This window comes from Sphingomonas sp. CBMAI 2297, assembly GCF_029870595.1.
Taxonomy (GTDB): Bacteria; Pseudomonadota; Alphaproteobacteria; order Sphingomonadales; family Sphingomonadaceae; genus Sphingomonas.
In genome coordinates this window covers 1-57,422 of sequence record NZ_JAPDIR010000013.1, presented here as the reverse complement: position 1 = coordinate 57,422, position 57,422 = coordinate 1, and the positions used below count along the sequence as shown (strand labels likewise).

Sequence of the window (57,422 nt, the reverse complement as noted above, 5' to 3'; positions counted from 1 at the left end):
CTTGTCGCCGCCGATATCGAGGGTGCGGACGATCAGCGGGCGCTCGCCGAGCGTGGCGGCGACGGCGGAATAGGTCTCGCGCTGTTCTTCCTCGCTCGGCGCGGTCTCGCGGTCGAGGAACAGGAATTCGGTGCGCAGCAGGCCGCAGCCCTCCGCTCCCGCGCTGACCGCGGCCGCGGCATCGGCAACCGAGCCGAGATTGGCGAAGACTTCGATGCGGGTGCCATCGGCGGTATGCGCGGGCGCATGCGCCGCGGCCAGTTCGCGGGCGCGGCGCTCGCGCAGGGCCGCAAGGCGCGCGCTCGCCTCCGCCAGCGCATCGGCTTCGGGGCCGATGGCGAGCGTGCCGGCATCCGCATCGAGGATCACCGGCGTGCCGTCGGCGATCGCCAGCACCCCCTCGCCCGCCGCGACCAGCATCGGCACGCCCGCCGACGCCGCCAGGATCGCGACATGCGAAGTCGGTCCGCCCCGTGCGGTGCAGATGCCGGCGAGGCGCGTCGCGTCCAGGCCCAGAAATTGCGACGGCAACAGATCCTCGCCGAACAGGATCGCGCCCTTGGGCAGCAGGGGCGCGGCCGGCGCGGTGGCGCCCAGCAGCCGCGCGATCACCTGGCGCTCCAGATCGGTCAGGTCGGCGATGCGCTCGATCAGCAGCGGATCCCCCGTGGCGCGCAGCGCGGCGGCGGCTTCGGCCGTGGCGGCGCGCCAGGCAAAGGCGGCGCTGCGCCCCTCGCCGACATGGCGGGCGGCGATGGCGGCCAGCTCGGGATCGGCGAGCAGCGCGCGATGCGCCTCGGCAATCTCGGCGGCGGTGCCGTGCGCGCCGTCCAGGCCGGCGGCGATGGCGGCCAGCGCGCCGGACAGGGCAGCCTGCTCGGCGGCGGCTCCCGCCCCGTCGGCCGGCACGTCGAGATCGACGCCGCGCAGCTGGAAGGCCTGGCCGATGGCGAGGCCGGGCGCGGCACGGACCGGGCCGTGCGCGGCAGCCGCCGGCCGGATCACCGGGGCGTGCGCGGCCTCGTGGAAATTGGCGAGGATCAGCTCCGCCACCGCATCGACCGCGGCCTGGGCATCGCTGCCGGTCGCGACGATGCGCGCTTCGTCGTCCTTGCCCGCGCCCAGCCCGAGCAGCGCGATGGTGCTGCGCGCATTGGCGCTGCGATCGGCGACATGCAGCGCGACATCGGCGAGGAAGGGCTTGAGCGCGGCGGCGATGCGCGCGGCGGGCCGGGCGTGGATGCCATGGGCGGCGGCAATCCGCACGCTGCGCTCGGCCGTGACCTCGGAGGCCGCGCGCGCGATGGCGCCTTCCTGCGCGTTGCGCACGACGCGCCCGACCGGCGCACCGGCTTCCACCATGCGGCCCAGCGGCTCCAGCGCCAGCGCATAGCCCTGATTCGCCACCACCACCGGCGTGATCAACGCCCGGGCGGCGAGGGCGACTTCATCCAGGTCGAACGCGATCAGCGCATCGCCGGCCGCCACGCGCGCACCGGGAACGACCCTGGCCGCAAAGCCCCTGCCGTTCAGCGCGACCGTCTCCAGCCCGATATGGAGCAGCAGCTCGGCACCATTGTCGAGCCGCAGCGTCACCGCATGCGCGCTCGCCGGGATCGAGATCACTTCGCCCGTAGCGGGCGCGCGCAGCACGCCCTCGACCGGATCTACCGCGAAGCCGTCGCCCATCATCCGTTCGGCGAAGACCGCGTCGGGCACTTCGTCGAGCGGGGCGAGCCAGCCGGCAAAGGGAGAAACCAGCGTGACCGCGTCGCTCACTGCACCAGCTCCACCGATTCCAGCGCCCACATCGGGTTGAGACCCCGCGCGGTCGTGCGGATGCACAGGGCCTGGTTCCCGGCGCGCACCGGGAAGGGCGCGACCAGCCGGGTCAGCCCGGGATTGCCGGCCGCGGCGGCGAGCGGCAGCGTCGCGAGCAGCGGGCCTTCGCAGGTGCCGGCGCGGACCTCGAACTCGCCTTCGGGCGTCGCCGAGGGCGGGATCTTCACATGCGCGAGATCGGCGCCGAGCTGGAAGTTGAACGGAATCTGCCCGACGGTGAGCGCGATCGCCTTCGCCCCGCCCACCGGCGCGGCTTCCCATTGCCAGCAGGGCGCGAAGATGTCGGTGAGGAACACCGCGCGCTTGCCGGCGGCGGGATAATCATCCTCCAGCGCGAGCACGACCTTGCGCGAGCAGGTCTTCAGGTCCTCGTCATTGCGGAACCGCACGCTGCGCGCATCGAGCGGCTGGTCGAGGGCCCCGCCCACCGGAGCGGCGCCATGGAAGCTCGCGGCACGCAGCCGGGTCGGCAGCGGCAGCGCGAGCGGGCCGGCATAGAGCGGCGCGCGCGCGGTGACCGGCGTGCCGTCGGTCGTGTAGCGGATCGGCAGGCCCGACTGGTTCGCGAGCGTGACCGACACGGTCTTCTCGCCCGCCTTGTAGTCGAGCGCCGGGCGCACCGCGAAGGCGCTGGTGGCCGGCGTCATGCCCAGCGGCTTCATCCGGTCCATCTGCGGCACCAGCCGGTCGACGAAATCGGCATAGTCGCGCCCATCCGCCTTCGACCAGCCGATCTCGGCCACGGCGCTGGCGCGCGGGAAGATCTGCCAGGTGGCGCGCGCTTCGGTGCGGACATGCTCGGTCCACAGATTCGCCTGCAGGCCCAGGATATGATGCTGCTGCTCGGCCGGAATCTCCCTGGGCGCCGGATCGAAGGCATAGACGGTCCTGAGGTCCATCACGTCGCCGCGGCCCGGCGGCTCGTCGGGGCCCTGGCCCTGGCGATGATTGATGTAGAGCGTCGGCGACGGGCTCAGCACCGCGTCGTGCCCGGCCTTGGCCGCGGTGATCGCGCCCTCGATGCCCCGCCACGAGGTGATCGTCGCATCGGCGGGCACATCGCCCTCGAGAATCTCGTCCCAGCCGATCAGCTTGCGGTGATGCGCCTGGAGGAAGCCGGCGATGCGGTGGACGAACCAGGCCTGGAGCGCGGTCTCGTCCTTGATGCCCAGCGCCTTGATCTTCGCCTGGATGGCCGGCGAGCCCTTCCACTGGTCCTTCACCGCCTCGTCGCCGCCGACATGGATATATTGCGACGGGAACAGTTCCATCACTTCGGTCAGCACGTCCTCGAGGAACGCGAAGGTCTTGTCGTCGACATTGTAGAGCCAGGGGAAGACGCCCCAGTCGCTCTCGGTGCCGGGCGGGATCGGCACGCCCATGCCCAGCTCGGGATAGGCGCGGATCGCGGCGAGCGCATGGCCCGGCATCTCGATCTCGGGCACGATGGTGATGCCCCGCTTCGCGGCATAGGCGACGATCGCCCGGATCTCGGCCTGGGTGTAGAAGCCGCCGGTCCTGGGCAGCGGCGGCGCACCCGGCGCGGTGGCCGGGTAGCGCCAGCCCGAGATGCTGGTGAGCTTCGGATATTTGCGGATCTCGACGCGCCAGCCCTGGTCATCGACCAGGTGCCAGTGAAGCGTGTTGAGCTTGTTGACCGCCATCCAGTCGATCAGCTGGCGGACATAGGCGGGCGACTGGAAATGGCGGGCGCTGTCGAGCATCAGCCCACGCCAGGCGAAGCGCGGCGCGTCGTGGATGCCGAGGCCGGCGACGGTGACCGGCCCCTTGCCGCCGTCCTGGGTCAGCACCTGCCAAAGCGTGACCGCGCCGTAGAGCAGGCCGGCATCGTCGCCGGCGGTGATGGTGGCGCCGTTCGCGCCGATCTCGAGCCGGTAGCTCTCCGCCTTGCCGGTGGCGGCGCGCACGAAGCGGATCGCGGGACGCTGCGACACGGCGGCGGGGCGCAGCGCCAGGCCGCGCGAGAGACGCAGCAGCTCGGCCAGCCGGTCGGCGGCGGCGCGCGCGCCGGCATCGTCCGCCGGCACGACGATCGCGGTCGATGCGGCGAGCGCGAAACGGCCCGGGGCGGGCGCCATCTCGGCGGGCACCGGCAAAAGGCGCGGCAGTTGCTGGGCAGCGGCGGGCGTAGCGGCGCAGAGCGCAGCGGCGAGAGCAAGGGCGAGGCGGCAGGAAATCACGCGGACGGCTCCCGGCTTGGATCGAGCGAGCTTAGGCGGTTTCGCCCCGCGCTCAATCGCGGCGTGCCCGGTGGGCAGGCGCCGCGGATAGAAAAAGGGGGCGGATAAGAAAAAGGGGCGGCGGTGGTGCGATCGCTCGTCCATCCGCCGCCCCAGTGCACTACACCAGGTTGGAGATCAGAAGTTGACGTTGACCGTCGCGAGCAGCTTGCGGCCGGTCTTGTACACGCCGCGCGGCAGGCGCTGCGTGTTGGCATAGGCGTAATATTGGCTGTCGGTCAGGTTCATGCCCGAAATCGTGAGCCCGACTTCCTTGGTGAAGTTCCAGGTCGCCGAAACGTCCACATTGGCGTTGTCACGGACGTACATATAGTCGCCACGGTCGATGCCGGTGAAGTATTTGGAGCGCCAGGTATAGGTCGCGCGCAGCGCCACCGGGCCGCTTTCGAAGAACGGGCTCAGGCTGGCCTGGTGCCGCGAATTATAAGGCAGGTCGCCGCCGTTGCTCGCCTTGCCGTCCGAATAGGTATAGTTGGCGAGCACGCCGAAGCCGAGCGGGAAGCTCTGCTGATAGGCGACGGCGAACCCCTTCACCTCGGCCGAGCCCGCATTGAACGGACGACTGATCTGATAGGTCGTCACCGTGCCCCGGGCGGTGTTGAAATGCTGCTCGGGCGAGGTCTGCTGCAGGATGTAGTTGCTGATGTCCTTGTAGAACACTTCGCCGGACAGGATCGAACGGGGCGCCAGATACCATTCGAGCGACGCGTTGAAGTTGTTCGACTTGTAGGGCTTCAGGTCCGGATTGCCGCCGCCGCCGGTGAGGATCTGGTCCGACAGCCAGAAATAATTGGTCATGTCGGCATAGTTCGGACGGGCGATCACCTGCGCCGCGGCGAAACGGAACACCAGGTTCTTGTTCACATCGGCGATGATGTTCACGCTTGGCAGGACATTGTCGTAGCTGGTCTTGGTCGTCTGCCACACCCAGTCGGCCTGGGCGTTGCACATCGCGCCCGGCTTGCAGACATAGCCCGCACTGTCGGTCGCGGTGTGGACATAGCGCACGCCGAAATTGCCGCGGAAGCCGCCGGCATCGAAGTTCGCCTGGGCATAGAAGGCGTGGATCTGCTCCTGGATGTCCCAGTTGCCCGCGGTGAATTCCGACGCGGCGAACTTGGACGGCGTCGGCAGGCCCGGGCGGCTCTGGACATAGTTCACCATCGAATTGCCGTCGATGATGAAGCGGCCGCGCATCTGGTCGTTGATGCCGTCGAAGCCGGACAGGTAATTGTCCCGGACGATGCTGGTGTTGAAGTTGCCCGCCGGCACCGCCAGCCCGGTCAGCGCGATGCCCGCATATTCCTGCCCGGTCTCGTGCTTGCGATATTTGTAGCCGAGCTGGATGCGCTTCAGCACGCCGTCGAACTTCAGGCCGAAGTCGATCTGGCCGTAGCGCTCCTTGTCGGTGGTCGGCTTGTCGACCAGGTTACCGCTCCAGCCCGGATCGGTGACGAACGCCGCCGGATTGCCCAGTACGTTGCTGCCATAGCTGATCGTGCCCGGCCGGTTGGGCGCACCGCTGATGTCGACGGTGTAGTTCGCCCAGTTGAGGAATTCGAGGAACACCTGCTTCTTGGTGCCGCCATCGGCATCGGAGATGCCGCCCTCGACGTTCAGGTCCCACTTCACGTCGTTCCAGCCGATCTGGCCATGGAAGGTCTGCGAATGCATCTCGGCGACGCGATACTGCGCGTCGAGCACCGAGAGCGCGTTGTTGAAGGTCGCCGAAGTGACGATGCCGTCCTGCACGTTCAGCCCGGTCAGCCGGCCGGCGCTGTTCCAGACATTGCCCGGAAAGGCGTACATCGACTGGTTGAGATTGTCATAGGTCGCGTCGATGCGCAGCCAGTCGGCGGTGATCGTCAGCTCGTCGACCGGCTTCCACTGCGCGGTGGCCGAATAGGTCAGGCGCTCGCGGCCCTGCTCGAAATAGGAAGTGCCGAACGCGTTCGGGAACTTGGCGTTCGGATTGGCGAGCAGCGTGGTGGCGCAGGTCCCGGTGCACTGGCCCGTGCCGGTGATCTGCTTGGTCGGATCCGGATTCACCGGGATCATGCTCTGCGGCAGCGAGCTGGTCAGCGCGTCGTTCGCGCCGTTCCAGAAATTGGCGCTGATCGTTCCATAGCTCTCCAGGCCGTCGCGGCGCAGCCGGTCCTTGGTGCGCTGGAACGAGGCGAGGAGACCGAGGGTCTTGCTCTCATTGTGCCAGCTGACCAGCGCCGAGCCCTGGACATCGCCCTTCTTCGAACGGTCGTTGTAGAGATAGCTCAGCGAGCCGGCGACCACGAAGGGCTTCAGCTCCAGCGGCTTGCGGGTGAGCACGTTGACGGTGCCGCCGATGGAGCCCTCGTCGATCCGCGGCTCGGGCGACTTGTAGACATCGACCCGGTTGACGAGCTGCGGCGCGAGGAGCGCGTAGTTGAAGGTGCGGCCCGGATTGTCGAGGATGAACCAGTCGGCCGAGGCGACCGTCTGGCCGTTCAGCAGGGTGCGGTTCAGCGCCGGATCGGTGCCGAGGATCGAGACCTTCTCGCCCTGGCCGAACGCGCGGTCGACGGTGACGCCCGGAACCAGCGTCAGCGCCTCGGCGACATTGGTGTTCGGGAACTTGCCCACGTCTTCCGAAGAGACCGAGTCGATGATCGCATCGGCCTTGCGCTTGGCCTCGATCGACTGGGCGAGCGAGGCGCGGAAGCCGGTGACGACGATCTCATGGTCATCGGCGGGCTGGGCAGTGTCGCTGGTCTGTGCATGCGCGGCACCGCTGAGCAGCGCCATCGCGCTGGCCGTGCCGATAAGAAATCCCCGGATCCCCATCTCTCATCCCCTTGGTCAGATGATTCTGAACTTGCTTATGATTCTTTGTGGTACGGCACCGGCAGACCAGTCGCATACCAATATCAGTACCATTCCTCACTGTTGAGGAGCCGTCAAGACAGATTTTTACAGTGCGGTTACAGACCAGAGCAATTTTTTTGCTGACATGTGGTATGTTATTGGTACTAGTGTTGCATCCGGCACACAGCCGACCGATGATGGGGAACCGATGCCGCTGCTGGCGCAAAAGATCAGGCCGCTCGACGGAGCAGGCAGGGGGCCGCTCTACCGGCAGCTCGAGACCGCGTTGCGCGAGGCGCTGCGCGACAATCTGCTCAAGCCCAACGAAGCGCTCCCCGCCGAGCGCGACCTGGCCGCCGATCTCTCGGTCTCGCGGATCACCCTGCGCAAGGCGATCGACAAGCTGGTCGACGAGGGGCTGCTGGTCCGCCGCCACGGCGCCGGCACCTTCGTCGCAGGCCGAGTCGAGAAGCAGTTCGCCAAGCTCTCGTCCTTCTCCGAGGACATGGCCTCGCGCGGGCGCAGCGTGCGCAGCGAATGGCTGATCCGCGAATCGGGCGTGGTGACGGGCGAGGAATCGCTCACCTTCGGGCTCAGCCCCGGCACCGCCGTCTATCGCTTCCACCGCATCCGCTATGCCGACGACGTGCCGATGGCGCTCGAGTTCGCGATCATCCCGGGCTTCGGCCTGTCCGGGCTCGATGCCGTCGATTCGTCGCTCTATGCCGCGCTCGAGGCGACCGGCAACCGCCCGGTGCGCGCGCTCCAGCGGCTGCGCGCGGCATTGTGCGACGCGGAGCGCGCCGCGCTGCTCGGCGTCGAAGTGGGCGCGCCGGTCCTCTATATCGAGCGCCGCGGCTTCCTGGCCGATGGCCGGGTGATCGAGGCGACCACCAGCTGGTATCGCGGCGACGCCTATGACTTCGTCGCCGAACTCGACATGCGGGGCTGAACCGATGACCGACCCCGAATCGACCAGGATGTTCGCCGAGGCCGCCGAGGCCGGCGCCACCGTTCGCCGCCAGCGCGACCGGAACGGGCCGGTGGTCCGCGAACTGGGCGCCCGGCTGCGCGCCACGCGCCCGCGCGGCGTGCTCACCTGTGCGCGCGGCAGCTCGGACCATGCCGCCACTTTCGGCCGCTATCTGATCGAGACGCGGCTGGGGCTGCTGACCACTTCGGTCTCGCCGTCGATCGCCTCGGTCTATGGCGTCGAGACCGATTATTCCGACATGCTGGCGCTCGGCATCTCGCAATCGGGCAAGAGCCCCGATATCCTGGCCGCGATGCGCGCCGCCAGGGAGAGCGGCGCGCGCACCGTGGCGATGGTCAATGTCGCCGATTCGCCGCTCGCGACCGAATCGGACACGCTGGTGCCGCTCCAGGCCGGGCCCGAGATCAGCGTCGCCGCGACCAAGTCCTACATCGCCGCGCTCGCCGCCCAGCTCCATCTGGTGAGCGAATGGGCCGGTGACGAAGCGCTCGCGGCCGGCCTCGCCGCGCTGCCCGACCTGCTCGAACAGGCATGGAGCGCCGACTGGTCGCCGCTCGTCGAGCGGCTGCGCGACGCGCGCGGCCTTTATGTGATCGGCCGGGGCCTGGGCTTCGGCGTGGCGCAGGAAGCGGCGCTCAAGTTCAAGGAGACCTGCGGCCTCCATGCCGAGGCATTCAGCGCCGCCGAGGTCCGCCACGGGCCGATGGCGCTGGTCGGGCCGGGCTTCCCGCTGCTGGTCTTCCGCCAGGACGATGCCACTGCCGACGGCGTCGACGACCTGGTTTCGGACGTGCTGGCGCGCGGCGGCGAAGTGCTGGTGAGCGGCGGCGAGGTGCCGGGCGCGATCCACCTCCCCCATCCCGCCGCCGGGCCGGCGATCGAACCGATCCTGCAGATCCAGGCATTCTACCGTGCCGCCAACGCGCTCTCGATCGCGCGCGGCTTCGATCCCGATCGGCCGCCGTCGCTCGCCAAGGTGACCGAGACCATCTGATGCAGGCGCTGATACCGACTCGCGCGCTGGTCGACGGCGCGCTCCGCCAGGATGTCGCCGTCCTGATCGATGGCACGCGGATCGCCGGCGTGGCGCCGGCCGCTGCAATTCCCGCCGGCGCCGAGTCGCGGCGCCTGGACGGCACGCTCGCGCCCGGCTTCATCGATACCCAGGTCAATGGCGGCGGCGGCGTACTGTTCAACGACGCACCGACCGTGGCGGGCATCGCCGCGATCGGTGCCGCGCATCGCCGCTTCGGCACCACCGGCTTCCTCCCGACGCTGATCAGCGACGATCTCGACGTCATCCGCCGCGCCGTGGCGGCCGTGGACGCGGCGATCGCGGCGGGCGTGCCGGGCGTGCTCGGCATCCATATCGAGGGCCCGTTCCTCAACGTGGATCGCAAGGGCATCCATTCGGCCGAGAAGATCCGCCCGCTCGACGCGGAGGGGATCGCCGCGCTGACCGGCCTGGCGCGCGGCCGCACGCTGGTGACGCTGGCGCCCGAGCGGGTGGCGGTATCGGACATCGAGCAGCTCGTCGCGGCGGGCGTGGTGGTCGCGGCGGGGCATACCAATGCGCGCTACGACCAGGCCAAGGCAGCGGTGGCCGCGGGCATGCGTGGCGTGACCCATTTGTTCAACGCCATGTCGCCGCTCGGCTCGCGCGAGCCGGGCATGGTCGGCGCCGCGCTCGATTCGGACGCGCTGGTCTGCGGATTGATCGTCGACGGCCATCACGTGAACCCGGCCACGCTCCGCCTGGCGCTGCGCTGCAAGCCGGCCAGCGGCTTCATGCTGGTGACCGATGCGATGCCCTCGGTCGGATCGGATGCGAGCGCGTTCGTGCTGCAGGGCCGCCACATCACCGTGCGGGACGGCGCCTGCCGCAGCGACGACGGCACGCTGGCCGGATCGCATCTCGACATGGCGGCGGCGGTGCGCAACGCGGTTGCGATGCTCGGCGTCGACCTGGCGACCGCGGTGACGATGGCGAGCGCCAGCCCGGCCGGGCTGATGGGCCTGGGCGACACGCATGGCCGAATCGCGGCCGGCCATGCCGCCGACCTGGTGCTGCTCGACGATGCAGGGCAGGTCCGCGAGACCTGGATCGGCGGGGCTTAGCAGCGAGCCGCGTCGTCCCCGCGCAGGTGGGGATGACGAAATGAAGGTTTTGTCTCCAGGCAAATCAACGATCCATATGGGGTCTCAACCCACGACGTATCGCCGTTCAACGATGCGAGCCGTTGTCCCCATTTCCTCTCCCTCCGGGAGGGGATTTCCGAATGTCGACACAGCCTAGCACCCCGACTCGATCGGCAAACGTCGCCACCCAGCTATTCTCCACCGCCATCGGAAGGCCATCCTGGCTTGCAATGCGGGATTGCGCCCGCGCCACGCCAGCGGGTGCGACCCGGCTTCCCTTCTCGTCCCGATCCCGTCCGTCACGGGCACCCGCACGGGAAGCGAAAGCCGCTCCCATAGCGTATGTTTCGTAAACTTCCGCGCTCCACGCCCCCCGCCCGAATCGGCGGCGCGGCGCCGCGCGTGCCCGGGCCGGCGCGCGCCGGCTTGCTCCGTCCCGTCCACAGGCGTAGCGCTCCCGCATGACCGATTCCACCAAGGCGCTCGACTATGTCGAGGCGCATCTCGACGACAGCCTGGACCGACTCTTCGCGCTGATGCGCGTCCCCTCGGTCTCGACCGATCCCGCCTATGCCGAGCAGTGTCAGCGCGCCGCGAAGCTGCTCTCCGACGAGCTGGCCGGCCTGGGCTTCACCGCCCGCGTCGCGCAGACGCCGGGCCATCCGATGGTGGTCGCGCATCATGACGGGCCCGCGGGCGAGCGGGTTCCGCACGTCCTGTTCTACGGCCATTACGACGTGCAGCCGGTCGATCCGATCGAGTTGTGGAAGCGCGATCCGTTCGATCCGGTGATCGAGACGCGCGGCGACGGCGCGAAGCAGATCGTCGGCCGCGGCGCGTCGGACGACAAGGGCCAGCTGCGCACCTTTGTCGAGGCCTGCCGCGCCTGGAAGGAGACCGAGGGCAGGCTGCCGTGCAAGGTGACGATCCTGTTCGAAGGGGAAGAGGAATCGGGCTCGACCAGCCTCGAGCCGTTCCTCCATGCTCATGCCGAGGAGCTGAAAGCCGATTTCGCGCTGATCTGCGACACGCTGATGTGGGACACCGAGACGCCGGGCCTCACCATCGGGCTGCGCGGCATGGCGGCGGGCCAGGTGACGATCCGCGCGGCTTCGCGCGATCTCCACTCCGGCCTTTATGGTGGCGCGGCGCGCAACCCGATCCAGCTGCTCTGCACGATCCTGGGCGAGATGAAGGACGCCGATGGCCGAGTGACGCTGCCCGGCTTCTATGACGGCGTGCCCGAAGTGACGCCGGCGGTCCGCGAGAGCTGGGACGCGCTCGGCTTCGACGCCGGCGGCTTTCTCGGCGAGATCGGGCTGCGCGTGCCCGCCGGCGAGAAGGGCCATGGCGTGCTCGAGCAGATCTGGTCGCGGCCGACCGCCGAGGTCAACGGCATCTGGGGCGGCTATACCGGCGAAGGCTTCAAGACGGTCATCCCGGCAGAGGCCCATGCCAAGGTGAGCTTCCGCCTGACCGGAAGCCAGAACCCGGAAACGATCTGGGCATCGTTCGAGGAGCATGTCCGCTCGCGCCTGCCCGCCGATTGCTCGGCGGTGTTCACCGGGCGTGGCCCGGGCAGCCCCGCGGTCTCGGTATCGAGCGACAGCCCGCCGCTGGAGGCCACCCGGGCGGCGCTCGACGCCGAATGGGGCAAGGCGGCGCTGATCGGCTGCGGCGGCGGCATCCCGGTCGTCACGTCGATCTCGAAGATCCTGGGGATGGACACGGTGCTGGTCGGCTTCGCGCTGACCGACGACAATATCCATTCGCCCAATGAGAAATATGACCTGAAGAGCTTTCACAAGGGCATCCGCTCCTGGGTGCGGATCCTGGCGAAGATCGGCGAGACGGCGAAGGTTCCGGCCTGATCGCGCTGGCCCGAATCGGCCGGCTCGGCTAGGTTCGGGCCATGCAGGAGGGGGCTCGATTCATTGCTTTGATGCTCGGCGGCGCGGCGCTGGCGGCCTGCCAGCCCGATGCGGCCAAGCCGGTGCCGAAGGCCGAGGCAAGCGAGGCCGCTGTCGCGCCCGCAGCGGCTGCGGCTGGCGCCGCCGGCGCGCCGCTGCGCGAATGGCTGGTCGGCAGCTGGTCATTCGAAGCGAGCTGCGCGAGCGACTTCATCGCCCATTATGCGGCCGATGGCAGCCTCGACAATAGCGGCGAGATGGGCGGTTGGGCGCTGGCCGGCAACATCGTGACCGAGACGATCCGCGAGCGCTATGACGCCGCGGCGAGCGACGGCGCCGAGAAGGTGAACCCGCCCGAGACGCGCAGCTACACGATCGAGCGCGCCGACCAGGATCACGGCACGATCACCTATCAGGGCCGCAAGGTGCCGATGCTGCGCTGTTGACGGCGCGGCCGCCAGGATCGATAGCGGCATGATGGTTCCCCTTTCGTTCGCCGGCCATGATCTGATGGCGCTGCCCGAGGGCGCGCTCTACTGGCCGGCGCGGCGGGCCCTGCTCGTCGCCGACCTGCATTTCGAGAAGGGCAGCTGGTTCGCCGCGCGCGGGCAGATGCTGCCCCCCTATGATTCGATCGCGACCCTGCAGGCGATCGAGGCGCTGGCGGACCGGACCCAGGCGCGCGAACTCTGGTGCCTGGGCGACAGCTTCCATGATTCGGAAGGCTGCGAACGGCTGCCCGGCGATGCGCGCGCGCTGCTCGCCCGGCTCACCGCCCGGCTCGACTGGCGCTGGATCACCGGCAATCACGACAGCCTGTTGATCGATCCCTTTGGCGGCACGATCCTGGCGGAGGCGGACGTCGATGGGCTGGTCCTGCGCCACGAGGCCGAACCGGACGATCCGCGCCCCGAGCTGTCGGGCCATTTCCACCCCAAGCTGCGCCTGCGCATCCGGGGGCGGCAAGTGGCGCGGCGCTGTTTCGTCGCCTCGCCGACCAAGCTGATCCTGCCGGCCTTCGGCGCGCTCACCGGCGGACTGGACGCGCATCATCCGGAGATCGCCCGCGCGGTGGGGTGCAGCGCGCAGGCGCTGGTCGCGCTCGAGGATCGGCTGCTGCGCTTCCCGCTCGCGGCCTAGCCGCCCCGGCGCGGCTCGAGATCGGCGCATTCCACCGGGCCCTGCCCGATCACCTGGCATTTGGCGGAGCCGAGCACCCGGATCACGCCGCTCGACGTCGCGCTGATCTGGGCGTTGTAGCGCACGTTCATCACCAGCGCGCCGCCGCTCCCCGAGACGAGCAGCGCATCGGCGGTGGTCAGCGCCGCCGCGTCGAGGCTGCTGGTGCCATAGAGCCGCACGCGCGTGTGCAGCGCGTTGCCCGCGAGCGCCACCGTGCCAGTGCCGGCCAGGGTAACGCTCAGATCCTGCGCGTCGACCTTGCCGATATCGATCCGCCCCGCCCCGTTCAGCGAGACGTCGAGCCGGTTGCCGCGCATCTCGGCGATCTTCAGCAACGCGCCGCCATTGGTCTGCACCACGCGCAGCCCGGGCACCGTGACACGGATGCGCGCGCCGCTCGCGGCCTTGCCCGCTGCCGATTCCCAGCTCTGCGTACCGGCATTGACGATCAGCGTTCCCGCCTCCACGCGCACGCCCACCCGGTCGAGCGCGGCGCGATCGCCGGTGAGCGTCACGCCCGGCGATCCGGGCGCCACCTCCACCGCGAACGGCCCGTCGATGCGCAGCCGGTCGAAACCGGTGACCATCACGACGCGCTCGTCTCCCGGCGCGGCGGCGCCCAGGAGCAGCAGGGGAGCGAGGGCGAGCCGATACATGGCCACACCCTCGCGCGGCTTCAGCGCCGAGGCAAGCTCAGGAGCAATGCGCCTCGCCCGAACCCACCGCGCTCACCGAGCATTTCGCGCCGCCGGTGAGATCGACATCGCCCGAGCCCGCGATCGAGACCGAGGCCCCGCCCTTCACGACGCCGCGCAGGCTGCCCGAGCCGATGACCGAGATGCTGGCGCCCGTGGCGGTGAGCTTGCTCGCGTCGATGTCACCCGACCCGGCGATCGAGGCATTGAGCCGGCTGACCGTGCCCGCGACGGTGAGATCCCCCGAGCCGGCGATCGAGAGATCGGCATCGGTCGCGGCGAGCGCGGCGATGCCGAGATTGCCCGAGCCGGCGATCGCGCCGCGGAAAGCACCCTCGGCCTTGTCGACGCTCATATTGCCGGAGCCGCTGACGCTCGCGCCATCGAGCTTCGGCAGGACGACATGAACCTTCACGCCGCGATCGTTGCTGAACGAGAAGCCGCTGCGGTCCTTGCGGCCGACGCGCAGCGTACCGTCGACCACCCGGACTTCGAGCTGGTCGAGCACCGCGGTATCGCCCTCGGCCGTGACCGCGAACTGGCCGCCGTTCCGCACCTCGATGTCATCGGGTCCGCGCAGGTCGACCTTGGTGAAGCCGCTCGCGTCATAGCTGCGCTTGGCGCCGACGCCGCTCGGCGCGGCCTTGTGACCTTCCTTTTCCCAGCTGGCGTGGCAGGCGCCGGTGGCCGCGAGCGGCAACAGGGCAAGAGCGAACAGGGCAGCGCGCATCGAAACTTCCTCCCGAAGCAATATGTGTGTTGGATACATAATACACCATCGATGAGACAAGGAAAAGGGGCGGTTTTCAAGGCCGCCCCTTTCCTTGGGCTTCGATGCCGGCCGAGATCAGGCCGGAACCTTGTCCTTGTTGTGGATGGCCGCGGCCTTGCGCAGGATCTCGAGGATCTTCTCGAGCGCGGCCGGCTCGTCCACTTCCTCCATCGCCGCGAGCTCGCGGGCGAGGCGGCTGGCCGCCGCTTCGAAGATCTGGCGCTCGGAATAGCTCTGCTCGGGCTGGTCGTCGGCGCGGAACAGGTCGCGGACCACTTCGGCGATCGACACCAGGTCGCCCGAATTGATCTTCGCTTCATATTCCTGGGCGCGGCGCGACCACATGGTGCGCTTGACCTTCGGCTTCCCCTTCAGCGTATCGAGCGCTTCCTTGAGTGTCTTGTCACTCGAAAGCTTGCGCATGCCGACGCTCTCGGCCTTGTTGGTCGGAACGCGCAGCGTCATCTTTTCCTTTTCGAAGCGCAGCACGTAGAGTTCGAGCTGCATACCCGCGATCTCGGATTTCTGCAGCTCGATAACACGGCCCACGCCGTGCTTGGGGTAAACGACATAATCGCCGACATCGAAGGACAGCGCCTTGGCAGCCATGTGCGAGGAACCTTTCGTGATAACCGGCCCCGACGGGCTCGGCGTCCGCCCCGGCGAATGCGGGACGGGCTGATCGGGGCGACTTCTCTTTGCTTCTCCGGGCGGAGGCGAGTTTTCCTCCGTCTTGGGGCATTTAACACGTTTGCAATAAAATTACCAGACCGACTGTGCCGCCTTGCAGCGAAAATATGCAATTAATCGCAGGATTGTGGCTGTCTCTCGACTCAGGCATTGCTGAGGCATGTTCGCGCTACTTCTGCTCCTCCAGGCTCAGGACACCGGCGCCATCTTCTCGCCGGCGGTCAAGGCATTGCTCGACACACGTGAGACGCTGGCACCGGAGGAGTTCGTCCGCCGGATCGAAACCCTGGCACTGCAGGGCGACGCTTCCGCTTCCGAGCTGGCGGGCGAAGCCAGCAATTTCGGCGGGATCGGCTGGCCCCGCGATCCGGAAAAGGCCTGTGGCTGGTTCGAACGTGCTGCGCCGCAGCGTGGCGATTCGGCCCATAATCTCGCGCTCTGCTTCGAGAACGGCCAGGGCAGGCCACAGGACCTGGCCAGGGCGCGCACCCTCTATGCCAGCGCCGCCCGGCTCGGCTGGGTGCAGGCGAAATGCGCGCTCGGCACGCTGCTGGTCTCGGGCCGGGGCGGGCCGAAGGACGCGCCGCGCGGCGTGGCGCTGTGCCGCGAGGCCGCGGAATCGGGCAATGCCAATGCCCAGACCGACTATGCCGGCTGGCTGCTGACCGGCGCGAATCTGCCGCAGGACATGGTCGCGGCCCGGCGCTGGCTGGCCGATGCCGCCGCGCAAGGCCAGCACAATGCCGAATTCCTGCTCGGCCAGATGTTGTGGAACGGCGATGGCGGCCCGGCCGACCCGGGTGCCGCGGTCGCATGGTGGAAGAAAGCCTATGCCGGCGGCCGCGCCGATGCCGCCGCGCTCATCTCACGGGCCGCGTTCCGGCGCGCGGCGCCGGATGGGAAGACCGTGACCGACCGGGAAGCGGTGGCCGAGATGATGCACTGGCTGCGCATCGCGGCGGCGGAGGAACCCGACCCCAAGCGGCGCAAGGAGATGGCCGACATCCTGACGGACATCGACAAGAACTAGAGGCTAGCTGCCCGAACCGGGCTCCGGCGAGAAGAACTGCTCGAACTTGCCCTCGACTCCCTTCATCGCATCGGCATCGGCGGGCACATCGCCCTTCTGCGTGATGTTGGGCCAGGATTCCGAATAGGTGCGATTGAGCTCCAGCCACTTCTCGAGGCCGTTCTCGGTATCGGGCAGGATCGCCTCGGCCGGGCATTCTGGCTCGCAGACGCCGCAGTCGATGCACTCGTTCGGATTGATGACGAGCATGTTCTCGCCTTCGTAGAAACAGTCGACCGGACAGACCTCGACACAATCCATGTACTTGCACCGGATGCAGGCGTCGGTGATGACATAGGTCATGGAAACTGGCCCCTTGGATCGAAGACGTGGGGGTCCTGCTATGCCTGTGGATTCGCTGCGTCAATCAGTTGGCGCTTCCTGCGAGACGTTCTCAGTGACCACAAGGTCCTGATAGCAGGCGCGCCCCTCGGCCGGCGGGCCGCGCCTGACGGGCAGCAGCTCGACCCGGATCACCCGAACCTTGCCATAGAGCGGGAAGGCCACGACGCACCCCACGCGCACCGTGGCCGAGCTGCGCTCGACCCGGCGGCCATCGATGCGCAGCATGCCCTTCTCGGCGATCGCCTGCGCCGCCGAGCGCGTCTTGGCCAGGCGCGACCACCAGAGGAACCGGTCGATCCGCATCGCCGCGCCGTCAGCCATGCTTCAGCGCCTGGAGCGCCGCGAAGGCATTGTCGCGCGGCGGCGCCTTGGGCCGGGGCGGCGCCACGAGTCCCTGCCAGATCCAGCGCTGCGGCTCGCCCTCCGCCGAACGGGCGGTGCGGAAGCCGAGCTGGGCCATCAGCCGCGCCAGCGTCTCGGCGGTCAGCCCCATCGAAGTGGCGAGCGCCGGATCGGGAGCAAAGGGCTTGCGGCCCTGGCGCGCGTCGTGCGCGGCACGGGCAATGCGCTCGACCAGGTCGACGCGCACCGCCTGGGCTCCCAGCGGGCGATAACCATGGACGAGATCGGCACCCGGCGCGGCGCGCGGCAGCACGGTGGCGCCGTCGCGCGGGGCTTCGGCCAGCCCCATCAGCTCGCGCCGCCAGCGCGCCGCGCCGGGCTTGAGCAGCGCGGGGGCGAAGATGTCGAGCGTGCCGATGGTGACGCCGATCGTGCGCAGCCGCTGGCGCGCCGGCGGGTCGAGCGCCTCCACCAGCATCGCGGCGGCACGGCGCGGCAGCAGCCCGCCGGCCTCGAGCAGCGCATTGGCGAGCGCGCGCAGCGGCGAACCGGCGGCCGGATCGCGCGCCGCCGCGTCGAGCTTGCCGAGCACGGCCAGGCGCTTGCCGATCTGATCGGCGAACCAGCGTTCGAGCCGGGCCTGCACCGCCGTTCTCGCCGGGGGATCGAGCACGTCGAGCGCGCGATCCAGCCGGATGCGCGGCCGGGCGATATTGGGCCCCGGCTCCAGCGCCGCGACCGCCACGCCGTTCCAGGCGAGCACCGACCCGGTCAACAGGATGGCCGCATCCTCGGCCTCGGCAAGCGCGGCCCCGCGCTTGCGATATTCGCCGCCCAGCCGTTTCTCCGCCGCCGCCAGCAGCATGCGCTTGTCCGCGGCGCGCGCCTCCGGCGCGACGGTGAAGCGAAAGCCGGTGAGCGTGCCCAGGGCATGTTCCTCGACGGTCACTTCGCCCTCGGCGCCGATCGTCACCGGCAGGTTCGAGGCGTCGGCGCCGATCTGGCGCAGCAGCACGGTGGTGCGCTTGTCGACGAAGCGCTGGGTCAGGCTGGCGTGCAGCGCGTCCGAGAGCTTCTCCTCCACGGCGCGCGTGCGCTCGGCCCAATGGACCGGGTCCTCCAGCCAGTCCGCCCGGTGCGCGATATAGGCCCAGCTGCGCGCCGCGGCGATGCGCCCGGCAAGCGTCTCGACGTCGCCGCCCATATTGTCCAGCCGCTGGATCTCGTCGGCGAACCATTGGTGCGGCACATGGCCGCGCCCCTCGGAGAGATGCCCGAAGAGCCGGCCGACGAAGCGGCTGTGCGGCTCGGGCCCGAGCTTGCGGAAATCGGGCAGGCCGCACGCCGCCCAGAGCCGCTTGACCATCGCCGGCGCGCGCACCCGCTGGCGGACCCAATCCTCTTCCGAAAGCCGCTTGAGCACGGCCAGGTCCACCGCCTCGGGCGCGGCGCGCAGCACATCGCTGTTCGGCCTGGCCTCCAGGCTGGCGATCAGCGCCTCGACGCTGGCGAAGTCCGGCTCGCCTTCGCGCCAGTAGAGCTTCTCCAGCGGCGGCACCCGGTGCCCCTCGATCGCAAGCACCTCTTCCGGCGTGAAGGCATTGGGGCCTTCCTCGTGCAACGCGCCGAATGTGCCATCCTTCTGGTGCCGCCCGGCACGCCCGGCGATCTGCGCCATCTCGGCCACGGCCAGCCGGCGCTGGCGGCGCCCGTCGAACTTGGAAAGCGAGGCGAAGGCGACATGGTGCACGTCCATGTTGAGGCCCATGCCGATCGCATCGGTGGCGACGAGATAATCGACCTCGCCCGCCTGGAACATCGCCACCTGGGCATTGCGGGTGCGGGGGCTGAGCGCCCCCATCACCACTGCCGCACCGCCGCGGAGCCGGCGAAGCGCCTCGGCGACGGCATAGACTTCCTCGGCGCTGAACGCGACGATCGCCGAGCGGCGCGGCAGACGGGAGAGCTTCTTCGCCCCGGCATAGCTGAGGGTCGAGAAGCGCGGCCGGCCGATCACCTCGGCCTCGGGCACCAGCGCCTTCAGCATGGGTTTCAGGCTGTCGGAGCCGAGGATCATCGTCTCCTCGCGGCCGCGGGCACGCAGCAGCCGATCGGTGAAGACATGGCCGCGCTCGGGATCGGCGCCCAGCTGCGCCTCGTCCAGGCCGACGAACGCGACTTCGCGTTCCAGCGGCATGCTCTCGGCGGTGCACAGGAACCAGCGGGCCTTGGGCGGCAGGATCTTCTCTTCGCCGGTGATCAGCGCGACCTCGGCATCGCTGCCCTTCATCCTGACGACGCGATCATAGACCTCGCGCGCCAGCAGCCGCAGCGGGAAGCCGATCATGCCGCTGGCATGGCCGGCCATCCGCTCCACTGCGAGATGCGTCTTGCCGGTGTTGGTAGGACCCAGCACGGCGGTGATCGGAGAACGCGCGAAACGACTCATTGCGACTCCCAAGATCGTTCCGAGTCGCCCCTTAAGCAACTCCCCCGGATTGGCGATCCGCCTTAACCATGTTGGAAATACTGGCGAATATGCTGAACACTTCGCTTCATCCGCGAGGTGGCACAACTCGCCGCACGAGCCGGCCCCGAACAGGGTGCTTAATTTGACTTTAAGTCCTGCCTTCCACAGTGATCTTGTCGGTAGCCGGGGGTTTACGGCACGACATCGACGACCTTTTGGGGGGCGTTGCGCCTTGTATCTGCGTAGTGACCATGGAGAGGGGCTGACCGGCGGCGGCGCATCGGCGCTTGCCGCGGCACCGGCGCGCGGCCTGGCCGCACGCCTGGGCGAGCGCTTCGCCGACTTCGAATTCGCGCCGGATCTCGGCTCGCGCATCGGCTCGCTGACCTGGTATCGCGGCGCCGCAACCTGCGTCGCCCTGATCACCGCCACCCTGCTGCTCGCGCCCGGCTTCGAGAACCCGATCTACGGCACCGTTCCCGCGCCGCTTTCGGGCGCCGAGTTCGACGCGACCCAGGCGCAGGCGATCAAGCCGCTCGGCATGGGCTCGGGCACCGGCGCCCGCGTCGCCGCGACCGGGCTGGTCGCGCCGCTCACCGACACGCCGGAGCGGCCGCTCCTCGAAGGTACCACCAAGCTGGCCTCGGGCGGCGCGCTGCTCGCGACGCTGCTGCGCTCGGGCATCGGCAAGGCCGATGCCACGACGGTCAGCAGCATGATCACCAAGGCCGTTGCGCTGGACGAGATCCAGTCCAACACCATGGCCGACTACACGCTGGGCCGCCGCGTCGACAAGTCGCAGCCGCGCCCGCTCGAGAAGCTCGACATCCGCACGCGCTTCGATCAGCGCGTCGAGTTCGTGCGCACCGGCAACGTGCTTGCGATGCGCGCGATCCCGATCGCGATCGACCGGACGCCGCTGCGCATCCAGGGTACCATCGGCAGGTCGCTCTATCGCTCGGCCCGCGCCGCCGGCGCGCCCGCCAAGGCAGTCGAAAGCTATATCAAGACGCTCGCCACCCGCACGCCGGTCTCGCGGCTCGGCTCGGACTGCAAGTTCGACATCATCGTCGGCCAGGCCCGCGCCGAAACCGGCGAGGTGCAGCTCGGCACCCTGATGTACGCCGGGGTCAGCGGCTGCTCGAACAAGGTGCAGCTCGCGCCGTTCGAACAGGGCGGCAAGACCAGCTGGTTCGACGGGTCGGGCAAGGGCAACAGCACCGGCGCGATGGCGATGCCGGCGAACGGCCGCTTCTCCTCGGGCTTCGGCATGCGCCGCCACCCGATCCTCGGCTATACCCGCATGCACCGGGGCGTCGACATCGCCGCGCCCTGGGGCTCGCCGGTCTTCGCCGCGAGCGACGGCGTCGTCCAGTTCGCCGGCCGCAGCAGCGGCTATGGCAATTTCATCAAGGTGACCCATGGCGGCGGCTATGGCACCGGCTATGGCCATCTGAGCCGCATCTATGTGCGCAACGGCGAGCATGTGCGCCGCGGGCAGCGGATCGGCGCGGTGGGCAATACCGGCCTCTCGACCGGCCCGCACCTCCATTACGAACTCTATCGCAACGGCATGGCGGTGAATCCGCGCTCGGTGTCGTTCACCAGCACGCAGCAGCTTACCGGCGGCGATCTCGGCGAGTTCAGGGCCCAGCTGAACCGCCTGCTCTCGGTGCCGATCGGGCACGGCGCCGTGAAGGACGCCGAGGACTAGCATCCCGCGCAAGGCCCCGACTTCCTCTCCCGGAAGGGGAGGCACGGCTCGTCGCAACCTGCTGCGCCAATGCCGGCCATTTGTGCTATGGAGCCAGGATATCCGAGTCCGACTCCGGAGCGTGCCATGCGTCTCGTCCTCACTGCCGCCCTGTTCTGCGCCGTCGCGATGCCGGCGCTCGCCCAGCAGTCGCAGCCGGCGCCCACCCGCGACGCCTCTACCCGCGACAAGGCCGAAGCGCTCGCCCGCGCGCTGAACAATCCGATGGTGCAGGAAGGCGCGGCGGCGATGCTCACCAACCTCGCCGGCATCGTGCTCGACACGCGGGTCGGCTCCATCGCCCGCTATGCCGATCCCAGGATCGGCGAGCAGGACACGCTGCGCGACATCCAGCGCCGCAACGATCCCGATTTCGAGAAGCATTTCCACCAGGACGCGCGCGCCGCCGTCGCCGTCGCGGGCAAGCTCACCGACGGTGCGCTGCAGATGCAGGAATCGCTCGACCAGACCGCCGCCCGGCTGCGCGCGGCGCTCGCCCCGCTGCGCGCCGCGCTCAAGAACTGATCGCCCGCGTAACGATCGTACGGGGCGGAAGAGCCGCCGCAACCATATGGCGCGCTGCCGTACGTCCCGGACGCAAGCCGCGTCCGCAAGCGCTTTACGCGGGCGCATCCCGAGTCCTAAAGCGAGCCGATGTGGCAGCTTTACCAATTCCCGCTCTGTCCCTTCTCGCGCAAGGTCCGCCTGCTGCTGGGCGAGAAGGCCGTCGGCTATGAGCCGGTGCGCGAATCGCCCTGGCTGCGGCGCGACGAGTTCCTCGACCTGAATCCCACCGGCCAGGTGCCGGTGATGGTCGATGACGAGCGCGGCGTGACGCTGATCGATTCGCAGGTGATCTGCGAGTTCTTCGAGGAGACGGTGAACAAGGCGCCGATGCTCAACGGCACCGCCACCGATCGCGCCGAGATCCGCCGCCTGGCGATCTGGTTCGATACCAATTTCTATGCCGAGATCACGGCCCCCCTGCTCCACGAGCGGATGCTGAAGCGCATCGTCTACAAGCAGTCGCCCGACGGCCAGGCCCTGCGCAATGCGATGAAGGCGGCGGTCAACCATCTCGACTATATCGACTATCTGCTCGATCACCGCACCTGGCTGGCGGGCCCGACGATGAGCCTCGCCGATCTTGCCGCCGCGGCCCAGATCTCGATCGCCGACTATCTTGGCGGGATCGACTGGAAGAGCCACGAACAGGCCAAGGGCTGGTACATCCGCATGAAGAGCCGCCCGAGCTTCCGCCCGCTGCTCAGCGAGCGGATGGAAGGGATCCCGCCCCCCGCCGATTACGAGAAGCTCGACCTTTGATGGCGGCGCCGCACCGGACCACGCGTCGCCGGGCTTCCACGGCGACAGTCTCGATCCGGAGGAACTGACCGCGGGCCTGGACGCCGAGCGCGCCCGTATCTCGATCTCGACATCCATGCCGCCGACTCCGCTGCCGCATGAAACTCCCGGCGCCGCCATGCGCTTTTCCCGCAAGATCCCGATCGCTCCGATCGGGCAATCACCGGGGTGCTTATGCTCGAACATCTTCCCCATTGGCTCGGCAAGGCGCTGAGCCCATTTCGCGCCGGCGCCGACAAGCTGGCGATCGTCCGGCCCGAGCTGGCCGGCGAAGGCGTGATCCATCTCGCCAGCCCGGCCTTCGCCAACGGCGCGCGGCTGCCCGATCGGTTCACCGCCGATGGCGAGGGCATCTCGCCGCCGCTCTTCTGGACGGGCGTGCCCGAAGGCACCGCGCGGCTGGTGCTGATCGTCGAGGACCCCGATGCGCCGACCCCGCAGCCGGTGGTGCACGCGATCGTCTGGGGCCTGCCGCTCGGCGGCGACCTCAAGGAAGGTGAGATCGGGCTCGATGGCGAAGGCAGCCCGAACGGGGAGGATGTCGGCCGCAACAGCCGCTTCGTCGAGGGCTGGCTGCCGCCCGATCCGCCCAACGGGCATGGCGAGCATAATTACGCCTTCCAGCTCTTCGCGCTGAACGAAGGCGAGGATCCCGGCGACAATCCCGGGCGCGGCGCGATCCTGCGCGCGATGGAAGGCCGGGTGATCGCCGCCGGGCTGCTCACCGGCACCTATTCGCGAGGTGAGCAGGCCCCGATCGGCCGGGTGGGAGCCGGTGCCGCCGCCTGACGCGCCGGCCGTCGCGCCGTGATGGGCACGGTGGCGGCAAGGCCGCGATGGAGTCCGGGCTGAAGTCCCGCGCTCATGTCCGGAGCGCGTCACGGGTTTCTCGGCGGTTTCGAGCTTCGCGGCATCCGGATGGAATGCCTGGGGAAACCATAAGGCGGGCCGAGCTTCCGCCGGAGTTGGGGGCCGCCGCCGGGCGGTCCGGCAGGGTTCAGCCGAAGTGGCTGAAACCCTGCAGGCCGACCGTGGCGATCGCCATTGCGGTGATGGCGAAGGAGGCCATCCCGATCATCAGGCTGCGCGTCATGCTTATCCTCTCCGTTCCGTGCTGACCGCTACGGGTCACGCGATCGGAACCACGGGCGAGGAGAAGAGCACGATGGCATAGGTGAGGACGACGGCGCCGATGACGGCAACGCTGTGCTGGAACGAGCTGATACGAACGGCCATGATAGTTACTCCCTGTATTGTCGGTTGCCGGACCATCCGGCGTTGCCGATGCCAGATGGATTGCAGGGAGCGTGCCAGTTTTCTAAGTGATTGATTTCATTGAGCGTGAGTAAGAAAGTTACGCGCGGTTGGGAAATTACACACCAAGCTATGGTGTAATTTCCCAATCAAAGGCGGACAGAGACTGTCCGATTCCGGTCAATCGACGCGGACGCAGTTGCGGCCGCCATTCTTGGCGGCGTAGCAAAGCTGGTCGGCGCGGTGGAACACGGTGCCGAACACTTCGTCCTGGGCCGCCGGGCTGAGGCCGGCGGAAAAGGTGATCTCGCCCAGCGGCGCGTCGGTCTCGCGCAGGCGATAGCGCTTGGCGGAGACGGCGAGGCGGGCCCGGTCGAGCACTTCGCGCGCCGCCATCAGGTCGAGGCCGGTGAACAGGACGACGAACTCCTCGCCGCCATAGCGCGCGACGAGATGGCCCTTGCAGGTGTCGGACAGCGCTTCGCCGAGCGCCTTGAGCACCCGGTCGCCGACGACATGGCCGAACCGGTCGTTGACCGACTTGAAGTGATCGACATCGCACACCGCCATGCAGATCCGCGCCCCCGCCGAGGCCTGGGCGGCATAGGCCTCCTCGAAGGCGCGGCGATTGGGCAGGCCGGTCAGCGGATCGCGGCGCGCATTGTCGCGCGCCTCCTCCAGCTTGGTGCGCAGCTCGCTGGCCTCGCGATTGGCGGTCTCCAGCCGCTCCTCGGCGTTGCGGACCCGCTCGAGCATCGTCGCGGTGATGCGGGCGATCTCGATATCGTCGCCGCCCGAGCTGCGCATCGCCTGCGCGCTGGCGGCAAGGTCGCGGCCGAAATCCTTCGTCTCGGCGCGCATGGCCGTGACCATATCCTGAAAGCCCTCGACCTGCATCTGGGTCTGGGCGACCAGCCCCTGGGCCTTCTCGATCGTGGCGGTGGGCATGCCAGCGACGGGCTGCGCGTCGCACCCCAGCGTCTCGATGTCGCGCCGGGTGAGGCGGACGCCGCCATCGGTCAGCGCGTGCACCGCCCGGGCGAGCGGGCCATCGGGGTTGGCGAGAAGCTGATAGGCGAAAGCATAATTGGCCGGATCGGGATCCAGCCGCTGGTCTATCAGAAATTCTCCGATGCGGTCGTACAGGCCACGTGCGGCCTGGGAACCGCTTGCCACCCGAACGGCCTTGGCCGCGACCATCTGCCTCAATTCCTCACCAGAAATTTGGTCCCGACAGTGCCGACCCGCAGCACCGCCACGCCGTGCAGACTAGGCCCCAACTGCTAATATCCGGTGAGCAAAGCTTGCGGACTCGTGAAAATACCGGCTCCGGAGATCAGTGCCTGTGCGCGGCCCGGTATTTCTGGACGGCTTCCAGCGAGAGCCGGATATGTCCCGCCGGGCTCATGTCCGAATGGACGAAGAGCAGCTTGCCGTCCGGCGCGATCACATAGGAGGTCCGGCTGGTGATCTTGGTGGCGGTGCCGTCGGGCCGGGTCAGCTGGACGTCATAGGCCTTGACGATCTCGGGGCTGGCGGCGGCGACGGCGAACTTGCCGGCGCATTTCTCCGCCGAAAAGGCCTCGAGCTTGTCGATATTGCCCGCGGTCATCCCGATCACGCTGGCGCCGGCCTTCTGGAAATCGGGCAGCGCCTCGGCAAAGGCATGCGCCTCGGCATTGCAGCCTTCGGTGAAGGCGGCGGGGAAGAAATAGAGGACGACCGGCCCCTTCTTCAGCGCCGCCTTGAGGTTGACCGTGAAGGGCTTGCCCGCCATCGCGCCGGGGGCGGTGAAGTCGGGCGCGCGCTGGCCGGGCTTGAGCGTGGCCATGGCCGGCACGGCGAGCGACAGGGCGGCGGCGATCAGCAATTTGCGCATGGCGATCCTCCTGAATGTCGTTGCCGGCGGCTAGCGCGTCAGCGCGATGCCGATCCGGGCATGGGTGTCGTTCCGGCGATAGTCGTCCAGCGCCTCGCCATAGCCGGTGAAGGCCTGGCCGAAGATATAGAAGCCCACTCCCTTGGCAATCCGCGCCAGCGGATAGGAGACGAACAATTCGGCCGCGCCCTTGCCCGTCTCGAAATTGCCGCGACCGGTTAGCGACAGCTTCAACCCGTCCTGCTGGCCGATCGCGGCGGTGAGGCTGGTATAGCCGAAATAGTTCTTCACGTCCGGCGCGGTGCCCAGCCGGCCGAGATAGAACCAGGCCTGGGGCGCGACGTCGAGATGCCAGTCGCCGCCCAGGTCGAAGCGCTTCTCGGCGCGCAGGAACACCCGGTTGAGATCGACCGAGTCGGCCACGCCGCGCCCGTTCGAATCATGGCGATAGCCGAGCGCCACCTTGGTGGTGTCGTCGAAGGGAATGTCGGCATAGACTTCGGGGCTGTAATTGGTCGAGCGGAACGGCCCCGAAGGCCGGTTCAGCGCCCAGAACATCGTCTGGGTATAGGCGAAGCGCAGATTGCCGAGCTTGAGCGGCGCCTTCTCGCCGAACGGGCGGAAGGCGAAGCTCACCTGCAACTTGCCGCCGGCATCCTTCAGGCCGAACGCGCCATAGATCGGCTCGTGCGGCTCGAACCGGTCGACAAAGGCGGCCGAGCTGCCGGTCGCGCTCTGCACCACCGTCTCCCCCTGCGGGATCTCGGCGGCGGCGTGCTGCTCGGTGGGCGGCACCGCGCGGCCGGCCACGCTCACCGGCACGTAGCGCGCCTTGGCGAAGCCGTGCGGCGCGACGGTGGGCAGCGGGCCGGGCGCGCGCTCGAGCACCAGGCGCGTGCCGTCCACCGCGGTGACCTCGATCTCGCGCGGGCCGGCATCGGTGACCGCCAGATCGCCCTCGTTGACCAGGAAGACCTCGACGCCGCGCAACGCCTCCGCCTCCGAGGCGGGCTGGGCAGGCACGGCGCGCAGGCCCTGGGCCGCGGCAGGCGTGGCGGCGAGGAACGCGATCGGAATCAGCAGGCGGCGGCGCATCGGCCGGTTGAGTGACAGGGCTTTGTGACCTTGGCGAGTCAAAATCTCGGGGCTAGGGCGTGTCGAATGCCCGTGACCGCAGCCGATATCGCCCTTGCCGAACGCCTTGCCGATGCGGCGGGCGCGGCGATCCTCCCCTATTTCCGCGGCGCCCACGGCCTCGAGGCCAAGGACGACCAGTCCCCGGTCACTCTTGCCGATCGCGCCGCCGAGGAAGCGATGCGCCGGCTGATCGTCGCAGAGCGCCCGATGGACGGCATCCAGGGCGAGGAGTTCGGCACGCGCGAAGGAACGAGCGGGCGCCTGTGGGTGCTCGATCCGATCGACGGCACGCGCGCCTTCATCGCCGGCCGCCCGATCTTCGGCACGCTGATCGCGCTGATCGAGGATGGCTGGCCGCTGCTCGGCATCCTCGACCAGCCGGTGACGCGGGAGCGCTGGCTGGGCGTGGCGGGGCGGCCGACCCTGTTCAACGGCGCGCCGGCCGCGACGCGCCGCTGCCGCGACCTCGACCAGGCGATCCTCGCCACCACTTCGCCGGCGCTGTTCGGCGACGACCAGCTCCATGCCTTCGAGCATCTCGACGGCGCGGTGATGAGCACGGTGCTGGGCGGCGACTGCTATAATTATGGCTGCGTCGCGAGCGGCTGGATGGACATCGTCGTCGAGGCGGGGCTCAAGCTGCACGACTTCGCCGCGCTGGTCCCCATCGTCGAGGGCGCGGGCGGGCGGATGTGCGACTGGCAGGGCGATCCCCTGCACGCCGGGAGCAATGGCGAGGTGATCGCCGCCGGCGATCCGGCGCGGATCGACGATATCCTCGAGGCACTGGCCTGCCGGGGGCATGATCACGGCCATTGAGCCGCGACTCGAAAGGTTACGAAGTTTACGCCACGGGACGGCCGGTTCTTCCCTCCCGCACTTCTCCTTGCGCGGCCTGGCGGACGGCGAGGGAGCAAGCCGGTTTCCGACTCGGGTTGCGCCGGTCGGGGCTTTGCGCTAGGGGGCCCGCTTTCCGCGATCGTAGGGATGCGCCGGCTGAATGGGCTGCCGCGCGTGTCCGCAATCGTCGAACTCAAGGAGACGAAAATGCCCAAGCTCAAGACGAAGAGCGGCGTGAAGAAGCGCTTCAAGCTCACCGCCACCGGCAAGGTGAAGCACGGTGTGGCCGGCAAGCGCCACCGGCTGATCAGCCACAACGCCAAGTATATCCGCCAGAACCGCGGCACCTCCGTGCTCGCCGATGCCGATGTCGCGCACATCAAGGCATGGGCGCCCTACGGTCTGAAGTAAGGAGGGCCTGAGAAATGGCACGAGTTAAGCGTGGTGTTACCACCAAGGCCAAGCACAAGAACATCCTGGAGCAGGCAAAGGGCTATCGCGGTCGTCGCAAGAACACGATCCGCATCGCCCGCCAGGCCGTCGAGAAGGCCGGCCAGTACGCCTATCGCGACCGCAAGGTTAAGAAGCGGACCTTCCGTGGTCTGTGGATTCAGCGCATCAACGCCGGCGTCCGCGCCGAGGGCCTGACCTATTCGCAGTTCATGCACGGGCTGAAGCTCGCCGGCATCGAGCTGGACCGCAAGGTCCTGGCCGATATCGCGATGCACGAGGGCGAAGCCTTTACCGCCATCATCGCGCAGGCGAAGGCGGCTCTGCCCCAGGCCGCCTGAGCGACCTGAGCGAGTACGAGAAAATGGGGCGCCGGTGGCAACACCGGCGCCCTTTTTCTTTGCCCTCGCCCCCGCTAGAGGCTCCCTCGACCAAATGAGGATTTGATGACGACCGATCTGGACCAGCTCCGCACCGACCTGCTCGGCGCGGTCGATGCCGCGGCGGGGCTCGAGCCGCTCGAAGCGGTGCGCGTGCACGCGCTCGGCAAGCAGGGGGCGATCACCGCCCTGCTCAAGACCCTGGGCGGGATGAGCCCCGAGGAGCGCCAGGAACAGGGCCCGCGCATCCACGGCCTGCGCGAGGCCGTGACCGAGGCGCTGGCCGCGCGCAAGGCCTCGCTGGAAAAGGCGGCGCTCGACGCCCGGCTTGCCGACGAGACGCTCGACATGACGTTGCCGGTGGACGGCGTGGCGGCGGGCAGCGTGCATCCGGTGAGCCAGGTGATGGACGAGCTGGCCGAGATCTTCGCCGATCTGGGCTTCTCCGTCGCCACCGGCCCGGAGATCGAGGACGACTGGCACAATTTCACCGCGCTCAACATCCCGGAGACTCATCCGGCACGGGCGATGCACGACACCTTCTATTTCCCGCGCGAGGCGGACGGCAGCCAGAAATATCTGCTGCGCACCCACACTTCGCCGGTGCAGATCCGCACCATGGTGGCGAACAAGCCGCCGATCCGGATCATCGCGCCGGGCCGGGTCTATCGTTCGGACAGCGACGCTACGCACACCCCGATGTTCCACCAGATCGAAGGGCTGGTGATCGACAAGGGGATCACGCTCGGCCATCTCAAATGGACGCTCGAGACCTTCCTCAAGGCGTTCTTCGAGCGCGACGACATCGTGCTGCGGCTGCGCCCGAGCTATTTCCCGTTCACCGAGCCTTCGGCCGAAGTCGATGTCGGCTTCACCTGGCAGAACGGCAAGCGCGTGATCGGCGGCGATCCGCGCAAGTCGGATAATGGCGGCTGGATGGAAGTGCTCGGCTCCGGGATGGTCCACCGCAAGGTGATCGAGGCCTGCGGGCTCGATCCGAACGAATGGCAGGGCTTTGCCTTCGGCACCGGCGTCGACCGGCTGGCGATGCTCAAATATGGGATGGACGATTTGCGCGCCTTCTTCGACGGCGATCTGCGCTGGCTGAGGCATTACGGCTTCTCGGCGCTCGACGTGCCCACGCTGAGCGGGGGAGTGGGCGCATGAAGTTCACCCTGAGCTGGCTCAAGGAGCATCTCGATACCAACGCCTCGCTCACCGACATCGAGGAGGCGCTGACCCGCGTCGGCCTCGAAGTGGAAGGCGTGGAGAATCCAGGCGAGAAGCTGAACGGCTTCCGCGTCGCCAGGGTGCTGACCGCCGAGCGGCATCCCCAGGCCGACAAGCTGCAAGTGCTCACGGTCGATACCGGCGAGCAGGCGCTGACCGTCGTCTGCGGCGCGCCCAATGCGCGCGCCGGGCTGGTCGGCGTGCTCGGCACGCCGGGCGCCGTGGTGCCGGCCAATGGCATGGCGCTCAAGGTCGCGGCGGTGCGCGGCGTCGAATCGAACGGCATGATGTGCTCGACCCGCGAGCTGGAGCTCGGCGACGATCATGACGGGATCATCGAGCTGCCGGCCGATGCGCCGGTGGGCACCGCCTTTGCCGATTATGCGGAACTCAACGACCCGGTGTTCGACATCTCGATCACGCCGAACCGCCAGGATTGCATGGGCGTGCGCGGCATCGCGCGCGACCTCGCCGCGGCGGGCATCGGCACGCTCAAGCCGCTCGATGCCGAGCCGGTACAGGGCGAAGGCACGGGCCCCGAGGTGAAGATCGAGGCGCCCGAGGGGTGCCCGGCCTATTATGGCCAGACGGTCCGCGGCGTGACCAACGGCGCCTCGCCCGAATGGATGCAGCGCCGGCTCAAGGCGATCGGCCAGCGGCCGATCTCGGCCCTGGTCGACATCACCAATTACGTGATGATCGATCTCGGCCGCCCGCTGCACGTCTATGACAAGGCGAAGCTCTCGGGCGCGCTGACGGTGCGCAAGGCCAGGGCCGGCGAGCAGGTGCTGGCGCTCAACGAGAAGACCTACACGCTCGACGAGACGATCACGGTGATCGCCGACGACAATGGCGTGCACGATATCGGCGGCATCATGGGCGGCGAGGACACCGGCGTGTCCGACGCCACCACCGACGTCGTGATCGAATGCGCGTTCTTCGATCCGGACCATATCGCCCGTGCCGGCCAGAAGCTGATGCTGACCAGCGACGCACGCTCGCGCTTCGAACGCGGCGTCGACCCCGCGTTCCTCGAAGACGGCATCGCGATCGCGACGCGGCTGGTGACCCGGCTGTGCGGCGGCAAGGCGAGCGAGGTCACGCGCGCCGGCACGCTGCCGAGGGTGGGCGTCACCACCGGCTATGATCCGAAGCTCGCCGAGACGCTGGGCGGCCTCGCCGTACCGGCGGCGCGCCAGGTCGCGATCCTCGAGAGCCTCGGCTTCACCGTCCAGCCGCTCGACGGCAATGGCGATCCGGTCGAGCTGGCCGATGGCTTCGACGCGCTGCGCGTCACCGCGCCGAGCTGGCGCCGCGACGTGGACGGGCCGGCCGACCTGGTCGAGGAAGTGATCCGCATCGAGGGCATCGACCATGTTCCCTCCACGCCGTTGTCGCGCCTCCCCGGCGTGGCCCGGCCGACGGCGACGCCCGAGCAGAAGCTCGAGCGCAGGTTGCGGCGGACCGCCGCGGCGCGCGGGCTGAACGAAGCGGTGACCTGGAGCTTCGTCTCGGAAGGCCAGGCGGCGCCGTTCGGCGGCGGCGCCTGGACGCTGGCCAACCCGATCAGCGAGGACATGAAGGTGATGCGCCCGTCGCTGCTGCCGGGCCTGCTCGGCGCAGCGGAGCGCAACCTCAAGCGCGGGGCGGCTTCGGTGCGCCTGTTCGAGCTGGGCCGGCGCTATCTGGCGGACAGCGCCAAGAATCTCGATGAACGCGTGACGCTGGGCGTGCTGCTGGCCGGCGCCAAGACCCCGCGCGGCTGGCAGGGCGGCAAGGCGCAGCCCTTCACGGCGTTCGACGCCAAGGCCGAGGCGCTGGCGCTGCTCGAGGCCGCCGGCGCGCCGGTGGCGAACCTGCAGGTGATGGGTGAAGCCGGCGAAGTCTGGCATCCGGGCCAGTCGGCGACGCTGCGGCTTGGGCCCAAGACGGTGCTGGCGGCGTTCGGCATGGTCCATCCGAGCGTGCTCAAGGCGTTCGACCTCGACGGCGATGTCGCCGCGGTCGAGCTCTATCTCGATGCGCTGCCCGCCAAGCGCGGCGGGAGCGGCTTCATGCGCACGGCCTATACGCCGCCCGCGCTCCAAGCCGTGACCCGCGACTTCGCCTTCCTGGTGCCGGACGCCCTGGCCGCGGGCGATCTCGTCCGCGCCGTGAAGGGAGCGGACAAGGCGGCGATCGTCGATGCCCGGCTGTTCGACCTGTTCACCGGCGCCGGCGTGCCGGAAGGCCAGAAGAGCCTCGCCATCGAAGTCACGCTCCAGCCGGGCGAAAAGAGCTTCACCGACGAGGAACTGAAGGCAGTCGCCGACAAGGTGGTCGCCGCGGCGGCGAAGCTGGGCGCGGCGCTGCGAGGGTGAGGCGGACAAACTTCCTTCTCCCCTGAGGGGAGAAGGAAGCGCTCAGGATAGCCGTCATCCCCACGAAGCCGGGGATGACGGAGGGGTATTTGTCCAGGGAGCAAGCGCCAGACAGGTTCGGGATGACCGGCCGCTCAAGCGGCGCGACGCCGGCGCCACGTCCAGACCATCAACCCCAACCCGCCCAGCACGCCGCCGGCATAGCTCGCGCTGTGCGCCCACAGGTCGGCGAGGAAGGCGACGTGCTTTTCCGGCGGCACCGCGTCGGCGAGCCAGCCGACAAGCCAGACCCAGCCCATCGCGGCACCGACCGCGCCCGCGATCCCGGCCAGCAGCGCGAACAGGCCGCAGCCGAGCATCAGCAACAGGATCGGCCGGCGCAGCTGCGCGAGCGACAGCCGGGGCGCGCGCCCCGCCCGCGCCGCCACGGCAAGTCCGATGCCAAGCGGCAGCCCGACCCACCAGGTCGCGATCACGCCCCAGCCCAGCGCAAGCAGGAAGGGCGAACTGGTCGGGAAGACCGGCGGATGCCCGATCGTGAAATATTCGACGCAGAGATGCGCGGTCACCTGATCGTGGAGCACGCCATAGGCAATCGCGGCGAATATCGCGAATCCGGTGATTTTCAGCGCTTCCATGCTCGCTCCTCCCGCACGGACAATTGCAGCCGTCGCGCGGATTGACCATAGGCGCGGCAGGATATCGACAAGGAGCAGCCCCATGCCCACCGCACTCATCACCGGCGCCACCGCGGGGATCGGCGAGGCATGCGTCCATGCCTTTGCCGATGCCGGGTGGAACGTCGTCGCCACCGGCCGGCGCGAGGATCGGCTGGAGAAGCTCGCGCGCGACAATGTCCGCACCCTCGCCTTCGACATTCGCGACGAGGCGGCACGCGATGCGGCGCTGGACGGGCTGCCCGAGGGCTTTCGCGACATCGACCTGCTGGTGAACAATGCCGGGCTGGCGCTGGGCCTCGAGCCGGCGCAGCAGGCATCGCTCGCCAACTGGAAGACGATGATCGACACCAACGTCACCGCGCTCGTCTCGATCACCCACAGGCTGCTGCCCATGCTGATCGCGCGCAAGGGCGCGATCATCAACCTCTCCTCGGTGGCGGCGACCTATCCCTATCCCGGCGGCAACGTCTATGCGGCGACCAAGGCGTTCGTCCGCCAGCTGAGCCTGGACCTGCGCGCCGACCTGCACGGCACCGGTGTGCGCGTCACTTCGATCGAGCCGGGCATGGTCGAGACCGAGTTCACGCTGGTGCGCACCGGCAGCCAGGACGTGTCGGACAAGCTCTATGCCGGGGTGGACCCGATGACCGGCGAGGACATCGCCGAGACGATCCTGTGGGTGGCGACGCTGCCGCCGCACCTCAACATCAATGCGCTCGAGCTGATGCCGGTCAACCAGAGCTGGCAGGGCTTCGCGGTGCACCGCGAGCCATGATCGAGATCGGCTCCGAGGCGCTCACCGCCACCGTCAACCCGCTGGGCGCGGAGCTCTGGTCGCTGCGCGATGCCGGGGGCCGCGCGCTGATGACCGATGCCGATCCCGCCTTCTGGACCGGGCGGGCGCCGCTGCTCTTCCCGATCGTCGGGCGGCTGATGGACGACAGATACCGGCTGGACGGCAGGGAATATGCGCTGCCCCAACACGGCTTCGCGCGGCGCCAGACCTTCGCGCTGATCGACCAGGCACCGGACCGGGCGGTGCTGCGCCTGATCGACAATCCCGAGACGCGCGCCGTCTATCCCTTCGCCTTCGCGCTCGATGCGGCCTTTACTCTCCAGGGCGCGACGCTCGCGATGGACGTCACCGTCACCAATAGGGGCGATGTCGACATGCCGGCGAGCTTCGGCTTCCACCCCGCCTTTGCCTGGCCGCTCCCCTATGGCGCGGCGAAGGACGAGCACCGGATCACCTTCGCCGAGGACGAGCCGGGCGAGCTGGCGGCGATCGTCAAGGGCGGCTGGATGGATGCCGCCGGCTGGGAAAGCCCGGTCGAGGGGCGCGTGCTCGCGCTGCACGACGAATTGTTCGAGCGCGACGCGCTGGTGTGGAATCCGGTGCGCAGCCAGTCGCTCGCCTATGGCGACGAGGGCGGGCCGCGGCTGGTCTGCGATTTCCCCGACACGCCGGCGCTGGGCCTGTGGATGAAGCCGGGCGCGCGCTATCTGTGCATCGAGCCCTGGCACGGCATCGCCGATCCCCATGGCTTCACCGGCGAGATCTGGGACAAGCCGCTGATGCAGCGCTATGCGCCGGGCGAAGCGAGGACCTTCACGATGCGGGTGACGCTGGCCCGTTGACTCGCTTCTTCCCGCCGGCGCATCGCGGGCGCGAAAACCGGTTCCCACTTTTCGCTGCGATGCTCTAAAGCGCCCGCCACCATGCCAGTTTCCGACCGCCGTACCTTCGCCATCATCTCGCACCCCGACGCGGGCAAGACCACGCTCACCGAAAAGCTGCTGCTGTTCGGCGGTGCGATTCACCTTGCCGGCGAAGTGAAGGCGCGCGGCGCCGCCCGGCGCGCCCGCTCGGACTGGATGAAGATCGAGCAGCAGCGCGGCATCTCGGTCACCAGCTCGGTGATGACCTTCGAGCGGGGCGGCATCACCTTCAACCTGCTCGACACGCCGGGCCACGAGGATTTCTCGGAAGATACCTATCGCACGCTCACCGCGGTCGATTCGGCGGTGATGGTGATCGACGTCGCCAAGGGCATCGAGAGCCAGACCCGCAAGCTGTTCGAAGTCTGCCGCCTGCGCAACGTGCCGATCATCACCTTCGTCAACAAGGTCGACCGCGAAGGCCGCCACGTGTTCGAGACGCTCGACGAGATCGCCGACCTGCTCGCGCTCGACGTGTGCCCGATGACCTGGCCGGTGGGCATGGGCGGCACCTTCGAGGGGATTTTCGACCTCGCCACCAACCGGCTGCTGCTGCCCGAGGGCGACAGCCGCGAATTCCATGGCAAGGTGGTGCAGACCTCGGGCCTCGACGATCCGCAGCTCGACGCGATCCTTTCGGCCGACAACCTCGCCAAGCTGCGCGAGGATGTCGAGCTGGCCCAGGCCGGCTATCCCGCATTCGATGCCGAGGCCTATCGGCACGGCGACCTGACCCCGGTCTATTTCGGCTCGGCGCTGAAGGAATTCGGCGTCGATTCGCTGATCGACGCGATCGCCACCCATGCGCCGCCGCCGCACGCCCTGCCCGCCGAGCCGGCCCCGGTCTCGCCCGATGCGGGGCAGGTCACCGGCTTCGTGTTCAAGGTCCAGGCCAATATGGACCCCAATCACCGCGACCGCATCGCGTTCATGCGGCTGGTCTCGGGCACCTTCAAGCGCGGCATGAAGCTGACGCCGACCGGGCATGGCAAGGCGATCGCGATCCACTCGCCGATCCTGTTCTTCGCCCGCGAGCGCGAGCTGGCCGACGAGGCGTTCCCCGGCGACATCATCGGCATCCCCAATCACGGCGTGCTGCGCGTCGGCGACACGCTTTCCGAAAAGGCCGATGTGCGCTTCACCGGCCTGCCCAATTTCGCGCCGGAGATCCTGCGCCGCGTGGTGCTCAAGGATCCGACCAAGACCAAGCAGCTGCGCAAGGCGCTGGACGACATGGCCGAGGAAGGCGTGACTCAGGTCTTCTATCCCGAGATCGGCTCGAACTGGGTGATCGGCGTGGTGGGGCAGCTGCAGCTGGACGTGCTGATCAGCCGGCTCGAGGCCGAGTACAAGGTGGCGGCCGGGCTGGAAGTCGCGCCGTTCGAGACCGCGCGCTGGATCTCGGCCGAGGATCCCAAGGACCTGGCCGACTTCGTCGCGCTCAACCGCGGCGCCATGGCCAAGGACCGCGACGGCAACCCGGTGTTCATGGCCAAGTCGAACTGGGAAGTCGGCTATGTCGCCGATCGCTATCCGAAGGTGAAGTTCGCGGCGACGCGCGAGCGCTGATCGCCTGCGTCACGGGTGGCCGGGCGGTCCCATCCCCGCCCGGCCGTCCCGGAAAGGCATCCTTTCGGAACGCATTTGCAGGATCGTGCAAATGTGGAATTTGCGCGATTCAGGAATCCGCCGAGTCGGGAAACTACCTAGGTCGCCTCAGTCGACCCAGCCCTTGCGCACGTGACGGGCGGCCAGCAGCGCCAGAATGCCGGCAATTACATAGAAGCCCAGGCAGAACACCGCGCCATAGCGCAGCGCCTCGGCGCCGTAGCTCGACTTCAGCTCCTCGGACAGATAGCCCATCAGCAGCGGGCCCAGGCCCATGCCGATCAGGTTGTTGATCAGCAGGAAGCTGCCCGAGGCGGTGGCCCGCATGTGCTGGGGCACGAGGTGCTGGACGGCGGTGGTCACCGGGCCGAGCCACAGGATGTTGAGCCCGTTGGGGATCAGCAGCAGCGGCCAGGCGATCCAGGGGTTGGACGTCAGGAAGCCGACCGCGAAGAGCGGCGCGGTCAGCAGCCAGGCGATGGCGGGCAGCCAAGCGTACCAGGCACGGTCGCCCTTGCCGAGCCGGTCGGCGAACCAGCCACCGGCGAACACGCCCGCGGTGCCGCCGATCAGCAGCAGCGAAGCCATGAACTGGCCGGTCGTCACCAGGTCGAAGCCGAAATTGCCCATCAGCACCAGCGGCGTCCACAGCGCCAGGCCATAGCCGCACAGCGAGCTGCACGAGGCGCCGAAGGCGAGCAGCCAGAAGGCAGGCTTGCCGGCCAGGATGCCGAACACCGCGCTCACCGGCGCGCCGGCGGGGCCTTCGCCGGCGGGCGCGCGCGGCACGTCGCGGACTACCCAGCGGAAAATCGGCGCGATCACCAGGCCGATCACGCCCATGGTGATGAACGCGGCGCGCCAATTCACCCAGGCGGCGATATAGGCGCCCAGCAGGGTGCCGAGCGCCAGGCCGATCGGGATGCCGAGCGAATAGATGGCGAGCGCGCGGGCGCGGCGCTCGGGCGGGAAGTAATCGGAGATAACCGCATAGGAGGGCGCCACGCCCCCCGCCTCGCCGACACCGACGCCGAGGCGGAACAGGAAGAGCTGCCAATAGCCGGTGGCGGCGCCGCACAGCCCGGTGAACGCGCTCCACACCGCCAGCGCGCCGGCGATCACGCCCGACCGGCTGGTCCGGTCGGCGAGATAGGCGAGCGGCACGCCAAGCACCGAATAGAGGATCGCGAACGCCAGGCCCCCGATCGCGCCGAACTCGGTCTTGGTGAGGTGCAGGTCCTCCATGATCGGCTTGGCCAGGATGCCCAGTATCTGCCGGTCGAGGAAGTTGAAGGTGTAGACGAGCAGGAGCATCGCCAGCACGACGCCGGGATAGCCGGGGCGGCTCGCAGGGTTTGAAGCGGGAGCGTTCATGACAGCATCTCGGCAAGAAAAGAGCCGGACGTCAATGGGACGCCCGGCTCATTGGGTTCACGGATCGCGCGGGGCTCAGAACTTGACGCTGAACGAGCCGAAGATCTGCCGCGGATTGCCGTAAAAGGCCGTCGCCACGCCTTCCTTGCCCAGCGTCGGCACATAGCCGGTGCCGTTGGTGATGACGTTGCCCGGAATGGTCGCGTCGAGCGGCTGCCCGGCGATGTTGGTCTTGATGTACTGATAGCCGGCGGTCTTGTAGTGCACGTTGGTCAGGTTCTTGCCGTGAATGCCGATCGAATAGCGGCCCCCGCCGAAATTATAGACCAGGTGCGCGTCGAGCAGCGTGTAGCCCGGCTGGTCGAGGAACGGGCTGGCCGTCTCGAACTGATGGGTCAGGCTGCGATACGACACGGTGGTGGTGGCGTTGAGGTCGCCGCTGCCGATCGGCAGCGCGGCGCCGAGCGTGCCGGCCAGCGTCCAGTCCGGCGTGTTCTGGAACACGCGGACATTGGCCACGTCCACGCCGGTCGGCCCGATGAAGCGCTTGTACTTGGCGTCGATATAGCCGAGCGCGCCGTTGAAGAAGACGCTCGAGCCCGGGCCGGCAAAGCCGCGCGCCAGCACCGCGTTGGTCTCGAGCTCCACGCCCTTGATATCGGCCTTGGCGGCATTGGTGGTGATGCCGCAGAAGCTCTGGACATTGTTGATGATGCAGCCGACCGAGCCCGGGATCTGGACGTTCGAATAGTCCGAATAGAAGCCGGCGAGCGACCAGTTCAGGCGGCGATCGAACGCGGCGCCCTTCCAGCCGATCTCATAGCTCTTCACCGTCTCGGGATCGAAGGAGAGATAGTTGTAGATGTCCTGATAGGTGCGGCCCGCCGCGGGGTTGCTGATCGGCGCCGAAGTGCCCGAGCCGCGCGGATCGAAGCCGCCGCCCTTGAAGCCTTCCGAATAGGACGCATAGACCATATGGTCCGCGCTTGGCTTGAAGCTCAGCGTCGCGCGCGGGGTGAAGCGCTTGAAATTGGCAGTGCCGCGGAAATCGGTGGACGGCGCGCCGGCCGGGATCGGCGTGCCGCCAAAGTCCGGGGTCAGGCCGAAATAGCTCGCCTTGAAGACATAGCTGCGGCGCTGATCCCAGGTGTAGCGGCCGCCGAGCGTCAGGCTCAGCTGCGGCGTGAAGTCGAAGGTGAAGTCGCCATAGATCGAGCTGGTCTCGGTGCGCACGTCGCCGGCGGTATAGGCGTTGAACCCGGGCAGGGTGGTCGACAGCAGCACGCCGAAGCCGGTCGTCGCCTTGGCGCCCAGATAGTAGAAGCCGACGATGCCGTTGAGCTTGCCGCCATGGATCAGCGCCTGGAATTCCTGGCTGGTCTGGTTGTTCTTGTAATAGGCCGGCACGTCGACATCGACCGACGGCGTCGAATCGAAGTCGATCGGCGTGTACGACGTGTCCTCGCGATAGGCGCTGATGCTGCGCAGCGTGATCAGCTCGCTGACCTCGGCATTGACCGTCATCGAGATGCCGCCCGCCTGGACGTCGTTCTTCGGGCTGTTGAGCCCGGCATTGGTGTCGAAGACGTTGCTCAGCACCGGCGAGCCGGTGAGCAGGCCCGGGATCAGGCGATGGCCGTTGCGGGCGTTCGACTTGTCATGGGTATAGTCGCCGGTGATGCGCACCAACATCTTCTCGTCGGGCGTCTCGAACTCCAGCGTGGCGCGGCCGGCCCAGACATTCTTGTTGTAATTGTCGATCCCGAGATAGCGGTTCCTGCCGAAGCCGTCGCGGGTGAGGCGGGCGCCCGAGATGCCGAGCTTGAACATCGAGCCGATCGGCGTGGAGGCGCTGACGATCACATCGGCCTGGTTGTACGAGCCGTAATTGCCCTTGACCGTCATCGTCGGACGATCCTCGAGCTTCTTGGTGACATATTTGATCGCGCCGCCGATGGTGTTGCGGCCATAGAGCGTGCCCTGCGGCCCACGCAGCACTTCGATCCGCTCGACGTCGTAGATGTCGAGCACCGCCGCTTGCGGGCGGTTCAGATATACGTCGTCGAGATAGATGCCGATACCGGCCTCGAAGCCCGGCACCGGATCCTGCTGGCCGACGCCGCGGATGAAGGCGGCGAGCGTCGAGTTGGTGCCGCGCGCATCCTTCAGCGTGGTGTTGGGCGAGGCGATCTGCAGGTCGGTGAGGTCGATCGCGCCGGCCTGATCGAGCTGGGCGGCAGTGAGCGCGGTGACCGCGGTCGGCACGTCGAGCAGCTTCTCCTCGCGGCGGCGGGCGGTGACGACGATTTCGCCCGTGTCGGCGAGTGCGCTATCCTGCGCTTCGGGCGCGGCCGGCGCCGCGGCTTCCTGCGCGAAGGCGGGCGTGGTGGCGATTGCCGCAAGGGCAGCGCCCGCGAACAGAATCGAACGGGCACTATTCAGGCGTGACATCCAGACTTCCTCCCCATCAGTCGAACCCGTTCTTGAACGCGGGTTGTAAGTGGTCGCACGACGCTATACTGAAACCTGAACCGGGTTTCAACTTGGATAAACGGGAAGAGGGACCAGAATGGCAAGGGGGCGTGGCATGAGCGCCACAGCACCGGATCTGGGCGGCGGCGAAGCGAGTGCGGGCAAGGAGCCGCGCACGGCGCGCGGACGGCGAACGCTGCGCCTGATCCTGGACGCGGCGGCGGAGGAATTCGGCGCCAAGGGTTTCCACGAAGGCTCGATCAGCGGCATCACGCGCCGCGCGGGCGTCGCGCTGGGCAGCTTCTACACCTATTTCGATTCGAAGGACGACGTGTTCCGCGCGCTGGTGCGCGACATGAGCGACCAGGTGCGCGAGCATGTCGCGCCGGCGATCAAGGGCGCGACCGGGGGCCAGATCGCGGCGGAACAGGCGGCGCTGCTCGCCTTCATCCGCTTCGCGCGCGCGCACAAGGAGATCTACCGCATCATCGACGAGGCCGAGTTCGTCGATCCCGAGAGCTTTCGCATGCATTATGCGACCACCGCCGAGCGCATCGCGAAGCGCCTTCAGGCGGCGGCGGCGCGCGGCGAGGTGCGCGAGGACGTGAACGAGATCCACGCCTGGGCGATCATGGGCATGAACGTGTTCCTGGGCCTGCGCTACAGCGTGTGGCAGGAGGACGTCGATCCCGAGGCGATCGCGCAGACCGTGGCGGCGATGCTGACGCACGGAATCGGGACGGAGCGATAGCCCGCGCCATTGCGAGCCGCGCCGCGCTGCCGCATCTTGGGGCCATGGATTTCAGCGACTGGCATGTGGCCCGGGCAAGGGCGCTGTTCTCGGTGCTGGCCGAGCGGCACGGCCTGCGCATGCGCGGCGCCGATGCCGGCCCCGGCTATCTCGAGCTCGAGCTGCCCGTGCAATATGGGCTGCGCATCGCGCTGAAGCTCGTCTGGGCGCGCGACATGCTGATGATCCGCAGCGACCTGTTCACTGCCCAGTTCCATCTCGATGCCGATCCCGAGGCGGAGAGCAGCTTCGTCGAGACGCTGGACGGGCTGGTGACCGGCACCATCCGCCTCCACCTCTTCTACTGGCCGCGCGCCACCCGGCCGTACAAGACGCTGCTCCAGCGCGCCATCGGCCAGGGCGAGGATGCCGCATGGCGGACCGTCTATACCTGGTTCCGCTGGCTGCCCTGGTCGCCCGTCGCGCGCGAGGAAGTATTCGTGAACAGCCGCGCGCCGCACCTGCACGTGGTCGGGCACGCCTAGGTTGAAAGCCCAGACAAGTATTTGATTTTCTGCCGTCATCCCAGCCTTGAGCGGGGATCCCGCTGCTACTTCCGTCCGTAAGGCAGCGGGACCCCGGCTCAGGGCCAAGGCGACGAAAGAAGAATATGAGCCCTCAGCCTAACCCTCCAGCCGCGCCAGCACGAAATCGGCACGCGCCTCGACGTCGATCCTCGGCAGCCGCTCGACCGTGTAACCGAAACCGGGCCAGGCGGCTTCGAGCCGCGCATATTCCGCCAGCGCTTCGTCCATGCCGTGGCGGCGGGCATCGTCGACGACATGGATCTCGGGCCAGGGCGGGGCAAGGAAGACCCGGTCGTAGCGATTCGCGGGATCGACGGGCGCCGCCTCGCCGGTCGCATGTTCGAAGGCGACCACCGCGTCGATCAGCCCGCGATCGAAGAAGACCGGCCCGGCCAGCCGCGCCGCCGCGTCCAGATCGTCGAGCGCCATCGCGATCGCGCGGCGCGCGAAGCCCGCCGGATCGCTCCAGGGCATCGGGCCACCCGCCGCGACGATCCGCCGCCCGGGCTCGGCGACGGTGGCGAAGCCACGCCGGGCGAGCGCGTCGAGCAAAGTGGACTTGCCGCCGCCCGAACAGCCCGAGATGGCGATGCGGCGGGCCCGCACGCTCAGCCCTTGCCGAGCTGGTCCCTGAGGCCGGCGAGCCCGCCGAACGGGCCGCTCTCCTCGGCGAGGCGCTTCGCTTCCTCCTCGCTAATCACGCCGGCATCGCGCAGCGCCGCTTCCGCGGCCGGGCTGCGCGGATAGGGATCGAGGGCCAGCGCCAGCGTCTCCGCCGCGGCCTCGCCCAGGTCGATCGCGCCGCCCGAATAGAAGACGATGTCGCATTCGTCCTCGCTCAGCTCGATCTCCTCGTCGCCGCCTTCGCCTTCGGCTTCGGGCAGGAAGCGAATCGCGAAATCCTCCTCGATCGCGGCAGGCACCGGCTCGTCGGTGATCACACAGGCCTGGACGACGCGCGCGGAGAGATGGCCGGTGGCGACGATCCCGCGCGCGTCGCGGCGGATGCGATAGTCGGCGGCGAGGCTGTCGATCGCCTTGAGGCCGAAGCGCTCGGCCAGGGCGGCGCGCTCGCCCGGCTCGACCGCGACATGGACCTGGCTCTCGCCGGCACCGATCGTGTCGAGCCGCTGCGGCCGGTTGAACTCGTTCTGGATCATGCCAGCTCTCCCGCGAGCAGCGCGGCGACCGGCGCTCCGGCCAGGCTGGCGTGGAGCGCCCGGAGCGCAGCCTCGACATGGGCGAGCGCTTCGGGTGCCGGCGCCGCGCCGCGATAGAGGTTGCGCACCAGCGCCTCGCCCAGCGAGCCCGCCGCCAACGCATCGCGATAGGCGCCGAGCCGGCCGCCCAGCATCCCCATCATCTTGCCGACATGCTTGCCGACGACGATATCGCCGATGCCGATCTGGCGCAGCTGCCCGTCCATGTCGTCGATGAACACCTCGGTGAGCTGGGTGCTGAACGGAACCGCCTGCGGATCCTGTTCGAGCCGGAGCAGGACGAGGCTCATCACCGCCGCGATCATGTCGAAGCGGCCGTCGATCGTGTCGGGCACTTGGCCCGCTTCGTACCAATGGGCCTCGCGGCCGCGCGCGACGATGGCAGCGTAGAGAATCGGGGCGGCGCCGCGATCGGGAGCCTGGAAGAGCCGCTTGAGCAAGCGCATGTGCCGGTTCGGTTCCTGCAATATGGGGGCGCGACCTTGTTTGGCCGCATTTTGCCGCATATTGAGGCGAACGGCCCGCGATGCAATGCAACCGAATGCATCGGGACGCCGGTATGCGTTTGCCTGGAGACCATAATGCCGATTCCCGCCCGCGCGCTTGGCGCCGCCCTGCTGGCAGCCGCGCTTGGCACCACCGCCTGCGTGCCGGTCCGCACGCACCAGGGCTATATCATCGACAAGGAGCTGGTCGATTCGGTGCAGCCCGGCATCGACACGCGCGAATCGGTGCTCCAGACGCTGGGCCGCCCGACCTTCACCAGCCAGTTCAACGAAGGCGAGTGGTATTACATCTCGCGCCAGAGCGCGAACCTCGGCTATCAGAGCCTCAAGGCCAAGGACCAGACGACGCTGCGCGTCAGCTTCGACGCCAAGGGCAATGTCGTCGCGGTCGACCGGATGGGCAAGGACCTGATCGCCTCGGTCGATCCCTATGGCAAGACCACGCCGACGCTGGGCCACAAGCGCGGCTTCTTCGAGGATCTGTTCGGCAATATCGGCACGGTCGGCGCGCCGGGCACCGGCGGCCCGGGCGGCGGTGGCGGCGGCGGCAACGGCCCCTAGTCGCGGCCCGGCTTCGCCCCGGACGCGCTGAACAATAGCCAAGTCATTGATCGGAAAGAGGCTTCGGCCGCGCCGCCTTTTGGGCCGCGCGGCCGGTGCCGGTGGGCACGGTCCCGAAAGGGGGAGGGACCGTGCGCTGAAACGCACGAGATAGCGTTTCGCTCCCTCAACATTCAGCCATTTCCGCGCTATCGGATGGTGAACAGCACCTGGTCGATGACCTTGCCGTCGAGATCGACCAGCGCGAGCCGATGCTTGCCCGGCGGGGCAAGGATCAGCGGGCGCGAATCGGCGGTGCCGAGATCGCGCCGGTCGAGGATCAGCCGGTGGCCGAGCGCCTGGCCCGACACCGAGATGGCGAGGCGCTGATTGTCCCGCGGAATGTCCGGATCGAGCGCATAGACGCTGCCGGCGACCGGATTGACGATGCGCGGCCGGCGCGATTCGGCGGGCGCGAAGGCGACTCGGTCGAAGCCGGTGCCCCTCAGGAAATATTCCCGGCGCGGCTGCTCCATGCCGGCGGCGAAGCGCACCTGGCGCTCCTCGATCGCCTCCGGACGCGGCGGCGCCTTGCCGGGGCTGCCCTGGTTGAGCGCGAGCATCACGTCGCGCCACACCGGCGCCGCGCCGCTGGTGCCCGAGACGGCGCGCATCGGATCGCCTTCGAGATTGCCCACCCACACGCCCACCGTGAACCGATCGGTGAAGCCGATGCACCAATTGTCGCGCATCGCCTTCGACGTGCCGGTCTTCACCGCGGCCCAGAAGGGCAGGCGCAGGGCCGAATCGATGCCGAAGGTGCCGGCGCGGGCATTGGGATCGGCGAGCATGTCGGCGACGATCCAGGCGGCCTCGGGCGTGGTGGTGCGCCGCGGCGCATCGGTCTTCGCATCCATTCTCAGGCGAAGCGGCGACCAGCGGCCTGCGCGCGCAAGGCTGCGATACGCGGCGACCTGTTCCATCAGCGTCACTTCGGCCGAGCCGAGCGCGAGCGAATAGCCATAATATTGCCCGTCCTCGACCAGGCCGCGATAGCCGGTGTCCCACAGGCGATCGCGAAAGGCATCGACGCCGGTGAGCAGCAGCGTGCGCACCGCCGGCACGTTGAGCGAGCCGGCCAGCGCGATGCGGGCGGAGACGGGCCCCTTGAATGCCTTGTCGTAGTTCTGGGGAACATAGAGCCCCGAGGCGGTATCGAGCTGGACCGGCGAATCATCGAGGATCGAGGCGGCGGTGAGATAGCCCTTCTCGATGCCCATCGCGTAGAGGAAGGGCTTCAGCGTCGATCCCGCCTGGCGATAGGCCGAGGCGCCGTCCACGGCAGGCGCCGTGCTCTCGCCGCCGATCCCGCCGACATAGGCGAGCACGTCGCCCGATTCATTGTCCACCACCACCACCGCGCCGTCCCGGGCGCGGCTGCCGCCCAGCCCCTGGAGCTGGCGCCGGAGCGCGGTGATCGCGGCGCGCTGGATGGCGGCATCCAGCGTGGTGGTGATCTTCGCGCCGGGCCGAGTGAGCAATGCGGCGGAGAGATGCGGGGCCAGGCCGGGATCGAGCGCCAGGCTGCGCGCCGGGCCGAGCATCGAGGCGGCCGCGCCGGGGAAGCGCGTGCAGTCGGCCTCCCGGCTCAGCGCGCAGGCGCGGCGCGCGACCTCGAAGGCATTGGCCCGGGGGTTGGGCAGCAGGGCGGCGAGCAGCAGCGCATCGTCGCGGGTGAGCGTGGCCGGGGTCTTGCCGAACAGGCCGAGCGCGGCCGCACCGATGCCCTGCGCCTCGCCGCGAAAGCCGGCCAGGTTGAGATAGGCCTCGAGGATCTGGTCCTTGCTCCAGCGCGATTCGAGGCCCCAGGCCGCGCGCATCTGGCGCAGCTTGTCGCGCAAGCCCCGGCTGCCCGGCACGGAAAGCTCGGGCGCGAGATAGGCGGCGACCTGCATCGACAGAGTCGAGGCGCCGCGCCCGCGCTTGCCTTCGGCCCGGTCGCGCACCGCGCCGGTCAGCGCCATCCAGTCGACGCCGCCATGGTCGCGGAAGCGGCGATCCTCGGCGGCGACCAATATCGCGCGCGCAACCGGCGAGACATCCTCCAGCCTGGTCCAGGCAAGGCGCCGGGCCTGATAATCGACGCGGCTGGAATCGATCAGCACGCCGTGCCGATCGTAGAGCCAGGCCTCGGACGGATGCCAGCCAGCGCGGACGGCGGCGTAATCGGGCAGGGCCGGCGGGCGCGTCACCCACCAGAAGCTGGCGGAGCCGGCGAAGACGAGCGTCAGGACAGTGCCGGCCAGGCGCGACGGCGTGACTATGCCGCGCCAGCCCGTTTCCCGCCACGCCGCCCGCTCGCGCCCGAGCCATGCCCGCAGCGCATCGGGCGCGTCGTCGATGCGCTTCGTCCAGCGGCGGGCGAAGGCGAGGAAGCGGTCGGCTGCCTCCTTCGCCGTCACCGCTGCGCCACGGCCATCACGGCATTGGGCAGCTGCGCGCGGATCTCGGGCGCGTACATCGCCTCGACTCGCGTCGCCGGCAGGTTGAACCTGCCCGCCGCGTCGAGCCGCATCACATAGGAGACCGTGAAGCTGCCGCGCGGTACCCAGCCGTAAAAGGCGCGCCAGCTGTCATTGCCGCGCTCGACATAGCTGGGCGAGACGCCTTCGCTGGTGCCGCTGTCCTTGGCGAGCAGCTCCGACTGGCCGCCGAGATTGCCGACGATCGTCGCGCCCGCCGGCACCGGATCGTTGACCACCACCCAGTTGCGTTCGGCCGAGGCCTCGACGCTGATCGTCACCTTGACGACGTCGCCGCGCGACCAGCTGCCGGCAACGGCCTGCTTCACCGCCTCGACCTTCTTGGTCATCTTGTACCCGGCCATCAGCGGCTCGGTGAGCGGCACCGCCGCCTTTACCCGCACGAACGCCCAGGGACCCGAGCCGCCCGCCTGGCTCATCACCAGCGGCGTGGTCTGCACCGGCAGCGGGAAGCCGAAGCTGCGCTGCGGCTCGGCGAGCGGCCAGTTGAGGCTCAGCGGGCTGTTGCCGCCGAAGCTCGCGGTGGTGACGCCGGCGATCGCCTCGGCCGGATAAAGGCCCATGAAGCGCCGCGCCAGGATCGTGCCCCAGGCATTGGCGGTGGTGGTGTCCCAATGGCCACGCTGCTGGCGCGAGGCGATGCCGACCATCAGCTTGCCCGCGTCATTCTCCCAGCCCGGGCGGCCGAGCGTGGCGAGCAGCGCCTTGATCGCCGCCTCGTCGTCCGACGACATCAGCCACCAGGCCATGCGGCCCTTGTCCGACAGGTCGACCCGGGTGCCCTCATAGACCAGCCGGGTGCGCAGCACCTTCTCGGCATCCAGGCGCAGCTGGGCGCCATTGGCCAGGCCCTGTACCTTGCCCAGCGCCATCGCATAGTCGGAGAGCGTGGCGGTGGGCATCTCGGTGGGCGCCATGCCGATCTGGCCGAGCATCGCCGACGTCGCCGCCCCCTGCCGCGCCAGCGCCGTGAAGGCGGCGACGCGCTGCAGGCGGACATCGCCATAATCCTCGTGGCGGAGGCGCCCGTCGAGCACGGCCTTCATCGCGTCGAGCATCTTGGCCCGGGGGCCGTCCGGCAGCGGCAGCCCGGCTTCGGCGCTCGCCGAGAGGATATAGGCAGTCAGCGCCTCCGAACCCGGCCAGTCGCCGGGCCAATAGCGCAGCAGCCCGTCACCGTCCTGATAGGCGGGCATGTCGCTCGCGATCAGGTTCCACATGCCCGTATCGCCCAGCGCGATCGCCCGCGAGGTGCGCTGCTCGAGGCAATTATAGGGATAGGCCCGCATATAGTCGCGCACACCGGAGAGCGGCGGGGCAAGGCTGTCGGTGAGGCTCACCTCGACCGTGCCGAAGCCGGGCAGCGCGCCCGCGGGCGGCGCGATCGCGAACTGGGTGCCGGTGCCGACCCGGCCGAGCGTCGCCGCCCAGGTCTCCACCGGCACGGCCGGCGCCACCGCCTGGACGATCGTCACCTTGTCGCCCGACTTGCCGTCGGCGGTCTTCGCCGTGACCGTCCAGCTCAGCTTGCCGTCGCGCGGCGGCGCGGTGAGGTTCCACACCACCGGCGCGGCGCCGCCCGCCGGGATCTCCACGGTCAGCGGCTTGCCGGTCGCATAGGCCGGGTTGAGCGCCACGGTCGCGGTCACCTTCATCGGCTTGCTCGAGCCGTTGCGCAGCGTGAACATCGCACCGAACTGGTCGCCGGTGCGCACCAGCTGCGGCACGCCCGGATAGATGGTCAGATCCTGCGAGGAACGAATGCTCGCCATGCCGGTGCCGAAGAGCTGCGGGCCCGACGTCGCCACCGCGACCAGCTTGAACGACGTCAACGCGTCGTTGAGCGGCACCGCGACCCTGGCATGGCCATTGGCGTCGAGCGCCACCTTGCCCTTCCAGAGCAGCACCGGCTGGAAATTCTCGCGGTTGAGCCCCGAGAGATCACCGCCGCCGCCGCCGCCGGCTTCCACTGCCTTCTTGCCGTAATGGCGCTTGCCGACAACCTGGGTCTGCGCGGTCGAAGTGAGCACCGAGATCGGGCGATCGCCCATCATCGCCTCGAGCAGGTTCCAGCTGTCGTTCGGGGCGAGCTGGAGCAGCGCCTCGTCCACCGCGACAAAGGCCAGGTCCGCCGAGGCGGCCGGCTTGCCGTCGGGGCTTTTCACCATCACGTCGACATTGGCGGTGTCGCGCGCGGCATAGCTCGCCTTGTCGGCCTTCACCGCCACGTCGAGCTTATGGCCTTCCCAGCCGACCTTCACCTTGGCGATGCCGAGGCGATAGGCGGGCTTGGCGAGATCGACGGTCGCGGTCGGCTCGCCGCCGTCCTTCGACCAGGGCGCGCCCCAGTCGCGCGCCATGCTGGAGCGCCAGTTCTGCCAGCCGGACACGCGCCCGCGCACCGCCATGACCGAGACGAACACGTCCGGCGCATAATCGCCCGGCATCGGCACTTCGATCACCGGGTCCTTGCCGGTGAGGCCGACGACGAAGCTGGAGAGCACGCCTTCGCGCTCGACCGTGACCAGCGCGGTCGCCTCGCGGAAGGGCATGCGGACCTGGAACTTCGCGGTCTCGCCCGCCTTGTATTCCAGCTTTTCGGGGATCACGTCCATGCGATCGCCATTGTCGCCGCCGAACCACCAGTCGTCGTCGCCGACCAGCCAGACCGACTTGGTCGCGCGGGCGACATTGCCATTGGCGTCCTTGGTGGTCGCCACCGCATAGACTTCGCCCGATATGCCGGGGTTGAGCTGGCAGCTCGCCAGGCCCTGCGCATCGGTGGTCGCCGAGCAGGTGGCCGACAGCTTGGCCGTCTTCATCTGGTTGTCATAGGCATAGAAGCCGCCGATCAGCCGGCGCCGGGCCGTGAGGATCTGGCGGCTGTAGAGCTCGACCGAGACCGCCTGGTTGGCGAGCGGCTTGCCCGCGGTGTCGAGCGCGACGAAGCGCAGGCGCAGATCGTCCTGCTTCATCAGCCAGCCGTCGCTCTTGATCCCCAGCTGCACGCCAGAGGTGAAGATCGGGATGCGGCGCGACGAAGTCAGGATCTGGCCGTTGGCATCCTGATAATCCATCTCGACCAGCATCATGGTGTTCTGCTCGAGCGTCTGCGGCACCTCGGCGTTGATCCGGGCGGTGCCGTCGGCGCCCAGCGTGGCGGGCAGCGTCTGGGTCGGCGGCAGCTGAACCTGCTCGTCCTCGCCCTCGCCGTCCATCGGCTTGGTGCCCTCGGCCATGGCGCGGCCGCCAAAGCTGTAGCCGTCATAGCCGTCGGGAGTCTTGAAGTCGGCGAAATAGCCGATGCGCGTCTCGACCGGCAGGTTCGCCGCGCCGCCGCCGGAGAGATAGCCGACGAACAGGTCGAGCGGCAGCGCGCTCGGCCGCACCGCGGCATCCTTGGGCCCGGCGACCGAAGCCTTCATCGTCGGCAGCTTATATTCGTCGACCTTGAACGACTGGCCGGTCCAGAGCGTCTTCTCCTTGCCCTCCGCGTCCTTGACCAGGACGGTGAGGTCGTAATCGCCCATCTTCGCGCCCTGGGGAGCAGTCCATTCCGTCTCGCCGGCGCCGTTCGCGTCGATGGCGAGCGGCAGGTCATATTGCGTGTCCGAGCCGCGATGGCTGAGGCGCAGCGTGCCGCTAAAGGCCGGCGAAGGCGCGAAGCCCTTGGCGATCGGCTGGCGGACGATGTGCTTCATATGGATCGTCTCGCCCTGGCGGACGAGCGCGCGGTCGAACACGGTGTGGAACTTCTGCTCGGGGGCCGACCAGCCATAGTTCAGGTCGAAATCGAACGGGCGGATGCCATCGCCCCACTGCGTGAGCGTGAAGCTGAAATCATCGGCCTTGCGCGCCGAGATCATCAGCACGTCGTTGCTGCCATGGTCGCAGCTCGTATAGGTCTGGGGCTCGGGCAGGCCGGCGGGAACGCCGAGGCGGCCCGAAGCATCGGTCTTGCCCTTGGCGAGCAGCTGGCCGGTGCAGGCGTCGGTCACCCGCACTTCCGCCTCGCCCACGCCCTGGCCGCTGTCGAGCGCCGTCACCCAGACCAGCGACTGGTCGCGCCCCCATTTGAAATGGACGCTCATATTGGTGACGAGCGCGCCGGCGGCGACATAGCGCGGCGCCTTGCGGCCGAGCAGCGCCTCGCCGAGCCGCGGACTGGCGAGCTCGACGATGTAGAAGCCGGGCTGGCCGAGCGGGATGCCGACCACTTCGAAATCCTTGCCCTTGCCGGGCAGGCCGATCTTCAGCGGCTTGCCGGTGGCGGACGTCAATAGCGGCTTCGCGCCGGTCTGGTTGATCCGCACGGTCTCGGTGCCGCGCTTCACTTCGTCCGACTTGTCCTCGGCCGCATCGGCCAGCGCGCGGAACCATTTGGCGATCTCGCCGTCGCCGCCCTCGACCTTCAGGCTCTGGCCGGTGACGGTCATCTGGCTGCCCTGCAGCTCCGGCTCGACGTTGCGGACCGAGACCGGGAGGACGCCGCCTTCCTTCGCTTCGAGGATGCCGAAATTGCCGGCGAACTTCACCAGCGGCGGCGGCGCGTCGAACTTGACGTCGAGCGGGAAGCGTTCCGCATTGGCGAGCTTGCGGCCGCTCTCGTCCTTCACATCGGCGGGCAGGATCAGCCTGGCGGTGGTCTCGGCGGGGAGCGGCGCCTTGAACTTCAGGTCGGCGACCGCGGCCTTGTTCTTGTCGTCGTCGCCGAAGACCGGCGCCAGCTCCTTGCCGTCGGCCGTGCGGATGCGCACCGCTTCGGCCTGGGCCCTGGGAATCGGCGCGGAGAAGCGCACCCAGGCGTCCTGCACGGGGCTGCACCCGGCCTGCGGATTGACGCGCGAGCATTCGAAGCGGGCGCTGAATTCCTTGCGGACGGTGAAGTCGAAACGCTGGTCGGTGCCGGCGGCACGGCCCGAGGCGCTCTTGATGTCCTTGCCCCAGACCAGCGCCATGTCGCGGCCCGCCGGCAGCGGGCGGCGGCACTTCACCGCGACGACGCTGGCGAGCGACTTGACGCGGTCCTCCGCCTTTTCGGGCAGCGCCTGGGGCAGGCCGGCCTCGCCCAGGAAACTGCGCACTTCCCAGCGATCGGTGCCGAGATCGGCGAGCAGCTTGGGCGCCACGTCGGGCGGAAGCACGTCGACCGGGATCTTCTCGCCCAGGCCGTCCACCGCGCAATAGGCATTGGCGCCGACCGAGGCGGGATCGGGCGCCAGATTCGCCGCGACGACGAAGACCTGGTCCTCCTCGATCTCGCTGCCATAGCGATTGGGCAGCACGGCGCGGGCGATCGGCCCGCCCGAATCGACGGTGAACTCCTTCTGGCCCTGCAGCGCATAGCCCGAGAGGCTCTTGAGCCCGTCGCGCAGGGTGAATTTGCAGGTGACGCCGCCGGGGAGCGGGCCGGTGAATTCATGGACGAAAGTCTGCTGGTCGACCCAGCGGCCCTGCCCGCCGACCGGGCAATCGACCTTGAACGGCGATTCGGCACGGGGATCGCCCAGCGGGACCATCGCCACGTTGAAGCGCGCGGTGAAGCGCTCGATCGCCCCGTCGCCGACGCCGGGCGTCGCCATCTCGACCTGCGGGCTGTTGTCGCCGAACGCAGTGACGGCCCCGATGGGCGCCAGGACCAGAGCCAATACGCCAAGCCGGGCAACGAGCTTCATCGACAACCTCCCCCTCGGGCAGCGATGGGCACGATAGCCGGGCACCACTGCGAGTCCAGCGACGAATTAACCGTCTCCGTTTCGGAGGGAAATGCACCAATCGGCTTGATCGTTCCGAGAGCGGCACGGTTTAGTTCCATCTCCGAATCGGGGGAATGGGGGCAGCGTTGGGGGAAGGAGCGATCCTCTGGGTCGACGCGATCGCGCGCGAGATGACTCTGTTCGCCGCCTTGTGGTTCGTCGTCGGCGGGATCGACGACCTGCTGGTCGACCTGATCTATCTGGCGCGGCGGCTGCGCGGCCGGGGGCGGCCGGCGCCCGCGCTGGCCGGGCCGGTGCCGGCGGGGCGCATCATGGTGTTCGTGCCCGCCTGGGACGAATCCGCAGTGATCGGCAGGATGCTGCGCACCGCGCTGGAGCGCTTCGATCATCCGGACTACCGGATCTATGTCGGCACCTATCCCAACGATCCCGCGACGATCGCAGCCGTGGCGGAGGTGGCGCGAGCGGACGCGCGGGTCCGGCTGGTGATCGGCGCGGCGCCCGGCCCCTCGACCAAGGCGGACTGCCTCAACACGCTGTGGCGGGCGCTGCTGCGCGACGAGGCGGCGGAAAGCTTCGTCGCCAGCGCCGTGGCGCTGCACGATGCCGAGGACGTGGTGCATCCGCTCGAGCTGCGCCTCTATGCGCACGGGCTGATCGATCACGCCGCCGTCCAGCTGCCGGTGCTGCCGCTCGCGCACACGCATTCGCGCTTCTTCGCCGGCCACTATCTCGACGAGTTCGCCGAAGCCCATGGCCGGGCGCTGGTGGTCCGCCAGGCGGTGGGCGCGGGCCTGCCCTTTGCCGGGGTCGGCTGCGCGATCCGGCGGACGGTGCTGGCGCGGCTGGCGGCAATGCGGGGCGGCACGCCGTTCGATGCCGACAGCCTGGTCGAGGATTACGAGCTCGGCCTCGCCATCGCGGCCATGGGCATGCCGGCGCAGCTGATGCGCGTCGCCGAGGCGCCGGGCGGCCCGCCGGTGGCGGTGCGCGCCTATTTCCCCGACACGCTCGACGCAGCCGTGCGGCAAAAGGCGCGCTGGATGATCGGCATCGCGCTCGCGGGCTGGGACCGGACCGGCTGGGGCGGATGGCGGCGGATCGGGGACAATTGGATGCGGATGCGCGATCGGCGCGCGACACTGGAGATCCCGGTGCTCGCCCTGGCCTATCTCTCGATCCTCGCCTGGGCGCTTTCCCTGGGCGCGCATCTCCTGGCCGGCATCGACCCCGCAATGCCGTCCGCGCTGATGCGCGGGCTGCTCCTGGCGAATCTCGGGCTGCTCGCCTGGCGGCTCGCGGTGCGTGCGGCGTTCGTCGGCCGCGCCTATGGCTGGCGCGAGGCGCTGTGGTCCGTCCCCCGCATATTCTCGAGCAACACGGTCGCGCTGCTGGCGGCGCGGCGCGCGCTGTTCGCCTATGTCGATATGCTTCGGGGCAGCCCCCCGCGCTGGGACAAGACCGCGCACCGGTTCCCTGATCTCCGCCCGGCGGGCAATTGATGCGCGGACGCGGACGGCCGCTCCGTTTCCTCGCGATGGTGACCATCGCCTGGGTCGGCGTGCGCGCGGCGCTGCTATGGCCGCGGGCCGGATCGCCTCCGGCCGCGATCGAAGCGGCGGCGCCCGGTGCCGGCGCCGGGCCGGTCGCCGTGACCGCGGCCGTCGCGCCGCCTCCGTCGCCCCTGCCCGCACCGACCCGGCGGGAACGCCCGCCTTCGGGGAAGAGGCAGCCGGTGCCCGGCTATCGGGCGCCACTGGGCGAGGAGCACCCCCGGGTGCAGCTCGCGCTGATGGCGCTCGCCCAATATGGCGCGGTTCCGCCGGCGCTCCGGCTGGCGCAACCGATGCCCCGGGCTCCCGCCCCCGGGCCCACCGCGCCCGGAGCACCCGAGCGACTCGACCCGCTGCCGGACCGCTGGTCGCTGAGCCTTTGGATGGTCGCGCGCGGCGAAGGTGGCATGGGCGCGGCACCCGGCGGGCAGATCGGCGGCGGCCAGGCAGGCGCGCGGGTCGCATGGCGGATCTCGCCGCGCGACCGCATCGCCGCCTATGGCCGGGTCACCGCGCCGCTGCGGGGCAGGGGCCGGGAGGCCGCGCTCGGACTGGAATGGCAGCCGTCCAGGGCGCCCGTCCGGCTGGTCGTCGAACGCCGCTTCGGGCTCGACGGCAATCCCGGCGGCACCGGGCTGGGAACCATCGCCGGGATCGACGCAGAATGGAAAGGCTTCCGGCTCGAAGCCTATGGCCAGGCGGGTGCGGTGCTGCGGCAGCGCGCCGATCCCTATGCCGACGGCGCTGCGCGGGGCACCCGCGCGATCGGCGCCAGCGGGCCGGTGCGCTTCGCCCTTGGCGCCGGCGCATGGGGGGCGGCACAGCGCGATGCGCAGCGGCTCGATATCGGCCCTTCGGCCACGCTTGCCGTGCGCAACCTGCGCCTTGCGCTCGATTGGCGCCAGCGCGTGGCAGGCGAGGCGCGGCCCGGTTCGGGCCTGGCGCTCACGCTCGGCGCCGATTTCTGAAGGCGTGGCCCGCGCGGGCGGCCGTCACTTGCCTTGCGCGCGCCAGCGGCGGATCGTGCGCTCGAGAATCTGCTCCTCGCCGCCGGTGTCGCGCCACAGCTCGGAAAAGAGCGGATCGTCCGATGCCGGCCGCTTGGCATCGTCGAGCGTATCGAAGAGCAGGCGGATCGGCGTCGCCACGCCCTCGCCCACCGCGATGCACTCGCGGTTCCGCAGCGCCGGGATCGAATCGAGGAAGCCGCGCGCGCCTTCCGGCATCGCCGCCCGGACAAAGGCCTGGTCGCGCTCGTTGTTGAGGCGCATCGACAGGATCGTGCCGCACTGGGAGAGCACGCCTTCCGCCAGATCGGACGGACGCTGGGTGATCAGGCCCAGCGACACGCCGTATTTGCGGCCTTCCTTGGCGATCCGGCTGAGAATCCGGCCGACCGAGGAACCATCGGCATTGCGCTCGTTGGGAACGTAGCGGTGCGCCTCCTCGCAGACGAGCAGGATCGGCCGCTTGCTCTCGCCGCGCGACCAGATCGCGAAGTCGAACACCATGCGGCTGAGCACTGCTACGACCACGGACGTGATCTCGCTGGGCACGCCCGACACGTCGATGATCGAGATCGGCTTGCCGTCGCCCGGCAGGCGGAAGACCCGGGCGAGGAAACCCGCCATCGTGTCCGCCACCAGCATGCCCGAGAACATGAAGGCATAGCGCGGGTCGCCCTTGATCTCGTCGATCTTGGAGCGGATGCGCAGATAGGGCGCCGTGTCGGTCGCCTTGTCCATCTTGCCCATTTCGAGCTGCAGGATCTGAGTCAGGTCCGACAGGAGATAGGGGATCGGCGCATCGACGGTCAGCTTGCCGATCTCGGCCGCCAGCCGGTTCTTCTGCTTGGCGGCGAGCACGCATTTGGCGAGGATGTCCGCATCCACCTGCCGGTCCGAGCCGGAGGTGGTGAGGAACACTTCGCAATGCTCCTCGAAGTTCATCAGCCAGTACGGCATCTGCAGGTTGCCGACGTCGTAGAGCGCGCCCGTCGTCTTGAACGCGCTGGCATATTCGCCGTGCGGATCGATCATCACCACATGGCTTTGCGGCGCCATCTCGCAGATGCGGTGCAGGATCAGCGCCGTCGCGGTCGACTTGCCGGTGCCGGTCGAGCCGAGCAGCGCGAAATGCTTGCCGAGCATCGAATCGACATAGAGCGCCGCGCGGATGTCGCGCGTCGGATAGACGCTGCCGATCTCGATATGGGCACGGTCCTCGGCGGCGTAGATCTGCTTGAGGTCCGCGGTCGACACCGGGAAGACCGGTGCGCCCGGCGTGGGATAGCGAGTCACGCCGCGGCGGAACTTGTAGAGCTTGCCGGTCAGCCGCTCCTCGTCGCCCTCGCCGAGAAAGTCGATATAGGCGGCGATATGCTCGCCCTGGAGCTTGAGCGAGCGGACATTGGCGATGAGCCAGGTCGCGCCGACGCGCACCTTGACCTGGCTGCCGACCTGGCCGGCATTGGCGATGGTGGAATCGGGGCTGCCCCCCAGCGCGTTCAGCGCCTCCGGATCGAGCAATACCTGGCTCGACGATCCGGCGATCTCAAGCACCGCGCCGATCGGCTCGACCGGCGCGTGCGAGGGCAGGCCCCCGGAAGATGAAACCGGCGCCGCACCTTCGAACCCGCGCGCGCCAAACTGGCCGTCCATCGGCTACTCCCCGTCAACAGGCCCGAATATGCGCGCGGGGAAGTAAAGATTGGGTGAGTCCCGAAACCTTCAGAAGCGTTTCCACACCGCCCCCGCTCCCCATCCGAAGAGAATGGAAAGGGCGACGGCAAGGATGCCGTAGAGTATCGAATAATGCTCGGCCGAATGCGCGACGAAGCGCTCGAAGCCCGATTTGCGGATCTCGATTCCCCGGACGGCGGCGGCGAGGACGCGGCCGTCGCGAATCAGAAAGGTCTCGGCGGTGAACTTGCCGACCGGCACGCGCGCCGGAATGGCGAGCCGGGCGCGATAGAGCACGCCGTCGGTGATCTCCACCGCCCCCGGCGCTTCATAATAGAGGCCGGCCCGGGTGCGCAGATCCTCCAGCCCCTTGTCGAAGCGCGTCTGCACCTCGGGCGCCGCGCCCGAAGCAGGCGAAAGCTGCAGGCTCTCGACGCCGAGCTCGTAGATGGCGCGCGTGCGCTCGTCGACGATCCTCTCGATCGGCTTGGACGAGGCGATGGCGTAGAAGCTCGGCGCCGAGCGATAGCGCATCCGCTGGGCGTTGACCCAGATGCCCGCCACCTGCTCCTTCTCGCGCACCTGCACGGATTGGGTGGGGCCCTTCACCACCACGACGATGTCCGCGGGCTTCTCGCCCCGCTCGGGCGCGCGGCCGCCGGGATAGAGGATCGCGCCGAACAGCAGCAGTTCGGCGCCGGTGAAGGAATAGGCGATCTCGATGTCGCGCTGCGAAACGTCGGGGACCAGGACCGGCTTGGCCTGCCCCATCAGCAACGGCGCGAGGAGCAGGAGGAGCGCCCTTCTCACAGCAGCTCCACCGAATAGATCTCATCGGGTTGCCAGGCGAGCCCGAGCAGCATGCGCACCGCGACGAGCAGCACGATCACCGCCAGGATGAGGCGCAGATATTCCGGCTTTACCTGCATCGCGAAACGCGCGCCCATCTGCGCGCCGATCACCGAGCCGAGCAGGAGCAGGGCCGCGAGGACGATGTCTACGGCCTTGGTGGTGGTGGCATGGACCATGGTGGCGGCGGCGGTGACGAACAGGATCTGGAACAGCGAGGTGCCGACCACGACCTGCGTGCCCATGCCGAGCAGGTAGAGCATCGCCGGCACCAGGATGAAGCCCCCGCCGACGCCGAGCAGCACGGTGAGGATGCCGGTGAAGAAGCCGAGCAGCAACGGTGCCAGCGGCGAGATGTAGAGGCCCGAGGCATAGAAGCGCCAGCGCAGGGGCAGCATCGCGACGAGCGGATGGTGGCGGCGCTTGCGCGGGCGGGGTGGGCG

At 68.9% G+C, this 57,422-nt stretch carries 47 protein-coding genes (1 of these 47 running past the window's edge); 24 read left to right on the top strand and 23 right to left on the bottom strand.

Annotated features, from left to right (window positions below; all coding sequences use genetic code 11):
• From ptsP to OMP43_RS17140, 3 genes are all read right to left on the bottom strand, one after another.
• Positions 1-1,779, bottom strand: the 5' portion of a protein-coding gene (ptsP, locus tag OMP43_RS17150; protein WP_280280745.1) for a phosphoenolpyruvate--protein phosphotransferase. 678 nt of this gene lie to the left of the window's left edge; only the first 1,779 of its 2,457 coding nucleotides appear in the window; it begins with the start codon at positions 1,777-1,779; its stop codon lies beyond the left edge, outside the window.
• Positions 1,776-4,043, bottom strand: coding sequence for a family 20 glycosylhydrolase (locus OMP43_RS17145; protein ID WP_280280744.1), 2,268 nt, complete (start codon positions 4,041-4,043; stop codon positions 1,776-1,778). Before OMP43_RS17145 ends, ptsP begins: the two co-directional genes overlap by 4 nt.
• A 177-nt stretch (positions 4,044-4,220) precedes the next feature.
• Positions 4,221-6,923: a TonB-dependent receptor gene (locus OMP43_RS17140; protein ID WP_280280743.1), complete on the bottom strand. Its 2,703-nt coding sequence runs from the start codon at positions 6,921-6,923 to the stop codon at positions 4,221-4,223.
• 229 nt (positions 6,924-7,152) lie between these two features.
• Here OMP43_RS17140 and OMP43_RS17135 point away from each other — a divergent pair, with 229 nt between their 5' ends.
• The 6 genes from OMP43_RS17135 (at position 7,153) to pdeM (ending at position 13,127) form a co-directional block, all read left to right on the top strand.
• Entirely contained in the window at positions 7,153-7,896 is a 744-nt protein-coding gene (locus OMP43_RS17135) for a GntR family transcriptional regulator (RefSeq protein ID WP_086127602.1), read from the top strand.
• Between the two features lie 4 nt (positions 7,897-7,900).
• Positions 7,901-8,932: an SIS domain-containing protein gene (locus tag OMP43_RS17130; protein ID WP_280280742.1), complete on the top strand. Its 1,032-nt coding sequence runs from the start codon at positions 7,901-7,903 to the stop codon at positions 8,930-8,932.
• Positions 8,932-10,056, top strand: a complete 1,125-nt coding sequence (gene nagA / locus OMP43_RS17125; RefSeq protein WP_280280741.1) for an N-acetylglucosamine-6-phosphate deacetylase — start codon at positions 8,932-8,934, stop codon at positions 10,054-10,056. The genes OMP43_RS17130 and nagA overlap by 1 nt, the downstream gene beginning before the upstream one ends.
• A gap of 482 nt (positions 10,057-10,538) precedes the next feature.
• Positions 10,539-11,948, top strand: a complete 1,410-nt coding sequence (locus OMP43_RS17120; RefSeq protein ID WP_280280740.1) for a M20/M25/M40 family metallo-hydrolase — start codon at positions 10,539-10,541, stop codon at positions 11,946-11,948.
• 71 nt (positions 11,949-12,019) lie between these two features.
• On the top strand, positions 12,020-12,433 hold the full coding sequence (locus OMP43_RS17115) for a hypothetical protein (RefSeq protein ID WP_280280739.1): 414 nt from the start codon (positions 12,020-12,022) through the stop codon (positions 12,431-12,433).
• A 31-nt stretch (positions 12,434-12,464) separates the two neighbouring features.
• Entirely contained in the window at positions 12,465-13,127 is a 663-nt protein-coding gene (gene pdeM / locus OMP43_RS17110) for a ligase-associated DNA damage response endonuclease PdeM (protein ID WP_280280824.1), read from the top strand.
• Here pdeM and OMP43_RS17105 read toward each other — a convergent pair.
• The 3 genes from OMP43_RS17105 to OMP43_RS17095 form a co-directional block, all read right to left on the bottom strand.
• Positions 13,124-13,825: a DUF2807 domain-containing protein gene (locus OMP43_RS17105; RefSeq protein ID WP_280280738.1), complete on the bottom strand. Its 702-nt coding sequence runs from the start codon at positions 13,823-13,825 to the stop codon at positions 13,124-13,126. The genes pdeM and OMP43_RS17105 overlap by 4 nt on opposite strands.
• Positions 13,826-13,862: 37 nt before the next feature.
• Positions 13,863-14,594, bottom strand: a complete 732-nt coding sequence (locus tag OMP43_RS17100) for a head GIN domain-containing protein (protein ID WP_280280736.1) — start codon at positions 14,592-14,594, stop codon at positions 13,863-13,865.
• A gap of 117 nt (positions 14,595-14,711) precedes the next feature.
• A complete protein-coding gene (locus OMP43_RS17095) occupies positions 14,712-15,245 on the bottom strand; it encodes a CarD family transcriptional regulator (protein WP_086127610.1) in 534 nt (177 codons plus the stop codon).
• Between the two features lie 241 nt (positions 15,246-15,486).
• On the opposite strand from OMP43_RS17095, the gene OMP43_RS17090 reads away from it, so the two are divergent.
• On the top strand, positions 15,487-16,356 hold the full coding sequence (locus tag OMP43_RS17090) for a tetratricopeptide repeat protein (RefSeq protein ID WP_280280735.1): 870 nt from the start codon (positions 15,487-15,489) through the stop codon (positions 16,354-16,356).
• Positions 16,357-16,359: 3 nt separating this feature from the next.
• On the opposite strand, the gene fdxA is transcribed toward OMP43_RS17090, so the two are convergent.
• From fdxA to OMP43_RS17075, 3 genes are read right to left on the bottom strand one after another with little or no spacing between them, the layout of a single operon-like run.
• Entirely contained in the window at positions 16,360-16,698 is a 339-nt protein-coding gene (gene fdxA / locus OMP43_RS17085; protein WP_280280734.1) for a ferredoxin FdxA, read from the bottom strand.
• A 60-nt stretch (positions 16,699-16,758) separates the two neighbouring features.
• On the bottom strand, positions 16,759-17,061 hold the full coding sequence (locus OMP43_RS17080) for a S4 domain-containing protein (protein ID WP_280280733.1): 303 nt from the start codon (positions 17,059-17,061) through the stop codon (positions 16,759-16,761).
• Entirely contained in the window at positions 17,054-19,531 is a 2,478-nt protein-coding gene (locus tag OMP43_RS17075) for a helicase-related protein (protein WP_280280732.1), read from the bottom strand. The genes OMP43_RS17080 and OMP43_RS17075 overlap by 8 nt, the downstream gene beginning before the upstream one ends.
• Before the next feature lie 253 nt (positions 19,532-19,784).
• On the opposite strand from OMP43_RS17075, the gene OMP43_RS17070 reads away from it, so the two are divergent.
• The 4 genes from OMP43_RS17070 (at position 19,785) to OMP43_RS17055 (ending at position 23,459) form a co-directional block, all read left to right on the top strand.
• Entirely contained in the window at positions 19,785-21,266 is a 1,482-nt protein-coding gene (locus OMP43_RS17070; protein WP_280280731.1) for a M23 family metallopeptidase, read from the top strand.
• A 126-nt stretch (positions 21,267-21,392) separates the two neighbouring features.
• Positions 21,393-21,830 carry a hypothetical protein gene (locus tag OMP43_RS17065; protein ID WP_280280730.1) on the top strand — a complete coding sequence of 146 codons (438 nt, stop codon included), beginning with the start codon at positions 21,393-21,395 and terminating at the stop codon, positions 21,828-21,830.
• A 129-nt stretch (positions 21,831-21,959) separates the two neighbouring features.
• Entirely contained in the window at positions 21,960-22,631 is a 672-nt protein-coding gene (locus OMP43_RS17060) for a glutathione S-transferase family protein (protein ID WP_280280729.1), read from the top strand.
• 213 nt (positions 22,632-22,844) lie between these two features.
• Positions 22,845-23,459, top strand: coding sequence for a YbhB/YbcL family Raf kinase inhibitor-like protein (locus OMP43_RS17055; RefSeq protein ID WP_280280728.1), 615 nt, complete (start codon positions 22,845-22,847; stop codon positions 23,457-23,459).
• 645 nt (positions 23,460-24,104) lie between these two features.
• Here OMP43_RS17055 and OMP43_RS17050 read toward each other — a convergent pair.
• From OMP43_RS17050 to OMP43_RS17040, 3 genes are all read right to left on the bottom strand, one after another.
• Positions 24,105-25,124 (bottom strand): GGDEF domain-containing protein, encoded by a 1,020-nt coding sequence (locus OMP43_RS17050; RefSeq protein WP_280280727.1) that lies wholly within the window; start codon positions 25,122-25,124, stop codon positions 24,105-24,107.
• Between the two features lie 136 nt (positions 25,125-25,260).
• On the bottom strand, positions 25,261-25,803 hold the full coding sequence (locus OMP43_RS17045) for a peroxiredoxin (protein ID WP_280280726.1): 543 nt from the start codon (positions 25,801-25,803) through the stop codon (positions 25,261-25,263).
• Positions 25,804-25,833: 30 nt separating this feature from the next.
• The gene (locus OMP43_RS17040; RefSeq protein ID WP_280280725.1) at positions 25,834-26,898 is read right to left on the bottom strand and encodes a phospholipase A; all 1,065 of its coding nucleotides are present in this window, start codon (positions 26,896-26,898) and stop codon (positions 25,834-25,836) included.
• Between the two features lie 66 nt (positions 26,899-26,964).
• Between OMP43_RS17040 and hisN the strand changes: the two genes are divergently transcribed.
• The 5 genes from hisN (at position 26,965) to pheT (ending at position 32,200) form a co-directional block, all read left to right on the top strand.
• Complete coding sequence (gene hisN, locus OMP43_RS17035) at positions 26,965-27,759, top strand: histidinol-phosphatase (RefSeq protein ID WP_280280724.1); 795 nt, start codon at positions 26,965-26,967, stop codon at positions 27,757-27,759.
• A gap of 228 nt (positions 27,760-27,987) precedes the next feature.
• Positions 27,988-28,191 carry a 50S ribosomal protein L35 gene (gene rpmI, locus OMP43_RS17030; RefSeq protein ID WP_078103280.1) on the top strand — a complete coding sequence of 68 codons (204 nt, stop codon included), beginning with the start codon at positions 27,988-27,990 and terminating at the stop codon, positions 28,189-28,191.
• Between the two features lie 14 nt (positions 28,192-28,205).
• Entirely contained in the window at positions 28,206-28,571 is a 366-nt protein-coding gene (gene rplT / locus OMP43_RS17025) for a 50S ribosomal protein L20 (protein ID WP_180146221.1), read from the top strand.
• A 105-nt stretch (positions 28,572-28,676) separates the two neighbouring features.
• Entirely contained in the window at positions 28,677-29,777 is a 1,101-nt protein-coding gene (pheS, locus tag OMP43_RS17020; RefSeq protein WP_280280723.1) for a phenylalanine--tRNA ligase subunit alpha, read from the top strand.
• Positions 29,774-32,200, top strand: a complete 2,427-nt coding sequence (gene pheT, locus OMP43_RS17015; protein WP_280280722.1) for a phenylalanine--tRNA ligase subunit beta — start codon at positions 29,774-29,776, stop codon at positions 32,198-32,200. Before pheS ends, pheT begins: the two co-directional genes overlap by 4 nt.
• 134 nt (positions 32,201-32,334) lie before the next feature.
• Here the strand turns inward: pheT and OMP43_RS17010 are convergent, their stop codons facing one another.
• The gene (locus OMP43_RS17010) at positions 32,335-32,838 is read right to left on the bottom strand and encodes a hypothetical protein (protein ID WP_280280721.1); all 504 of its coding nucleotides are present in this window, start codon (positions 32,836-32,838) and stop codon (positions 32,335-32,337) included.
• Positions 32,839-32,920: 82 nt separating this feature from the next.
• On the opposite strand from OMP43_RS17010, the gene OMP43_RS17005 reads away from it, so the two are divergent.
• The 3 genes from OMP43_RS17005 to OMP43_RS16995 all read left to right on the top strand — a co-directional run bounded on the left by OMP43_RS17005 (position 32,921) and on the right by OMP43_RS16995 (position 36,168).
• Positions 32,921-33,655 carry an SDR family NAD(P)-dependent oxidoreductase gene (locus tag OMP43_RS17005; protein WP_280280720.1) on the top strand — a complete coding sequence of 245 codons (735 nt, stop codon included), beginning with the start codon at positions 32,921-32,923 and terminating at the stop codon, positions 33,653-33,655.
• Positions 33,652-34,518, top strand: coding sequence for an aldose 1-epimerase family protein (locus OMP43_RS17000; protein WP_280280719.1), 867 nt, complete (start codon positions 33,652-33,654; stop codon positions 34,516-34,518). The genes OMP43_RS17005 and OMP43_RS17000 overlap by 4 nt, the downstream gene beginning before the upstream one ends.
• 81 nt (positions 34,519-34,599) lie before the next feature.
• Complete coding sequence (locus tag OMP43_RS16995; RefSeq protein ID WP_280280718.1) at positions 34,600-36,168, top strand: peptide chain release factor 3; 1,569 nt, start codon at positions 34,600-34,602, stop codon at positions 36,166-36,168.
• Between the two features lie 147 nt (positions 36,169-36,315).
• Here OMP43_RS16995 and OMP43_RS16990 read toward each other — a convergent pair whose 3' ends face one another.
• Positions 36,316-37,581 carry an MFS transporter gene (locus tag OMP43_RS16990; RefSeq protein WP_280280717.1) on the bottom strand — a complete coding sequence of 422 codons (1,266 nt, stop codon included), beginning with the start codon at positions 37,579-37,581 and terminating at the stop codon, positions 36,316-36,318.
• 75 nt (positions 37,582-37,656) lie between these two features.
• On the bottom strand, positions 37,657-40,032 hold the full coding sequence (locus OMP43_RS16985) for a TonB-dependent receptor (protein ID WP_280280716.1): 2,376 nt from the start codon (positions 40,030-40,032) through the stop codon (positions 37,657-37,659).
• Positions 40,033-40,168: 136 nt separating this feature from the next.
• On the opposite strand from OMP43_RS16985, the gene OMP43_RS16980 reads away from it, so the two are divergent.
• Positions 40,169-40,804 (top strand): TetR/AcrR family transcriptional regulator, encoded by a 636-nt coding sequence (locus tag OMP43_RS16980; protein WP_280280715.1) that lies wholly within the window; start codon positions 40,169-40,171, stop codon positions 40,802-40,804.
• A gap of 44 nt (positions 40,805-40,848) precedes the next feature.
• Entirely contained in the window at positions 40,849-41,328 is a 480-nt protein-coding gene (locus tag OMP43_RS16975; RefSeq protein WP_280280714.1) for a hypothetical protein, read from the top strand.
• A gap of 138 nt (positions 41,329-41,466) precedes the next feature.
• Here the strand turns inward: OMP43_RS16975 and OMP43_RS16970 are convergent, their stop codons facing one another.
• From OMP43_RS16970 to OMP43_RS16960, 3 genes are read right to left on the bottom strand one after another with little or no spacing between them, the layout of a single operon-like run.
• The gene (locus tag OMP43_RS16970) at positions 41,467-41,976 is read right to left on the bottom strand and encodes an AAA family ATPase (protein ID WP_280280713.1); all 510 of its coding nucleotides are present in this window, start codon (positions 41,974-41,976) and stop codon (positions 41,467-41,469) included.
• 2 nt (positions 41,977-41,978) lie between these two features.
• A complete protein-coding gene (locus OMP43_RS16965; RefSeq protein WP_280280712.1) occupies positions 41,979-42,530 on the bottom strand; it encodes a YceD family protein in 552 nt (183 codons plus the stop codon).
• Complete coding sequence (locus OMP43_RS16960; protein WP_280280711.1) at positions 42,527-43,036, bottom strand: ubiquinol-cytochrome C chaperone family protein; 510 nt, start codon at positions 43,034-43,036, stop codon at positions 42,527-42,529. Before OMP43_RS16960 ends, OMP43_RS16965 begins: the two co-directional genes overlap by 4 nt.
• A gap of 135 nt (positions 43,037-43,171) precedes the next feature.
• Here OMP43_RS16960 and OMP43_RS16955 point away from each other — a divergent pair, with 135 nt between their 5' ends.
• Positions 43,172-43,657: an outer membrane protein assembly factor BamE gene (locus OMP43_RS16955; RefSeq protein ID WP_086127638.1), complete on the top strand. Its 486-nt coding sequence runs from the start codon at positions 43,172-43,174 to the stop codon at positions 43,655-43,657.
• 188 nt (positions 43,658-43,845) lie between these two features.
• Here OMP43_RS16955 and pbpC read toward each other — a convergent pair whose 3' ends face one another.
• Positions 43,846-45,942, bottom strand: coding sequence for a penicillin-binding protein 1C (gene pbpC, locus OMP43_RS16950; RefSeq protein WP_280280823.1), 2,097 nt, complete (start codon positions 45,940-45,942; stop codon positions 43,846-43,848).
• Positions 45,943-46,094: 152 nt separating this feature from the next.
• Positions 46,095-51,854 carry an MG2 domain-containing protein gene (locus OMP43_RS16945; RefSeq protein WP_280280710.1) on the bottom strand — a complete coding sequence of 1,920 codons (5,760 nt, stop codon included), beginning with the start codon at positions 51,852-51,854 and terminating at the stop codon, positions 46,095-46,097.
• A gap of 167 nt (positions 51,855-52,021) precedes the next feature.
• On the opposite strand from OMP43_RS16945, the gene OMP43_RS16940 reads away from it, so the two are divergent.
• The gene (locus tag OMP43_RS16940; protein ID WP_348538608.1) at positions 52,022-53,398 is read left to right on the top strand and encodes a glycosyl transferase family protein; all 1,377 of its coding nucleotides are present in this window, start codon (positions 52,022-52,024) and stop codon (positions 53,396-53,398) included.
• Positions 53,398-54,417, top strand: coding sequence for a hypothetical protein (locus OMP43_RS16935; protein ID WP_280280708.1), 1,020 nt, complete (start codon positions 53,398-53,400; stop codon positions 54,415-54,417). Before OMP43_RS16940 ends, OMP43_RS16935 begins: the two co-directional genes overlap by 1 nt.
• 24 nt (positions 54,418-54,441) lie before the next feature.
• Here OMP43_RS16935 and OMP43_RS16930 read toward each other — a convergent pair whose 3' ends face one another.
• The 3 genes from OMP43_RS16930 to OMP43_RS16920 form a co-directional block, all read right to left on the bottom strand.
• On the bottom strand, positions 54,442-56,109 hold the full coding sequence (locus tag OMP43_RS16930) for a DUF87 domain-containing protein (RefSeq protein ID WP_280280707.1): 1,668 nt from the start codon (positions 56,107-56,109) through the stop codon (positions 54,442-54,444).
• A 69-nt stretch (positions 56,110-56,178) separates the two neighbouring features.
• Positions 56,179-56,901, bottom strand: coding sequence for a TIGR02186 family protein (locus OMP43_RS16925; protein ID WP_280280822.1), 723 nt, complete (start codon positions 56,899-56,901; stop codon positions 56,179-56,181).
• 35 nt (positions 56,902-56,936) lie between these two features.
• Positions 56,937-57,422 (bottom strand): sulfite exporter TauE/SafE family protein (locus tag OMP43_RS16920; RefSeq protein WP_280280706.1); only part of this gene is annotated, 486 nt, incomplete at its 5' end.

What these genes read in the sequence shown, in the direction of transcription:
- OMP43_RS17140 (WP_280280743.1), bottom strand. Translation starts at nt 6,923, where the DNA reads ATGGGGATCCGGGGATTTCTTATCGGCACGGCCAGCGCGATGGCGCTG.
- OMP43_RS17135 (WP_086127602.1), top strand. Translation starts at nt 7,153, where the DNA reads ATGCCGCTGCTGGCGCAAAAGATCAGGCCGCTCGACGGAGCAGGCAGG.
- OMP43_RS17130 (WP_280280742.1), top strand. Translation starts at nt 7,901, where the DNA reads ATGACCGACCCCGAATCGACCAGGATGTTCGCCGAGGCCGCCGAGGCC.
- nagA (WP_280280741.1), top strand. Translation starts at nt 8,932, where the DNA reads ATGCAGGCGCTGATACCGACTCGCGCGCTGGTCGACGGCGCGCTCCGC.
- OMP43_RS17120 (WP_280280740.1), top strand. Translation starts at nt 10,539, where the DNA reads ATGACCGATTCCACCAAGGCGCTCGACTATGTCGAGGCGCATCTCGAC.
- OMP43_RS17115 (WP_280280739.1), top strand. Translation starts at nt 12,020, where the DNA reads ATGCTCGGCGGCGCGGCGCTGGCGGCCTGCCAGCCCGATGCGGCCAAG.
- pdeM (WP_280280824.1), top strand. Translation starts at nt 12,465, where the DNA reads ATGGTTCCCCTTTCGTTCGCCGGCCATGATCTGATGGCGCTGCCCGAG.
- OMP43_RS17105 (WP_280280738.1), bottom strand. Translation starts at nt 13,825, where the DNA reads ATGTATCGGCTCGCCCTCGCTCCCCTGCTGCTCCTGGGCGCCGCCGCG.
- OMP43_RS17100 (WP_280280736.1), bottom strand. Translation starts at nt 14,594, where the DNA reads ATGCGCGCTGCCCTGTTCGCTCTTGCCCTGTTGCCGCTCGCGGCCACC.
- OMP43_RS17095 (WP_086127610.1), bottom strand. Translation starts at nt 15,245, where the DNA reads ATGGCTGCCAAGGCGCTGTCCTTCGATGTCGGCGATTATGTCGTTTAC.
- OMP43_RS17090 (WP_280280735.1), top strand. Translation starts at nt 15,487, where the DNA reads ATGTTCGCGCTACTTCTGCTCCTCCAGGCTCAGGACACCGGCGCCATC.
- fdxA (WP_280280734.1), bottom strand. Translation starts at nt 16,698, where the DNA reads ATGACCTATGTCATCACCGACGCCTGCATCCGGTGCAAGTACATGGAT.
- OMP43_RS17080 (WP_280280733.1), bottom strand. Translation starts at nt 17,061, where the DNA reads ATGGCTGACGGCGCGGCGATGCGGATCGACCGGTTCCTCTGGTGGTCG.
- OMP43_RS17075 (WP_280280732.1), bottom strand. Translation starts at nt 19,531, where the DNA reads ATGAGTCGTTTCGCGCGTTCTCCGATCACCGCCGTGCTGGGTCCTACC.
- OMP43_RS17065 (WP_280280730.1), top strand. Translation starts at nt 21,393, where the DNA reads ATGCGTCTCGTCCTCACTGCCGCCCTGTTCTGCGCCGTCGCGATGCCG.
- OMP43_RS17060 (WP_280280729.1), top strand. Translation starts at nt 21,960, where the DNA reads ATGTGGCAGCTTTACCAATTCCCGCTCTGTCCCTTCTCGCGCAAGGTC.
- OMP43_RS17055 (WP_280280728.1), top strand. Translation starts at nt 22,845, where the DNA reads ATGCTCGAACATCTTCCCCATTGGCTCGGCAAGGCGCTGAGCCCATTT.
- OMP43_RS17050 (WP_280280727.1), bottom strand. Translation starts at nt 25,124, where the DNA reads ATGGTCGCGGCCAAGGCCGTTCGGGTGGCAAGCGGTTCCCAGGCCGCA.
- OMP43_RS17045 (WP_280280726.1), bottom strand. Translation starts at nt 25,803, where the DNA reads ATGCGCAAATTGCTGATCGCCGCCGCCCTGTCGCTCGCCGTGCCGGCC.
- OMP43_RS17040 (WP_280280725.1), bottom strand. Translation starts at nt 26,898, where the DNA reads ATGCGCCGCCGCCTGCTGATTCCGATCGCGTTCCTCGCCGCCACGCCT.
- hisN (WP_280280724.1), top strand. Translation starts at nt 26,965, where the DNA reads ATGCCCGTGACCGCAGCCGATATCGCCCTTGCCGAACGCCTTGCCGAT.
- rpmI (WP_078103280.1), top strand. Translation starts at nt 27,988, where the DNA reads ATGCCCAAGCTCAAGACGAAGAGCGGCGTGAAGAAGCGCTTCAAGCTC.
- rplT (WP_180146221.1), top strand. Translation starts at nt 28,206, where the DNA reads ATGGCACGAGTTAAGCGTGGTGTTACCACCAAGGCCAAGCACAAGAAC.
- pheS (WP_280280723.1), top strand. Translation starts at nt 28,677, where the DNA reads ATGACGACCGATCTGGACCAGCTCCGCACCGACCTGCTCGGCGCGGTC.
- pheT (WP_280280722.1), top strand. Translation starts at nt 29,774, where the DNA reads ATGAAGTTCACCCTGAGCTGGCTCAAGGAGCATCTCGATACCAACGCC.
- OMP43_RS17010 (WP_280280721.1), bottom strand. Translation starts at nt 32,838, where the DNA reads ATGGAAGCGCTGAAAATCACCGGATTCGCGATATTCGCCGCGATTGCC.
- OMP43_RS17005 (WP_280280720.1), top strand. Translation starts at nt 32,921, where the DNA reads ATGCCCACCGCACTCATCACCGGCGCCACCGCGGGGATCGGCGAGGCA.
- OMP43_RS17000 (WP_280280719.1), top strand. Translation starts at nt 33,652, where the DNA reads ATGATCGAGATCGGCTCCGAGGCGCTCACCGCCACCGTCAACCCGCTG.
- OMP43_RS16995 (WP_280280718.1), top strand. Translation starts at nt 34,600, where the DNA reads ATGCCAGTTTCCGACCGCCGTACCTTCGCCATCATCTCGCACCCCGAC.
- OMP43_RS16990 (WP_280280717.1), bottom strand. Translation starts at nt 37,581, where the DNA reads ATGAACGCTCCCGCTTCAAACCCTGCGAGCCGCCCCGGCTATCCCGGC.
- OMP43_RS16985 (WP_280280716.1), bottom strand. Translation starts at nt 40,032, where the DNA reads ATGTCACGCCTGAATAGTGCCCGTTCGATTCTGTTCGCGGGCGCTGCC.
- OMP43_RS16980 (WP_280280715.1), top strand. Translation starts at nt 40,169, where the DNA reads ATGAGCGCCACAGCACCGGATCTGGGCGGCGGCGAAGCGAGTGCGGGC.
- OMP43_RS16975 (WP_280280714.1), top strand. Translation starts at nt 40,849, where the DNA reads ATGGATTTCAGCGACTGGCATGTGGCCCGGGCAAGGGCGCTGTTCTCG.
- OMP43_RS16965 (WP_280280712.1), bottom strand. Translation starts at nt 42,530, where the DNA reads ATGATCCAGAACGAGTTCAACCGGCCGCAGCGGCTCGACACGATCGGT.
- OMP43_RS16960 (WP_280280711.1), bottom strand. Translation starts at nt 43,036, where the DNA reads ATGCGCTTGCTCAAGCGGCTCTTCCAGGCTCCCGATCGCGGCGCCGCC.
- OMP43_RS16955 (WP_086127638.1), top strand. Translation starts at nt 43,172, where the DNA reads ATGCCGATTCCCGCCCGCGCGCTTGGCGCCGCCCTGCTGGCAGCCGCG.
- OMP43_RS16945 (WP_280280710.1), bottom strand. Translation starts at nt 51,854, where the DNA reads ATGAAGCTCGTTGCCCGGCTTGGCGTATTGGCTCTGGTCCTGGCGCCC.
- OMP43_RS16935 (WP_280280708.1), top strand. Translation starts at nt 53,398, where the DNA reads ATGCGCGGACGCGGACGGCCGCTCCGTTTCCTCGCGATGGTGACCATC.
- OMP43_RS16930 (WP_280280707.1), bottom strand. Translation starts at nt 56,109, where the DNA reads ATGGACGGCCAGTTTGGCGCGCGCGGGTTCGAAGGTGCGGCGCCGGTT.
- OMP43_RS16925 (WP_280280822.1), bottom strand. Translation starts at nt 56,901, where the DNA reads ATGGGGCAGGCCAAGCCGGTCCTGGTCCCCGACGTTTCGCAGCGCGAC.